This is a genomic window from uncultured Lentibacter sp., assembly GCF_937123735.1.
Classification (GTDB): Bacteria; Pseudomonadota; Alphaproteobacteria; order Rhodobacterales; family Rhodobacteraceae; genus Lentibacter.
In genome coordinates, this window is sequence record NZ_CAKZKL010000028.1 from 276,389 (window position 1) to 331,969 (window position 55,581).

Annotated in this window: 54 protein-coding genes and 3 tRNA genes (2 of these 57 only partly in view); 32 read left to right on the forward strand and 25 right to left on the reverse strand. The window is 56.9% G+C overall.

Going from position 1 to position 55,581, the window contains the following annotated elements:
- From Q0478_RS08785 to Q0478_RS08800, 4 genes are all read left to right on the forward strand, one after another.
- Positions 1-1,207 carry the final stretch of a penicillin-binding protein 1A gene (locus Q0478_RS08785; RefSeq protein WP_298678402.1) on the forward strand. It extends 1,310 nt beyond the left edge of the window, so the window shows 1,207 of its 2,517 coding nt (coding positions 1,311-2,517); the start codon falls outside the window, past its left edge; the stop codon is at positions 1,205-1,207.
- Positions 1,208-1,325: 118 nt separating this feature from the next.
- Positions 1,326-2,453, forward strand: a complete 1,128-nt coding sequence (gene prfB, locus Q0478_RS08790) for a peptide chain release factor 2 (protein WP_298678403.1) — start codon at positions 1,326-1,328, stop codon at positions 2,451-2,453.
- Between the two features lie 208 nt (positions 2,454-2,661).
- Positions 2,662-4,074 carry an amidase gene (locus tag Q0478_RS08795; protein ID WP_298678404.1) on the forward strand — a complete coding sequence of 471 codons (1,413 nt, stop codon included), beginning with the start codon at positions 2,662-2,664 and terminating at the stop codon, positions 4,072-4,074.
- A 141-nt stretch (positions 4,075-4,215) separates the two neighbouring features.
- Entirely contained in the window at positions 4,216-4,992 is a 777-nt protein-coding gene (locus tag Q0478_RS08800) for a DUF2189 domain-containing protein (RefSeq protein WP_298678405.1), read from the forward strand.
- On the opposite strand, the gene Q0478_RS08805 is transcribed toward Q0478_RS08800, so the two are convergent.
- Complete coding sequence (locus tag Q0478_RS08805; protein WP_298678406.1) at positions 4,989-5,735, reverse strand: helix-turn-helix transcriptional regulator; 747 nt, start codon at positions 5,733-5,735, stop codon at positions 4,989-4,991. The two genes, Q0478_RS08800 and Q0478_RS08805, sit on opposite strands and share 4 nt — an antisense overlap.
- Before the next feature lie 309 nt (positions 5,736-6,044).
- On the opposite strand from Q0478_RS08805, the gene Q0478_RS08810 reads away from it, so the two are divergent.
- Positions 6,045-6,383: a hypothetical protein gene (locus Q0478_RS08810; protein ID WP_298678408.1), complete on the forward strand. Its 339-nt coding sequence runs from the start codon at positions 6,045-6,047 to the stop codon at positions 6,381-6,383.
- Between the two features lie 68 nt (positions 6,384-6,451).
- On the opposite strand, the gene ilvN is transcribed toward Q0478_RS08810, so the two are convergent.
- From ilvN to Q0478_RS08825, 3 genes are all read right to left on the reverse strand, one after another.
- Positions 6,452-7,021 carry an acetolactate synthase small subunit gene (gene ilvN, locus Q0478_RS08815; RefSeq protein WP_298678409.1) on the reverse strand — a complete coding sequence of 190 codons (570 nt, stop codon included), beginning with the start codon at positions 7,019-7,021 and terminating at the stop codon, positions 6,452-6,454.
- A gap of 35 nt (positions 7,022-7,056) precedes the next feature.
- Positions 7,057-8,811, reverse strand: a complete 1,755-nt coding sequence (locus Q0478_RS08820) for an acetolactate synthase 3 large subunit (protein ID WP_298678411.1) — start codon at positions 8,809-8,811, stop codon at positions 7,057-7,059.
- A gap of 321 nt (positions 8,812-9,132) precedes the next feature.
- A complete protein-coding gene (locus tag Q0478_RS08825; protein ID WP_298678413.1) occupies positions 9,133-9,960 on the reverse strand; it encodes an arginyltransferase in 828 nt (275 codons plus the stop codon).
- Positions 9,961-10,066: 106 nt separating this feature from the next.
- On the opposite strand from Q0478_RS08825, the gene rarD reads away from it, so the two are divergent.
- Positions 10,067-10,960, forward strand: a complete 894-nt coding sequence (rarD, locus tag Q0478_RS08830; RefSeq protein WP_298678414.1) for an EamA family transporter RarD — start codon at positions 10,067-10,069, stop codon at positions 10,958-10,960.
- Here the strand turns inward: rarD and Q0478_RS08835 are convergent.
- Positions 10,936-11,487 carry a TIGR00730 family Rossman fold protein gene (locus tag Q0478_RS08835; RefSeq protein WP_298678415.1) on the reverse strand — a complete coding sequence of 184 codons (552 nt, stop codon included), beginning with the start codon at positions 11,485-11,487 and terminating at the stop codon, positions 10,936-10,938. The two genes, rarD and Q0478_RS08835, sit on opposite strands and share 25 nt — an antisense overlap.
- A gap of 100 nt (positions 11,488-11,587) precedes the next feature.
- Here Q0478_RS08835 and Q0478_RS08840 point away from each other — a divergent pair, with 100 nt between their 5' ends.
- Together Q0478_RS08840 and Q0478_RS08845 are read left to right on the forward strand one after the other, a co-directional pair.
- Complete coding sequence (locus Q0478_RS08840) at positions 11,588-12,826, forward strand: Ig-like domain-containing protein (RefSeq protein ID WP_298678416.1); 1,239 nt, start codon at positions 11,588-11,590, stop codon at positions 12,824-12,826.
- Positions 12,827-12,899: 73 nt separating this feature from the next.
- Positions 12,900-14,699, forward strand: a complete 1,800-nt coding sequence (locus Q0478_RS08845; protein ID WP_298678418.1) for an ABC transporter ATP-binding protein/permease — start codon at positions 12,900-12,902, stop codon at positions 14,697-14,699.
- Positions 14,700-14,722: 23 nt separating this feature from the next.
- Here the strand turns inward: Q0478_RS08845 and Q0478_RS08850 are convergent, their stop codons facing one another.
- Together Q0478_RS08850 and Q0478_RS08855 are read right to left on the reverse strand one after the other, a co-directional pair.
- Positions 14,723-18,451 (reverse strand): efflux RND transporter permease subunit, encoded by a 3,729-nt coding sequence (locus Q0478_RS08850; protein WP_298678421.1) that lies wholly within the window; start codon positions 18,449-18,451, stop codon positions 14,723-14,725.
- Entirely contained in the window at positions 18,448-19,731 is a 1,284-nt protein-coding gene (locus Q0478_RS08855; protein WP_298678423.1) for an efflux RND transporter periplasmic adaptor subunit, read from the reverse strand. Before Q0478_RS08855 ends, Q0478_RS08850 begins: the two co-directional genes overlap by 4 nt.
- A 237-nt stretch (positions 19,732-19,968) precedes the next feature.
- Between Q0478_RS08855 and Q0478_RS08860 the strand changes: the two genes are divergently transcribed.
- From Q0478_RS08860 to der, 3 genes are read left to right on the forward strand one after another with little or no spacing between them, the layout of a single operon-like run.
- Positions 19,969-20,637, forward strand: coding sequence for a tetratricopeptide repeat protein (locus Q0478_RS08860; RefSeq protein ID WP_298678425.1), 669 nt, complete (start codon positions 19,969-19,971; stop codon positions 20,635-20,637).
- Positions 20,638-20,690: 53 nt separating this feature from the next.
- Positions 20,691-22,034, forward strand: a complete 1,344-nt coding sequence (locus Q0478_RS08865) for a PQQ-like beta-propeller repeat protein (RefSeq protein ID WP_298678427.1) — start codon at positions 20,691-20,693, stop codon at positions 22,032-22,034.
- 47 nt (positions 22,035-22,081) lie between these two features.
- Positions 22,082-23,536, forward strand: coding sequence for a ribosome biogenesis GTPase Der (gene der / locus Q0478_RS08870; RefSeq protein WP_298678429.1), 1,455 nt, complete (start codon positions 22,082-22,084; stop codon positions 23,534-23,536).
- On the opposite strand, the gene Q0478_RS08875 is transcribed toward der, so the two are convergent.
- Entirely contained in the window at positions 23,533-24,279 is a 747-nt protein-coding gene (locus Q0478_RS08875; RefSeq protein WP_298678431.1) for a hypothetical protein, read from the reverse strand. The genes der and Q0478_RS08875 overlap by 4 nt on opposite strands.
- On the reverse strand, positions 24,263-25,555 hold the full coding sequence (gene serS / locus Q0478_RS08880) for a serine--tRNA ligase (protein WP_298678433.1): 1,293 nt from the start codon (positions 25,553-25,555) through the stop codon (positions 24,263-24,265). Before serS ends, Q0478_RS08875 begins: the two co-directional genes overlap by 17 nt.
- Positions 25,556-25,740: 185 nt before the next feature.
- Here serS and yajC point away from each other — a divergent pair, with 185 nt between their 5' ends.
- The 11 genes from yajC (at position 25,741) to Q0478_RS08935 (ending at position 33,523) form a co-directional block, all read left to right on the forward strand.
- Entirely contained in the window at positions 25,741-26,019 is a 279-nt protein-coding gene (gene yajC, locus Q0478_RS08885) for a preprotein translocase subunit YajC (protein WP_298678435.1), read from the forward strand.
- Positions 26,020-26,058: 39 nt separating this feature from the next.
- Entirely contained in the window at positions 26,059-27,720 is a 1,662-nt protein-coding gene (secD, locus tag Q0478_RS08890; RefSeq protein WP_298678437.1) for a protein translocase subunit SecD, read from the forward strand.
- A gap of 3 nt (positions 27,721-27,723) precedes the next feature.
- Positions 27,724-28,692 carry a protein translocase subunit SecF gene (gene secF, locus Q0478_RS08895; RefSeq protein WP_298678439.1) on the forward strand — a complete coding sequence of 323 codons (969 nt, stop codon included), beginning with the start codon at positions 27,724-27,726 and terminating at the stop codon, positions 28,690-28,692.
- A complete protein-coding gene (locus Q0478_RS08900) occupies positions 28,685-29,437 on the forward strand; it encodes a sulfite exporter TauE/SafE family protein (RefSeq protein ID WP_298678441.1) in 753 nt (250 codons plus the stop codon). Before secF ends, Q0478_RS08900 begins: the two co-directional genes overlap by 8 nt.
- Before the next feature lie 3 nt (positions 29,438-29,440).
- Complete coding sequence (locus Q0478_RS08905) at positions 29,441-29,794, forward strand: Mth938-like domain-containing protein (protein ID WP_298678443.1); 354 nt, start codon at positions 29,441-29,443, stop codon at positions 29,792-29,794.
- Between the two features lie 10 nt (positions 29,795-29,804).
- On the forward strand, positions 29,805-30,422 hold the full coding sequence (gene ccmA, locus Q0478_RS08910; RefSeq protein WP_298678446.1) for a heme ABC exporter ATP-binding protein CcmA: 618 nt from the start codon (positions 29,805-29,807) through the stop codon (positions 30,420-30,422).
- Positions 30,419-31,075 carry a heme exporter protein CcmB gene (gene ccmB / locus Q0478_RS08915; protein ID WP_298678448.1) on the forward strand — a complete coding sequence of 219 codons (657 nt, stop codon included), beginning with the start codon at positions 30,419-30,421 and terminating at the stop codon, positions 31,073-31,075. Before ccmA ends, ccmB begins: the two co-directional genes overlap by 4 nt.
- A gap of 68 nt (positions 31,076-31,143) precedes the next feature.
- Positions 31,144-31,875, forward strand: a complete 732-nt coding sequence (locus Q0478_RS08920; RefSeq protein WP_298678450.1) for a heme ABC transporter permease — start codon at positions 31,144-31,146, stop codon at positions 31,873-31,875.
- Complete coding sequence (gene ccmD / locus Q0478_RS08925) at positions 31,872-32,030, forward strand: heme exporter protein CcmD (RefSeq protein WP_298678452.1); 159 nt, start codon at positions 31,872-31,874, stop codon at positions 32,028-32,030. The genes Q0478_RS08920 and ccmD overlap by 4 nt, the downstream gene beginning before the upstream one ends.
- Entirely contained in the window at positions 32,023-32,565 is a 543-nt protein-coding gene (locus Q0478_RS08930; RefSeq protein WP_298678454.1) for a DsbE family thiol:disulfide interchange protein, read from the forward strand. Before ccmD ends, Q0478_RS08930 begins: the two co-directional genes overlap by 8 nt.
- A gap of 127 nt (positions 32,566-32,692) precedes the next feature.
- A complete protein-coding gene (locus Q0478_RS08935; RefSeq protein WP_298678456.1) occupies positions 32,693-33,523 on the forward strand; it encodes a bifunctional allantoicase/(S)-ureidoglycine aminohydrolase in 831 nt (276 codons plus the stop codon).
- 67 nt (positions 33,524-33,590) lie between these two features.
- Here the strand turns inward: Q0478_RS08935 and Q0478_RS08940 are convergent, their stop codons facing one another.
- Genes Q0478_RS08940 through puuE form a run of 3 tightly spaced genes read right to left on the reverse strand, consistent with a single transcriptional unit; the run spans position 33,591 to position 36,967 of the window.
- Positions 33,591-35,012 carry a nucleobase:cation symporter-2 family protein gene (locus Q0478_RS08940; RefSeq protein ID WP_298678458.1) on the reverse strand — a complete coding sequence of 474 codons (1,422 nt, stop codon included), beginning with the start codon at positions 35,010-35,012 and terminating at the stop codon, positions 33,591-33,593.
- 54 nt (positions 35,013-35,066) lie between these two features.
- Positions 35,067-35,555, reverse strand: a complete 489-nt coding sequence (locus Q0478_RS08945) for an ureidoglycolate lyase (RefSeq protein WP_298678460.1) — start codon at positions 35,553-35,555, stop codon at positions 35,067-35,069.
- Positions 35,552-36,967, reverse strand: coding sequence for an allantoinase PuuE (puuE, locus tag Q0478_RS08950; RefSeq protein WP_298678461.1), 1,416 nt, complete (start codon positions 36,965-36,967; stop codon positions 35,552-35,554). Before puuE ends, Q0478_RS08945 begins: the two co-directional genes overlap by 4 nt.
- A gap of 142 nt (positions 36,968-37,109) precedes the next feature.
- Between puuE and uraH the strand changes: the two genes are divergently transcribed.
- Positions 37,110-37,469 carry a hydroxyisourate hydrolase gene (gene uraH / locus Q0478_RS08955; protein ID WP_298678463.1) on the forward strand — a complete coding sequence of 120 codons (360 nt, stop codon included), beginning with the start codon at positions 37,110-37,112 and terminating at the stop codon, positions 37,467-37,469.
- On the opposite strand, the gene Q0478_RS08960 is transcribed toward uraH, so the two are convergent.
- Positions 37,466-38,371, reverse strand: coding sequence for a LysR family transcriptional regulator (locus Q0478_RS08960; protein ID WP_298678465.1), 906 nt, complete (start codon positions 38,369-38,371; stop codon positions 37,466-37,468). The genes uraH and Q0478_RS08960 overlap by 4 nt on opposite strands.
- 99 nt (positions 38,372-38,470) lie before the next feature.
- On the opposite strand from Q0478_RS08960, the gene Q0478_RS08965 reads away from it, so the two are divergent.
- Complete coding sequence (locus Q0478_RS08965) at positions 38,471-39,727, forward strand: urate hydroxylase PuuD (RefSeq protein WP_298678467.1); 1,257 nt, start codon at positions 38,471-38,473, stop codon at positions 39,725-39,727.
- Here the strand turns inward: Q0478_RS08965 and dddP are convergent.
- The 3 genes from dddP to Q0478_RS08980 form a co-directional block, all read right to left on the reverse strand.
- Complete coding sequence (gene dddP / locus Q0478_RS08970; protein ID WP_298678469.1) at positions 39,722-41,062, reverse strand: dimethylsulfonioproprionate lyase DddP; 1,341 nt, start codon at positions 41,060-41,062, stop codon at positions 39,722-39,724. The genes Q0478_RS08965 and dddP overlap by 6 nt on opposite strands.
- Before the next feature lie 193 nt (positions 41,063-41,255).
- Positions 41,256-42,662, reverse strand: coding sequence for a type I glutamate--ammonia ligase (gene glnA, locus Q0478_RS08975; RefSeq protein WP_298678471.1), 1,407 nt, complete (start codon positions 42,660-42,662; stop codon positions 41,256-41,258).
- A 32-nt stretch (positions 42,663-42,694) separates the two neighbouring features.
- Positions 42,695-43,033: a P-II family nitrogen regulator gene (locus Q0478_RS08980; protein WP_298678473.1), complete on the reverse strand. Its 339-nt coding sequence runs from the start codon at positions 43,031-43,033 to the stop codon at positions 42,695-42,697.
- Positions 43,034-43,201: 168 nt separating this feature from the next.
- Here Q0478_RS08980 and Q0478_RS08985 point away from each other — a divergent pair, with 168 nt between their 5' ends.
- A complete protein-coding gene (locus Q0478_RS08985; protein WP_298678475.1) occupies positions 43,202-44,827 on the forward strand; it encodes an NAD(P)H-hydrate dehydratase in 1,626 nt (541 codons plus the stop codon).
- Here Q0478_RS08985 and Q0478_RS08990 read toward each other — a convergent pair.
- Positions 44,769-45,257, reverse strand: coding sequence for a Hint domain-containing protein (locus tag Q0478_RS08990; RefSeq protein WP_298678478.1), 489 nt, complete (start codon positions 45,255-45,257; stop codon positions 44,769-44,771). The two genes, Q0478_RS08985 and Q0478_RS08990, sit on opposite strands and share 59 nt — an antisense overlap.
- Positions 45,258-45,394: 137 nt before the next feature.
- Between Q0478_RS08990 and Q0478_RS08995 the strand changes: the two genes are divergently transcribed.
- Positions 45,395-45,478, forward strand: a tRNA-Leu gene (locus tag Q0478_RS08995).
- A gap of 150 nt (positions 45,479-45,628) precedes the next feature.
- Here the strand turns inward: Q0478_RS08995 and rpmE are convergent.
- From rpmE to Q0478_RS09025, 6 genes are all read right to left on the reverse strand, one after another.
- The gene (gene rpmE / locus Q0478_RS09000) at positions 45,629-45,850 is read right to left on the reverse strand and encodes a 50S ribosomal protein L31 (protein WP_298678479.1); all 222 of its coding nucleotides are present in this window, start codon (positions 45,848-45,850) and stop codon (positions 45,629-45,631) included.
- A 14-nt stretch (positions 45,851-45,864) separates the two neighbouring features.
- Positions 45,865-46,242, reverse strand: a complete 378-nt coding sequence (gene rplS / locus Q0478_RS09005) for a 50S ribosomal protein L19 (protein WP_298678481.1) — start codon at positions 46,240-46,242, stop codon at positions 45,865-45,867.
- Between the two features lie 224 nt (positions 46,243-46,466).
- Positions 46,467-47,273 (reverse strand): tRNA (guanosine(37)-N1)-methyltransferase TrmD, encoded by an 807-nt coding sequence (gene trmD / locus Q0478_RS09010; protein ID WP_298678483.1) that lies wholly within the window; start codon positions 47,271-47,273, stop codon positions 46,467-46,469.
- A 9-nt stretch (positions 47,274-47,282) separates the two neighbouring features.
- Positions 47,283-47,858, reverse strand: a complete 576-nt coding sequence (locus Q0478_RS09015; RefSeq protein WP_298678485.1) for a TIGR02281 family clan AA aspartic protease — start codon at positions 47,856-47,858, stop codon at positions 47,283-47,285.
- 3 nt (positions 47,859-47,861) lie between these two features.
- Complete coding sequence (locus Q0478_RS09020; RefSeq protein ID WP_298678487.1) at positions 47,862-48,494, reverse strand: MarC family protein; 633 nt, start codon at positions 48,492-48,494, stop codon at positions 47,862-47,864.
- The gene (locus Q0478_RS09025) at positions 48,491-50,341 is read right to left on the reverse strand and encodes an ABC-F family ATP-binding cassette domain-containing protein (RefSeq protein ID WP_298678488.1); all 1,851 of its coding nucleotides are present in this window, start codon (positions 50,339-50,341) and stop codon (positions 48,491-48,493) included. The genes Q0478_RS09020 and Q0478_RS09025 overlap by 4 nt, the downstream gene beginning before the upstream one ends.
- A gap of 104 nt (positions 50,342-50,445) precedes the next feature.
- Between Q0478_RS09025 and Q0478_RS09030 the strand changes: the two genes are divergently transcribed.
- Together Q0478_RS09030 and ndk are read left to right on the forward strand one after the other, a co-directional pair.
- Positions 50,446-51,624 carry a multidrug effflux MFS transporter gene (locus tag Q0478_RS09030; protein WP_298678489.1) on the forward strand — a complete coding sequence of 393 codons (1,179 nt, stop codon included), beginning with the start codon at positions 50,446-50,448 and terminating at the stop codon, positions 51,622-51,624.
- 74 nt (positions 51,625-51,698) lie between these two features.
- A complete protein-coding gene (gene ndk, locus Q0478_RS09035) occupies positions 51,699-52,121 on the forward strand; it encodes a nucleoside-diphosphate kinase (RefSeq protein WP_298678490.1) in 423 nt (140 codons plus the stop codon).
- Between the two features lie 11 nt (positions 52,122-52,132).
- Here ndk and Q0478_RS09040 read toward each other — a convergent pair whose 3' ends face one another.
- Positions 52,133-52,471, reverse strand: a complete 339-nt coding sequence (locus tag Q0478_RS09040) for a TfoX/Sxy family protein (RefSeq protein ID WP_298678491.1) — start codon at positions 52,469-52,471, stop codon at positions 52,133-52,135.
- Positions 52,472-52,819: 348 nt separating this feature from the next.
- Between Q0478_RS09040 and Q0478_RS09045 the strand changes: the two genes are divergently transcribed.
- The 4 genes from Q0478_RS09045 (at position 52,820) to Q0478_RS09060 (ending at position 54,273) form a co-directional block, all read left to right on the forward strand.
- Positions 52,820-52,896 (forward strand) — tRNA-Asp (locus tag Q0478_RS09045).
- 29 nt (positions 52,897-52,925) lie between these two features.
- Positions 52,926-53,002 (forward strand) — tRNA-Asp (locus tag Q0478_RS09050).
- 30 nt (positions 53,003-53,032) lie between these two features.
- Positions 53,033-53,260 (forward strand): RND transporter, encoded by a 228-nt coding sequence (locus Q0478_RS09055; RefSeq protein ID WP_298678492.1) that lies wholly within the window; start codon positions 53,033-53,035, stop codon positions 53,258-53,260.
- Positions 53,261-53,331: 71 nt separating this feature from the next.
- Positions 53,332-54,273 (forward strand): glycosyltransferase family 2 protein, encoded by a 942-nt coding sequence (locus tag Q0478_RS09060; RefSeq protein WP_298678493.1) that lies wholly within the window; start codon positions 53,332-53,334, stop codon positions 54,271-54,273.
- A 207-nt stretch (positions 54,274-54,480) separates the two neighbouring features.
- Here Q0478_RS09060 and Q0478_RS09065 read toward each other — a convergent pair whose 3' ends face one another.
- Positions 54,481-55,581 carry the 3' portion of a pyruvate dehydrogenase complex dihydrolipoamide acetyltransferase gene (locus Q0478_RS09065; RefSeq protein WP_298678494.1) on the reverse strand. The gene runs 189 nt beyond the window's last position, so the window shows 1,101 of its 1,290 coding nt (coding positions 190-1,290); its start codon lies beyond the right edge, outside the window — the gene reads right to left on this strand; it ends in the stop codon at positions 54,481-54,483.

Here is a 55,581-nt window from a genome sequence, read left to right on the forward strand (position 1 = left end):
GCAGGTGCCTGCGGTGCAGGGCGGCTTCATGGCCATGGATGTGACCACGGGGCGCGTCATGGCCATGCAAGGCGGGTTTTCTTACCAGCATTCTGTCTTTAACCGGGCCACGCAGGCTCTGCGCCAACCCGGCTCGTCGTTTAAGCCTTTTGTTTATGCCTCAGCGCTTGATAGCGGCTATTCTCCCGCGACCATCGTGGTCGATGCGCCGATCGAGATCAACACGCCCCAGGGGCTCTGGCGCCCCAAGAACTCCTCCAACCGCTTTTATGGCCCGACACCTCTGCGCACCGGGATCGAGCAGTCGCGCAACCTGATGACCATCCGGCTTGCCGAAGAGGTGGGCATGGATGTCGTGGCCGATTATGCCGAGCGCTTCGGGGTCTATGACCGTATGGGCCGCTTTCTGGCCAACTCGCTGGGCTCTGAGGAGACCACGCTTTACAAAATGGTCTCGGCCTATGCGATGTTTGCCAACGGGGGCCAACGCGTTGAGCCCACCCTCATCGACCGCGTGCAGGACCGATATGGCAAAACCCTGTATCGCCATGATGACCGCAACTGCCTTGATTGCGCCGATCCGAGCTTGCCCCGCGCCCAAAGCCCAACCATCCTGAACACGCGTGAGCGGGTCATGAATGCGGTCACCGCCTATCAGCTCACCTCGATGATGGCAGGGGTGGTCACCCGCGGCACCGCCAGCGCCCATATCAACCTCGGAGTGCCCGTGGCCGGCAAGACCGGCACCACGAATGACTCAAAAGATGTTTGGTTCGTCGGCTTCACCAACAACATCGTGGCTGGCTGCTATATCGGGTATGACACCCCACGCTCGCTTGGGGCGGGGGCCTCCGGGGGCGGCATGTGCGGCCCTGTGTTCCAGCGCTTTATGGCGCAGGCCGTGCAAAAATATGGTGCCGGAAAGTTCCGCGCGCCCAAGGAATGCGAATTCATCAAGATCGACCGGTTCACAGGCGCGCGTTTGTCAGATGACGCCGAAGGCGATGCTGTGGTGATCGAGTGTTTCCGCGAGGGCGAGCAGATCGAATTTGGCATCACTTTTGATGGGGGGTTTGCCATGGGCGAAAATCTCCCACTCGTGCGAGACACCGGCACCGCGAAACAGGTCACCACCTCAACAGGCAAAAAAGCCGTCGTGGGCCCCAAGGCCGGCTTTGGCGCGCTCAGCTCAGGCGGGCTCTACTAATCCTGTGAAAGCCCCGTGAAAGCCCCGTGAAAGCCCTGTGAAAGCCTTGCCCATGCTTGCCGCGCGCCTTGGGCTGGGCTATCAGTCGCCCTAACAGACGTTATTTCAAGGACACCCCATGCGCGCAGAAATTCAAAGCGTCGTTGCCGAAATTCAAAAATCCCTCGAGTTGCTGGCGCAGCGGATGGACCGCGAGACAGCCGCCCACCGGCTGGAGGAGTTCAACGCCCGTGTCGAAGACCCGACCCTTTGGGACGATCCGGAAAAAGCCCAGAAACTGATGCGTGAACGTCAGGCCCTGGTTGATGCGATGGAGGGCTATGCGCAGATCGCGGCCGAGCTGTCCGACAACATTGAACTGATCGAACTGGGCGAAATGGAAGAGGACGCCGATGTTGTCAGTGAGGCCGAAAATGCGCTGAAGGCCCTCAAGCAAACGGCCGCCGCCAAAGAGCTTGAGGCGCTTTTGAGCGGTGAGGCCGATGCCAATGACACCTTCTTGGAAATCAATTCCGGAGCGGGCGGCACGGAAAGCTGTGATTGGGCCTCCATGCTGGCGCGGATGTATGTCCGCTGGGCCGAGAAAAAGGGCTATAAAGTCGAGCTTCAATCCGAAAGCGCGGGCGAAGAGGCGGGCATCAAATCTGCCACTTACAAGATCTCGGGCCACAACGCCTACGGCTGGCTCAAGTCTGAGAGCGGCGTCCACCGGCTCGTGCGCATCAGCCCGTTTGATAGCGCCGCCAAACGCCACACCTCCTTCACCTCCGTTGGGGTCTATCCGGTGGTTGATGACAATATTGAAATCGAGGTCAACCCGGCCGACATCCGCATTGATACCTACCGCTCCTCGGGGGCGGGCGGTCAGCATGTAAACACCACAGATTCCGCCGTGCGCATCACCCATGCCCCCACCGGCATTGTCGTGACCAGCTCGGAAAAATCCCAGCACCAGAACCGCGATATCGCCATGAAAGCCCTCAAATCGCGCCTCTACCAAATGGAGCTTGACCGGCGCAACGCAGCCGTCAACGAGATGCATGAAAACAAGGGCGATGCTGGTTGGGGCAACCAGATCCGCTCCTATGTGCTGCAACCCTACCAGATGGTCAAAGACCTGCGCACCAATTTTGAAACCTCCGACACCAAAGGTGTGCTCGACGGGGATCTTGACGGCCTCATGGCCGCCACCCTCGCGCTGAATGTGGCAGGTAAATCGCGCTCCGAAGCCCAAGGCGAGAGCTGACACCCCCCAAACCGCCCCTACCTTCTTCTGGTCAAAAATACCTCGGGGGGTCTGGGGGGCTGGCCCCCCAGCTTGGCCTTGGGTCTGGGGGGGGCAGCCCCCCAGCGGGTCGCATAAGGCGAAGCCTTATGGGAAAGTTGCAAACAGGCTTGCACCCCGCCTCAAGGCACAGCACTCTACCTCAAAATTCGACAACAGGGACACGGCCATGAGCGACATCACCGATATGACAGCGCTGGATCAGTCACAGGCCATCGCAAACGGCCAGCTCAGCGTGGTGGAGCTTATGCAAGCCACTTTGGCGCAGATCGAAAAGACCAACCCCGCGGTCAACGCCATCGTCTCGCTGCGCGACGCCGATGATCTCATGGCCGAGGCCCGGGCCCATGACAACGCTCCGCGCAAAGGCTGGCTGCACGGCATTCCCCTTGCGATCAAAGACCTCGCCAATGCCAAGGGCCTGCCCACCTCCATGGGCAACCCGATGTTTGCCAACACAATCGCGCCGGAAGATGATCTTGTCATCGCGCGGATGCGCGCCGCCGGGGCCATTATCATCGGCAAGACCAACACACCCGAATGGGGCCTTGGCTCGCATACTTTCAACCCCGTGCACGGGGCCACGCACAACCCCTATGACCTGTCTCGCAGTGCCGGCGGCTCTTCGGGGGGGGCGGCGGCAGCTCTGGCGGCGCGAATGGTCTCTGTGGCCGATGGGTCCGATATGATGGGCAGCCTGCGCAATCCGGGCGCCTGGAACAATGTCTATGGCTTCCGGCCCACCTATGGGCGTGTGCCCTCCGAGCCGAAGGGCGATAGTTTTTTGCATCAATTGGCGACACTTGGGCCTATGGCGCGCACGCCGCGGGATATGGCCGCCTTGCTGGACACACAATCCGGGCCCGACCCGCGCCAGCCGCATGGCGCGCGGTATGACCTGACGCTGCCGAGCATCGACACGCCGGTCAAAGGCCGTCGGATCGGCTGGTTGGGCGATTGGGGCGGGGCTTTCCCGATGGAAACGGGCTTGCTTTCCCATTCCGAAGCCGCGCTTGCACAGCTTGAGGCATTGGGCCTCACGGTGGAGCCGGTGGCGGCGCCGTTTTCGGCCGAAGCCATCTGGGACAGCTGGATCACGCTGCGGTCTTGGGCCATCGCGGGCGGGTTGTCGGTGTTTTATGACGACCCGGCCAAGCGCGACCAGCTCAAGCCGGAGGCGATTTGGGAAATCGAGCGTGGCCGTGCGCTCTCGGCGATGGATGTCCATCACGCCTCGGTGAGCCGTTCGCAGTGGTTTGAAGCCTGTGCCGCGCTTTTTGAGCAGTATGACGCGCTCATTCTGCCAACCACCCAGCTCTATCCCTTCCCCGTGGAGTGGGTCTATCCGCAAGAGATTGCGGGGCAGGGGATGGACACCTATCACCGCTGGATGCAGATTGTGACGCCTGTTGGATTGCTTGGCTTGCCCTGTATCAACATCCCCCTGGCGACGGCGGGCAATGGTCTGCCGGCGGGCTTATCCGTCTTTGGCCCAAGGGATGCCGATGCGGCGTTGATGCAGCTTGGCGCGGCCTGGCATCACGCCTACCAATATAGCGCTCAAAAGCCGCCCCTGGCCTGATGTGTGGAAGGGTGTCCATACAGCCTGCCATACAGGCAGCCATACAGCCGGCCCTACGCCCTCAAAAGATGATTTGAACAAACATCTTTGAGCCGCTCCCCTGAGCGCCTTACACTGGCAAAAAAGGGAAGGAGAGGGCCTATGAATGGCGAAAACCTGGGGGCCGCAAACCTGGGGCCCGTGACATTTTCTGACATGAAATCAGCGCTTTACAAAGGGTGGTGCGATATGCGGCGCGCCCCGCTCTATGGCGCTGTGGTGGCGTCGATCTGCGTGGCTTTTGGCGTTCTGCTCGCCGCCGTCACTCTGGCAAGCGGCCAGAGCTACTGGCTTGTCTTTGCCGCCGTCGGCTTCCCGCTGTTCGGCCCGTTCACAGCTGTGGCGCTCTATGAAACCAGTCGCCGCTTGGAGGCAGAAGAAGCCCTTGTTTTTACAGAAATTTTTGGCCTCGTTTTGCATCAGGCCCGGCGCCAATTGCCCTCGCTTTGCACCATTATTCTGATGGTCTTCCTATTCTGGTTCTTCATTGCGCATATGATTTTTGCGCTCTTCATGGGGCTGTCCACCATGACCAATGTGTCCAGCTCTCTTGAAATCTATCTCAGCCCCAACGGCCTCACAATGCTGGCTGTGGGCAGCGCTGTTGGCGCGCTCTTTGCGCTCTTGTTGTTCATGATCACAGTCTTCGCACTGCCGATGCTTCTGGAGCGGGAAGTGGACTTTGTAACGGCGATGATCACCAGCTTTGCAGCGGTGCAGAACAACTTGATTTTAATGGCTTTTTGGGGCGCTCTGATCGCGGTGAGCACCTTTGCGGCTTTGCTGCCGCTCTTTTTGGGGCTCTATATCGTGTTGCCCTTGTTTGGCCATGCCAGCTGGCACCTTTACCGCGCTGCGCAGGCGCGCAGCGGCTCTTAACGAAAGGGCTCGCCCGCGCGCATGAGGCGGGCGTGATAGCCGGGCAGCTGGTCAGCGTTGCAAAACCCGACATCACGCGCCATGTGGCGCGCCGCGCGCCAGCCGCCGTGGACATGTTCCACCACAAAGCGGACAACCCGTTGCCCTGACAGGCTTTCTGTGACGGTCCTTGTTGCGTAGCCCTCCCAGTAATTGTTGTGAAACGAGGGCACGCGGGCCAGAAAACTATAGGAGCAAGTGGTGGCACCATGCCGGGCCGCAAGAATGGCAAGCCCATGTTCTTGCTTGAGAATAATGCCACGAAACTCGCGGTTGTAGGGGCTGGCAGACAGGCCCTGATCGGTCATGGCATCGGGCAGTTCGTAGCCGCGCATGAAGGTGCGCCCATCACTGCGCAGGATAAAAAACAGCCCGACAACATAGCGGTTTTCCTCGACAAAACTGGGCCGGCTGAAGCGGTAAAACCCGTCCGGAAGCTCGTGTTGCGAAATGCTTTCTATCGTTTTGCCAAGGTAACCTTGCACCATCGGATGGGTGAAAAGCGCGCTGTTTGATTTGGAAATGGTTTCCACAGGTTCAAGCAAAATGCGGGCATCTACATCAAAGAACAGGCAAATTCTGTGCAAGACATCCGGTCTTGGAAAGCTCTCGCCGGCCAGATAGCGGTTGAATTGCGTGCGGTTGATCCCGAGCTTGCGACAGAGCCCCGCAACGGAGGGGTAACGCGATGCTAACTTTCTCAAATTAGCACCAAATACACTTCTGAGTTGCGCGGGATCGACCTCATTTTCTGGTTTGAATTTGGCGGGCAAAACGCAATCTCTCTACATGACTTTTGACTCGATTCTCATCTTAAGAGTGTTTTTGGAGAATGGTAACAGCTAGAAAGTGGATTTTGATGCGGCCTTGCGTCTTTAGAGACGCTAATTAGCGTCAATTGAGCCTCTCAGTGTCACAATTCTGGACAGTGCGTCACTGTTTGGGGAATGGTGTTCTGATGTTTTTCTATTAAAATTTTATGTATTGGTGATGAGTGTGGAGTTGAAACCAGTATGTATGGCGTGGTTCTCTGGAGCGATCAAAAGGATCAGAAGGCTGTGATCTGGTGTGAAGATCACGGGGATTTGGCGTTTTACGGTGGAGGGGGCACATCGCTGTTTGACGGCCGCTCTCTGGATGCCGGTGATCTTGTTCAATTCAGCGTGCAAGACGGAGTGCCAATGCGGCGCGCCGAAAACCCTGAGCTTGTGGCTGTGCAACATTCTCCGGCACTTGCGCGTCGCCTCATTGACGCGGTCGGGACGGGCCGAAATTTGCAAAAAGTGGCCGGCCAAACGGGCGGCTCTGAGGAAAGCACAATTGTGCCTTTTGTGCAGCATTGCCCTGCGTGAGTGGCCGTTAAGGTATTGACTGCCGTTCCGGAGGGACGCTCGCTCGCATCCGCTCCGACACCGGCCCGCTAAAGCGCAACCTGGCCGCGGGCGAGGGCGGCAACGCCTGTGCGGGCGATTTCGCTCAGCCCCAAGGGGCGCATCAGTTCGCTGAAAGCGTCAATCTTCTCAGGTGTGCCGGTGATCTCAAAAACAAAGCTTTCCAACGTGCTGTCCACGACATTGGCACGAAAAATATCGGCCAAGCGCATGGCCTCAACCCGTTTTTCACCGCTGCCCTCTACCTTGAGCAAGGCCAGTTCGCGCTCTACAGCCGCGCCTTCCACGGTCAGATCATGGACCTCATGGACGGGCACAATCCGGCCAAGCTGGGCTTTGATTTGCTCAATCACTTGCGGTGTGCCGGTGGTCACAATCGTGATGCGCGAGCGGTGTCCGGCATGGTCGATTTCGGCAACGGTGAGGCTTTCGATATTGTAGCCCCGGCCCGAAAACAGCCCGATCACCCGCGCCAGCACACCGGCTTCATTGTCCACCACAACCGCCAATGTATGCGATTCAACATGATCGCTGAAAGTGGGGCGCAGGTTATAAGCCGAATGCTTGTTTGAGCCTTTTTTGATCTTGAGAGCAGACATGGTGCTTCCTTTTCTTCGCTACAGTCGCGGGTGGCTCAAACGAGCACAGCGCCGCTGTTGCCGATTGCGTCTTTGGTGCTGGCATCGCCAAGCAGCATTTTGTTGTGCGGCTCGCCCGAAGGAATCATCGGGAAACAGTTTTCATGTTTCTCCACCAAACAATCCAAAATAACCGGACCGTCATAGGCGATCATTTCTTTGATGGCCTCGTCAAGGTCTTCGGCCTGGTCTACCCGGATTCCCTTGGCGCCAAAGGCCTCTGCCAGCTTGACAAAATCAGGAAGGGCTTCGCTCCAGGAGTGCGAATAGCGCTCGCCATGCAGCAGCTCCTGCCACTGGCGCACCATGCCGAGGCGTTCATTGTTGAGGATAAACTGCTTTACCGGGAGGCGATATTGGATTGCTGTGCCCATTTCCTGCATGTTCATAAGCCAGCTTGCCTCGCCTGCGACATTGATCACGAGGCTGTCGGGGTGGGCCATTTGCACGCCGATCGAGGCGGGGAAACCATAGCCCATTGTGCCAAGCCCACCTGAGGTCATCCAGCGGTTGGGCGCTTCAAAGCCGAGGTATTGAGCCGCCCACATCTGATGTTGGCCCACTTCTGTGCAGATATAGCGGTCATGCTCTTTGGTGAGTGCTTCTAGCCGGGCCAAAGCGTGTTGGGGCCTGATGATACTACCGGTCTGCTCAAATTTCAGACAGTCAACACCACGCCAATCTGCCAGGGTTGTCCACCATTTTTCCAAAGCTTGGCTGTTGGTTTTGCGCCCGCGGGCTTTCCAGACTTTCAAGACATCTTCAAGCACATGCCCCACATCGCCGACAATCGGAATGTCGACACGGATGACCTTGTTGATGGAAGAGGGGTCGATGTCGATATGGGCTTTCTTTGAGTGCGGGCTGAACGCGTCAATGCGCCCGGTGATCCTGTCATCAAAGCGCGCGCCAATGTTGATCATCAAATCACAGCCATGCATGGCCATATTGGCTTCGTAAAGCCCGTGCATCCCCAGCATTCCCAGCCAGTTCTTGCCCGACGCAGGGTAGGCACCCAGGCCCATCAGCGTGGAGGTGATCGGAAAACCGGTTGCGTTTACAAGCTCTTGCAAGAGCTGGCTGGCTGCGGGTCCGGAATTGATCACCCCGCCGCCGGTATAGAAAATTGGGCGCTCTGCGCGCTCCATGGCCTCGACGAGCTCCTCGATCGAGTCCATATCTCCTTTGACAGGCGGCTGGTAGCGGCTCACCTTGACCTTTTGCTTTGGAGTATAGTCACCTGTGGCAAACTGGACATCCTTTGGGATGTCGACAAGCACCGGCCCTGGCCGGCCAGTGGTGGCCACATGGAAGGCCTCATGCAGGGTAGAGGCGAGAGAGGCGGTGTCTTGAACCAACCAATTGTGCTTGGTGCAGGGGCGGGTGATGCCAACGGTGTCGGCCTCTTGAAATGCGTCGGTGCCAATCATGAAGGTGGGCACCTGGCCTGTGAGAACAACAATCGGGATGGAGTCCAGAAGCGCATCTGTGAGGCCCGTGACAGCATTTGTCGCGCCGGGGCCGGATGTGACGAGCACAACGCCGGGCTTGCCTGTGGAGCGGGCGTAGCCTTCGGCGGCATGCACAGCGCCTTGCTCGTGGCGCACGAGCACATGGCGGATGCCGTTTTGCTGGAAGACTTCGTCATAGATTGGCAACACCGCGCCGCCGGGATAGCCGAATATGACTTCCACACCCTGATCCTTCAGGCATTCTACGATCATTTTTGCGCCGGTCATTTGACGTGACATCTCAAAGCTCCATTCCAACTTCCGTTTCGCACATAAAAAAGCCCCCGATCTGTCGGGGGCGCATGGGGTTACCTCAGGGTGTCCGTTACCGGCCCATGCGCCATTTTTCCACAATGACCGCTACATCCAACATTTATGGGTGCCCTTTTATGCGTTTGGGGGACCTTAAGAGCGCTGCGCGGGGGCGTCAACCGCCAAAGCTCGCATAAATGAACTCTGGAGTGGCATTTTTTGTTCTTTTATTGCGTTTTGGATGGCTTCTGTGACAGAAAGCCAAAATCAAGACGGGTTTGGCGCTGTTTCGGCGGCCAAAAGCAGCACTCAAGGCCGCGATCGGTGTGTGGTTAAATCTGGCAGAGAGATATTGGCCACCTGTTCTGCAATTGGAGGGGTTGACAGCGGGTGGGTGGCCACTTCGTGCTGGTGCGGATCGCCAATTGGGGTCCATTGGTTTTGCTTGTAGATTTCAAGCGCCGAAAACTTGGCTTTGTAACCCATTTTTTGACTGCCCGGCACCCAATATCCCAAATACACATAGGGCAACGCGCTGGCGCGGGCGATTTCAACGTGATCAAGGATAATATGGGTGCCAAGGGAATCGCGCGCGCGATCCGGATCAAAGAAGGAATAGACCATGGAGAGCCCGTCTTTGAGCACATCTGTCAGGCAAACGGCCACCAGCGCCTTTGTTTCGCGGTCAATGTATTCAATGACGCGCGAGCGGATCGGAGTTTCCTCAATCATGGCTGCAAACTCAAACACATCCATATCGGCCATGCCGCCGTCAGCATGACGGCTGCCCAGATAGCGGCGGAACAGTTCGTATTGCTCTTCTGTGGCCCAAGGTGAGGTGGCCCGCCGCTCCAGCCCGGCGTTCTTTTTTGAAACACGTTTCTGGCTTTTTGTTGGCTTGAAGGCTTTTGCCACAATCCGAGCGGAGAGACAGGCGGCGCAATCGGCGCAGGAGGGGCGATAAAGGACATTTTGCGAGCGTCGAAAGCCCTGTGCCGACAGCTCGTCATTCAGCCGTGCCGCATTCTCCCCTTGCAAGGCCGTAAAGAGCTTTCGCTCCATGCGCCCCTCGATGTAAGGGCAGGGCTGCGGCGCGGTCACATAAAACTGCGGCGCAAGCGGCAAGGTGTGTCGCATTTACCAGTGTCCTGTTTGTTTGTGGGTAAAGATAACAACGGGATTAAAATTCGCCAAGAATTGAATCAACCTACCCTTAAATGGCGAGAGAAAGAGACAGCTGAAAATGCCCAGCTTGACGTCAAACAGCGCCAAAGGCGTCATCGCAATGGGCGTGGCCTGCGTCGTCTGGGGGTTTTCGCCGCTTTATTACAAACTTTTGGCTCATATTCCACCCGTTGAAATTCTCGCGCACAGAACGATCTGGTCTTTTGTGATTTTTGCCGCACTGTTGGGGCTGCAAGGCCGGTTCGGACAGGTTGTGGAGTTGTTCAAGCGGCGGCAAAACTTGGTTGTCGTGGCCATGGCGGCCTTGATGATTTCGGGAAACTGGTTTGCGTTTATCTTTTCCATTCAAACCGGTCATGCTGTTGAAGCCGCGCTGGGCTATTACATCTTTCCGCTTGTGGCCGTGCTTTTGGGGCGGGTCGTTTTTGCCGAGCGCCTCAGCCGTGCGCAGGGGGTGGCTGTGTTGTTGGCGGGGGCGGCTGTCTCTCTGATGACCTATGGATTGGGCGTCGCGCCCTGGATCTCACTGTTTGTAGCGGCAACATTCGGCCTTTATGGCGTTGTAAAAAAGCGGTTGGCTGCGGGGCCTGTGGTATCTGTCACGGGGGAGGTTGCCGTATTGGCACCGGCGGCTCTGCTGATTTTGGCGCTTGTGCACTGGCGCGGAGATGGACACTTCGGGACAGCGGCCTGGGAAAACGCCATGCTGGTTTTTTCGGGCGTTTTGACGGCCTTGCCGTTGATTTTGTTTTCTTACGCCACACACCGCATTCGTCTGTCAACGGTCGGTCTGCTGCAATATATCAACCCAACAGCCCAGTTCTTTTGTGCCGTGGTGATTTTTCAGGAACCTTTGGGGCTTTGGCAGGTGATGGCCTTCGGGCTGATCTGGATCGGCCTGCCGGTCTATTCCGTTTCCAGCTTGTCTCAGGAGAGAGCCGCCCGCAGGTAGCGCAGGGTTTGATCCACGTCTGTTTTGGTAACAAAAAGCGTTTGCAAACTTGGATCGGCAAAGCCTTGTTTGATGATATGCGCGATCAAGCCGGTGAGCGGCTTCCAGTAGGATTGGACATCGAGCAACACAATCGGTTTGCTGTGCAGCCCGAGCTGCGCCCAAGTGAGCACTTCAAAGAACTCGTCTAAAGAGCCGGCACCCCCGGGCAGCACCACAATGGCATCTGCATTCATATACATGACTTTTTTGCGCTCGTGCATGTTCTCGGTGATGACGAAGCGGCTCAGGTCGCGCTTGCCCACTTCTTGGTCCATCAGGTGGGTCGGGATGACCCCGAAGGTCTCAGCACCTGCGCTCTGCGCACTGCGCGCCACGGCCCCCATCAGGCCAACATCGCCGGCACCATACACAAGCCGCCATTTTTGCTGGGCGATTGCGCTGCCGAGCGCTTCTGCGGCGGCCTTGTAGGCAGGGTCTGTTCCTTCGCGTGAGCCGCAGTAGACACAAACAGAATGTTGTTTCACAGTCGCCTCGCGCTTTTGATCACATGTTTTGACCCTTCATACGCAACTTGCTATGCTCGCTCAACCCGCGTGACAGCGGAGCAAACATATTGGGGCACCAATGAGCACTTTTTCGAACGTGATTGCGCGCAACAAAAGCAATCTAGCGCTTTCCAGCGCGGCCATATTTTTGCTGGGGCTTGCCGGCTTTGGCCTCTGGGGGCAAGGCCCTGAGCCTGAAGTTCAATCGGAAGCGCAACTTCAACCTGAAACACAACCTCAATCGGGAGCGCAATCAGAGCCGCAATCGCCCCAGCCGGAGCAAGCAGAGGGTGAAGTCGCCACCACGACTTCTGAGCCGAGTGTGCCAACGCAGGCCACGCCAGAGTCCGACGGGCAGCAGGTTGCATCGCAAGACAGCGCGTCCGGCAGTCAGCAAGAGGCCCCGCAAGAGCAGGTGGTCAGCGTGATTGCACCCAAGTTTGACATCACGCGCGTCGACGCAGGTGGCCAAACATTGATTGCTGGTCAGGCCGCGCCAAAAGCTCAGGTCGAAGTTTTGCTCAACGGTGATGTGATCGCTGTGGCACAAGCCGACCCAACGGGGGAGTTTGCGGTTTTTGTTGAGCTTCCCGCAAGTGCACAGGCGGGTGTGTTGAGTCTGCGCGACTCCGCACAGGGGCTGGAAAGTGATGCGACCATCATTGTTGCGCCAATCCTGCCGCAAGACCCTGAACCCGTGGTTGTGGCGCAGGCGGCTGCACCGGATGTGCCGTCAGCGGAGGTTATTGAAGAGGCCAGCGAGCCAGTGACCAGGCAAGCACCAGACCCCCAACAAGAGGCACCTGCACAGGCCGTTCTCATGGCCAGTGAAGATGGGGTGACCCTGTTGCAACCGGCCTCTCCCAAGGTGGCCGATCAGGTGGCTCTGGATGCGATTACATATTCGGACCAGGGAGATGTGGAGCTTGTGGGCCGCGCGCCCGGCGATGCCGTTTTGCGGGTGTATCTGGACAACGAGCCAGTGACCACCGAGCGCACCGAGGAAGGCGGCACCTGGAAAAGCGCGCTGCCCAATGTTGAAACCGGCGTCTATACGCTGCGGGTTGATGAGGTTGACGCGGCGGGCGCTGTGAAAAGCCGTGTTGAAACGCCCTTCAAGCGAGAAGAACCCGCGAAGCTGGCCTCAGACACGCAGGTTAAGCTGGTCACTGTTCAGCCCGGCGCCACACTCTGGGCTATTGCGCGGGAGCGCTACGGGCAGGGCGAACTCTATGTTCAGGTCTATGAAGCTAACAAAGACCAGATCCGCGACCCCGATCTGATTTATCCCGGGCAGGTATTTGATATTCCTGAATGAGGGCATCTGGCCATTGCGCGGTAATCAGCTTATCCCTGACGGCTGATGATTTACAGGCAATGGTGACAAGAGCATGACACTGCAACAACAAGAGCGCGCTTCTGGGTGGCGCACGATCAAACGTGTGATGCCAGCCCTTTGGCCTGAAGGCGAGGCTTGGGTAAAGCGGCGTGTTGTGATCGCTATGCTTGCGTTGTTCTTGTCAAAGCTGATCGCTGTGTATACGCCGCTTATCTATCGTGATGCAGTGAATGCGCTTTCGGGGGATGGCGTCTCTGATCTTGCGTTGGGTGCCATTGGGCTGACGGTGGCCTACGGCATGGCGCGTATTTTCTCCAACGGGTTTCAACAGCTCAGAGATGCTGTTTTTGCCGCTGTTGCGCAGCGCGCTTTGCGCAAGCTCGCCCTTGAAACCTTTTCGCATATCCACAAACTTTCGATGCGCTATCATATTACCCGCAAAACCGGTGGATTGAGCCGAATTATAGAACGTGGGGTCAAGGGCGTTGAGTTCCTTTTGCGGTTCCTGCTGTTCTCGATCGGCCCGCTCATTTTGGAGCTGGCGCTTGTAGCGGGTATCTTTTTTGTGTTGTTTGATGTCTGGTATCTGGCTGTGGTGGTTGTCACCGTGGCGCTATATGTCTGGTTCACATTCACAATCACCGAATGGCGCGTGCGCTTGCGCCGCGAGATGAATGATCGCGACACAGATGCCAACCAGAAAGCTGTCGACAGTCTGCTGAATTTTGAGACCGTCAAATATTTTGGTGCAGAGCGGCGCGAAGCCATGCGCTATGACACGGCCATGGCCGGATACGAAACCGCAGCCATCAAGACGGCGTCTTCACTGTCGTTTCTCAATTTCGGACAATCCTTGTTGATCACCCTTGGCTTGATTTCCGTTATGGTTTTGGCCGCAATGGGTGTGCAGCGAGGGGAATTGACCGTTGGTGATTTCGTGATGGTCAACGCCTATATGATCCAGATTACAATGCCACTTAACTTTCTGGGAACAGTCTATCGCGAAATTCGCCAGAGCCTTGTGGATATGGGCGAGATGTTTGATCTGCTTGGCCAGCCCCCCGAGATTGAGGACAAAGCCGGCGCAAAAGATATTCAGGTCTCTCGCGGAGAAGTGGTCTTTGAGGATGTGCATTTTGGCTACGATCCCAAGCGCCCTATCTTGAAAGGTGTGAGCCTTCGCGTCGCTCAGGGCGAAACCATTGCGATTGTTGGGCCCTCGGGCTCGGGAAAATCAACCATTGGACGCTTGCTGTTTCGCTTTTATGACGTCCAGTCGGGACGTATTTCTTTAGACGGACAAGACCTGCGGGATGTGACACAGGAAAGCCTGCACGGGGCAATTGGTGTGGTTCCGCAAGACACGGTTCTGTTCAACGACACCATACGCTATAATATCGCCTATGGGCGGGATGGCGCTGGAGATGACGAAATTATCGCTGCGGCCAAAGCGGCACAGATCCACAGCTTTATTCTATCTTTGCCCGATGGGTATGACACCACGGTTGGAGAGCGCGGTTTGAAACTCTCTGGCGGGGAAAAACAACGGGTTGGTATCGCGCGCACCCTGTTGAAGAACCCGCCTGTCTTATTGTTGGATGAGGCAACCTCTGCACTGGACACAGAAACCGAGCGCGACATCCAGTCGGCTCTGCGTCAGGCCGGTGAAGGGCGCACTGTCATCACCATTGCGCATCGGCTCTCCACGATTGCTGATGCCGATACGATTATAGTCCTGGAAGATGGCGTGGTCGCAGAACAGGGCACACATGAGGCCTTGCTGTTGCGCAAGGGGCGTTATGCCAGCCTTTGGGCGCGTCAGAATGCGGAAGAGGAAGAGGGCGCAGCCTAAGATCTGCACCCCCTTATCTGGTGTTATTCGGCGGCCTTGACGCCGCTGCCGGATGCCTTTGGATCTTTGGGCGCTGTTTTCCCTGAGCGCTCAAGAACGGCTTTCACCTCTTCAGCACTTGGCGCGCTTGCCAGATCTTCCGGGTCGTCATAGCTCTGATCAAGAGTGTCCCAGAGAATTTCGGGCGCTTTGATGCGGCGAGCGGCACTTTGAAGGGCCAGGTCTTTGGCAATACGGCTGGCGCTGCCCATAGAGGCTGCCGCCAACATGCGTGCGCCCCACCCAAGATAGGTTGAGAGCCAGACGCGCAGCGCCAGCATCGAGGGTGTAAACACCAATGTCAGGACGGTGGCGATTCCGAGACCGAAAACAACCGCCGTGGCCAGTTGTTTCCACCAGAGCGCTGTCGGGCTGTCTATCGAATAGCCACCATTGACGAAGTCGAGGCTGAGCCCGAACATCATCGGTGCAAGCCCCGCCATGGTTGTGACCGTGGTGAGCAAGACCGGGCGGATCCGGTCTTCTGCTGTCCGGACAATCGCTTCGATCCTTGGCATGTAAGATGAATATTCCTGATAGGTGTCGATGAGAACAATATTGTTGTTCACCACAATACCTGCCAAGGCGACAATGCCTGTGCCTGTCATGATGATCGAGAAGGTTTGGTCCATAACCAGCATCCCGATCAGCACACCGGCGGTGGACAGAACAACTGCCAGCAGAACCAGCACTGAGTTGTAGACACTGTTGAATTGCGCCAACAGAATGATGAACATCAGGCCGAGGGCGCCGGCAAAAGCATTGCCCAGAAAGGCCTGGCTCTCGGCCTCGTCTTCCTGATCACCGGTCCATTCCCAGCTTACACCTTGAGGCAGGGGGTTCGTTTCCAGCCAATTTGTAAGATGCGCGATGCGGTTGCCCGGGGTCAAGGGGAGTGCTTCAAACCCCTTTTGCGTCAGACTGTTGCGCAGCTCTTCATCACCGTCCCATGTGGCTGCCGGTATGGCTTGGGTTTCGCCTGTCTTGGCGTTCTCCAATAGCAGAGTAGCGCTGGCAACCCCGGCCTTCACATCAAAGTAACGTTTCTGATCCGCTCGGTTGATCTCGGCGAGTTTGGCCACGGGTTGACGGGTGAGAAAGTTGGACAGCGGGATCAGGCCATCGTTTGTGCGCAGCTTGAGCGAGTCAAGCGTGCTTAGAACGCGGTCTTTTTCCGGCAAGCGAACCCGAATTTCGATTTCTTCATCAGACGTGTCAACACGCATGGTGTCCAGAAGCAGCCCGCGCGTCACCAGCTGGATCATCCCGCCAACGGTCGCCACATCCGCGCCAAAGCGGCCCGCTTCCTCGACGTCCACATCAAGTTGCCAGTCTATTCCGGGAAGGGGCAGAGTATCTTCCTGAAGGGTTAAGCCTGCGGTTTGATCAAACTCTGCGCGCACTGTTTGCGTGGCTGCGATGAGGGTTTCCCAATCATCTGCCTTCAAGCGCAGGTGAACAGGCTTTGCAGACGCAGGCCCGCGCGATGCGGCCAGAATTTCAATTTTGATGCCTGGCAGCGTTTCCAGCGCAGCTGTCAATTCGTCAAGAACAAGATCACCGTCAAGGTCAGGTCTGTCACGGCGGTCTTCCCAGGGGATGGTTTCAAACTGGATCTGGCCAATGGTATCCTTGGGCGGTTGAGCGCCTCCTGTGTTTGAGTCCAGCCCGCTATTGCCGGCAAAGGCGAAAGCATTGTCCACCCCTGGATGGGCCAGCACAATCGCCTCTGCACGGCGTATCAGCTGGTCTTTTTGCGCAAGGGAAAGGTTGCCGCGTGCACGCACATAGACGATGGCCATTTCTGGTTCAGATTCGACAAAGAACTCCGTGCCGTTGTTGTTTTCGCCGTAGTAGCTGAAGACTGACATGACAAAAAAGAACACGCTCGCAATCGCGACAAGCGGCATGACAGGGTTGGCCGTGATGAGATGGATGAAAGACCCAAACAAGGTGCGTTGCCGACCGGCCTTTACAGCCTTTCTTGTCCATTTAATTTGGGCAGCGCCCAGCGTGACGGAGGCTGCAAAACTTCCGAACATGAACAGGCCAATGCCCGGGAGCAGTGAAAGAACACCTGAAAGGGGTGCTGTGCCCCCAAAAAGGTAGCCAGGGTTGAGACATTGCATGGCTCCCAGGAAAACAAGGTAGAGCGCTGGTGGCACCAAAACTGCGCGCAGCCACCAAGGGGCCGCTGCCCGCAAGGCATCAGATGTCTGTCCAAACAGGCGGCTCATTCGGCCTGTGACGCCGCCCATGACGGGCAGGTAGATCAAGGCCACAACAAGCGAAGCCGACAAGACAAAGATCAGAGTTACCGGCAACATTCCCATGAATTGTCCCGGCACACCGGGCCAAAACAACATTGGCAAGAAAGCGCAGAGAGTTGTTGCTGTCGAGCTGACAACCGGCCAGAACATGCGCTTCGCGGCTTCCACATAGGCGTGCATTGGCCCGGAGCCTTCAGAGATGCGCTTGTCAGCATATTCAACCACGACAATCGCCCCATCTACAAGCATCCCCACGGCGAGGATCAATCCGAACATCACAATGTTGGAGATGGTCACGCCCATCATTGCCAAAAGGGCAAAACACAAGAGAAACGAGGTTGGAATGGCAAAGCCGACCAGCAGGGCAGGGCGCACGCCAAGTGCCGCCAGAACAACAATCATCACGAGGGCAATGGCGGTAAGCACGGAGCCTTCAAGCTGGGCAATCATCGAACCCACAACGCGCGACTGATCATTTGAGGTGCCCACATATACGGCGGCCTTCAGCTCGTCGGGCCAAGCGGCGCTTTCTTTGGCGACAAGCTGTTTGACCTCGTCTGCCATGTCCAGAAGGTTGAAGCCCTTCCGTTTGACGACTTGCAACGCCACTGTGGTTTCGCCGTTAAAGCGGGCGGTGCCCAAGCGATCTTCAAACGTAAGCCTGATCTCTGCGAGATCGCCCAGGGTTACAACGCGGTCTCCATTGACCTTCACAGGGAGGTTGTAGACGTCTTGTGGTTCGTTGAAGCTGGACGGTATCTTGACGGCAAAGGCACCGGTTGCGCTTTCAATTTCGCCGGCTGCAATCAGCTGGTTGTTGTTGCGCACCACATTGATCAACTCGCCGGCCGTGACATTGTAAGATTCCAGGCGCAATGGGTCGATGATCACCTCAAGCATTTCATCGCGCTTGCCAGCGATCCCGGCTTCCAGCACCGCATCCAGGCTCTCGATCCTGTCTTGCAAACTCTCCGCAACGCGGCTCATGGTCCGCTCGGGCACATCGCCCGTCAGATTGATGATCAGAACCGGAAACTCGGAGAAGTTGATTTCATTGATAGAGTATTTTTCGGCACCGTCTGGAAAGTTGGCTTCCGCGGCGTTCATGGCCTCGCGCACATCTGCCATCACCGCCGATTTATCCCAACCAAACTCAAACTCAAGAAACAGTCCGGCATAGTTTTCGGCTGCTGTGGCTGACATTGATTTGAGGCCGTCAAGGTCGGCCATCTCGGTTTCCATAACCTTGACAAGCAAGGTCTCGCTGTCACTGGCCGAAATGCCCGGGAAAGGCACCGATATAAATAAGCCCGGAATTTGGATGTCTGGTTCACCCTCCTTGGGCAGGTTGGCGTAGGCAAAACCACCCACCAGCAGCGACAGGAAAATAAAGGCCATGATCATCCGGGCGCGGGATGCGGCCCAATCTACAAGACCGGTCATTGAGCTGCGTCCTCAAACTCGGGGGCCACAGCCACGCCATCGATCACATATTCCTGACCGACAATGATGACATTTGCCTTCTCGGCGAGGCCATCCAGCCAGACGCCACGCACATCATCGCGCAACAAGGTGACCGGTTGAAAGGCCGCCATCTGCTCTTCATCCACCAACCGAACGCCCAAAAGGCCGTCGTTGTTCAGAGTGAGCGCCGATTGCGGCACCAGATGGGCTCTGCGGCCTTCGGCACCAATCATGATCTCGGCGGTTTGTCCGTCACGAACTTCCAAATTCGGATTGGGCACTTCTATTTCCACGCGGAAGGTGCGGGTGAGCGGGTCAGCACTGCGCCCCAGAAAACTCACCGAGCCGGTGAGGGTCTGGCCAGTGGAAAGGCGCCCAGCAGCGCGGGCGCCAACATTGACACGCCCAACCTGTGCCTCGGGCACAAATCCAACAAGCTTGATCGGGTCAAGCTGGATGATCGTGGCGCATGTTCCTCCGGGTTGGATCAGCGCGCCCAATTCGGCCGTGTCGCTTTCAAGGAGGCCCCCAAAGGGCGCGCGCAGCTCTAAGCGTGAAATTTCCTTTTCGGCCGCGGCGACATTTGCTTCTGCCGAGCCAATTGCCGCTTGCACGGCCAGCATCCCTGATTGGGCAGTTTTCAGCGCAGCTTCTGCGGATTTTACGCCGGCTTCCCCGCCACGCACAGCGGCCGCCGTTGAGGCGACCCGCGTGTCGGAGGCAAAACCGCCCTCAGCGAGCTTGCGCGACGCGTTGTCATTGATAAGGGCTTCTTCCAGCAACGCTTTTGCTTGTTCAAGCTGCGCCTCGGCGGTCGGAATTTGGGCTTCGGTCTCGGGAATACGCGACTTGGCTTCCGCCAGTCTTGCTTGCGCTTCGGCAAGGCTGGAAACGCGGGTGCCAGGGTCGAGCTTGCACAAGATCTGGCCCTCTTGGACAAAGGCACCTTTGCGCAGGGGCTCTGATATCACCAGGCCAGATGTCTCTGCACGCACGGTGACTTCGCGCGCAGCTTCGGTTTGCCCGCGCAACACAACGGCACTGTCGATCTCTTGTGCAACCGATCTGATCGCTATCACGCCGACCCGGCGCGCGCCGTCTTCAGATGCACTCTGGGGAGCATTGCTCTCTTCAGCCGTGGTCAATGTTGTCTCATCTGTCTGCCCGCCGGCGAACGAGAGCAACTTGTCCCGTTGAACCACCAGGAAGAACAGAAAAACCGTTACCAATGTGGCTGTTAAAATAGGAATAATTCGCATCCGCGCGCCTTTTTATTTTGGGCCGATTGCCCCGACAGTATTCTGATATTGAACCTTACGAAGGTAGGGGCTGCATAGATCAGAAAGTCTAAACTGTCCAGTTCAGTTTGGTGGCTCCGTCGGCAGGGGTATCAGGCCGCATCACGAGAAGCCTGGCGGATTTCTGATCTGCACGCGGCAGGCCTTGGCAGCCGCCAGACAAGGTTGTAAGAGAGGCTAAACAGCGAGGGCATATTTGTGAGCGATACCGACAGTTTCATTGAAGAAGTCAGCGAAGAGGTGCGCCGAGACCGGCTGTTCGCATGGATGAAGCGATATGGCTGGATCGCCATTTTCGCCGTGCTGTTGATTGTGGGGCTTGCGGCTTACAACGAATACCGAAAAGCGCAGGAAGTGGCGCGTGCGCAAGCCTTTGGCGATAGGGTGCTGATGGCGTTGGAAAATGACGAGGCAGTGGCGCGCGCTCAGGCCCTGTCTGAGATCGAGCCAAACGAGGCAGGGGCTGCGGCGGTTGTTGGGTTGCTGCGCGCCAATGAGCTTGCACAAACCTCAGACAACGCTGGGGCGGTGGACGCGTTGCAGCGTATCGCGGATGATATAGCCACACCGCTGGTGTATCGGCAGATTGCAAGCTTCAAGCTGCTGTCGCTTCAGGCATCGTCCTTGAGCCTCGAAGACCGAAAGCTGGGGTATGAGGCGTTGATTGGTGGCAATCCACAATTGCGCACACTTTCCGAGGAGCAGCTTGCCCTTATTTTGATCGAGCAAGGCAAGACGGACGAAGCAATAGTTGCTTTGGAGGCAATCGTTCAGGATAATGAAGCCACAGCGGCTCTCAAGCGCCGGGCGACCCAATTGATTGTCGCATTGGGCGGGTCGCTGTCCGGTTCGGCGGCACTTGATTGATCTGCAATAGCCAATACTGCTGAGCGCTCTCAGAGGGCGGAAGGGAAGACACAATGAACACGGGGTTGCGCAAATCAGGCACATTCTTTCTTCTGTTTGGTGTTCTGGCCTTGATGAGCCTCAGTGCTTGCGAAGAACCTGAAGTTATTCTGGCCGGTAAACGCGAAGCGCTGCGCGCGGATGAAGCGAGCTCTGCCGAGCTGTCGGGCACGCAAAAAGAGAACCGCGCCCTGCCGTTCGCGCCTGGGCCTGAAGTTAAGAACAGCAATTGGCATCAGCGGCATAACAGCCCGCATACACGCGTCTCCCACCCAGCTTTTGCGGGGGCTTTGGAGCCGATTTGGAGTGTCGATATAGGTGAGGGTAACAGCCGCTATGGCCGGATAACCTCGGAGCCGGTTGTGGCACAGGGGGTTGTCTATACCTTAGACTCAGAAGCGCGTGTGTCTGCGACGTCAACATCGGGTGCGGCGCTTTGGAGTGTCAGCTTGGTGCCTGATCGGGACAGTGCACGCGACGCCACAGGAGGCGGGCTCGCGTATGCAAAGGGTCGCCTTTTTGTCACGTCCGGGTTCGGGTTTGTAAGCGCGCTTGACGCCACAACAGGAGAGCGCCTGTGGCAACAGGCGTTGTTGGCGTCAACATCTGGCTTGCCAACTGTGCGCGACGGAATTCTCTATCTGGTCGCCGGAGATTCAACCGCTTGGGCCCTCGACACGCAAACCGGACGCACGCTTTGGCAGCTCGGTGCCGCCTCTGACGACAACAATGTCATGGGGGCCGCCGCTCCGGCTGTGGATGAGCGCGTAGCTGTTTTTGCGTTTGGTTCTAACGAGTTGCAGGCGGCCTTTCGCAAAGGCGGGCTGCGTTTGTGGGATGCCTCGATTCCGGGCAAGAGAGCGGGTCTTTCCCGAAGCCGAATTTCGGATGTGACAGGTGATCCGGTGATCGTTGGGACCAAGATTTATGCAGGCACTTTTTCAGGCCGCACAGTGGCGTTGGACGCACAAACTGGTGCAAGGCTTTGGACCGCAGAGGAGGGCCCACTCGGGGCAGTTTGGGTGGCCGGGGGATCGGTCTTTATGGTCTCGGACAACAATGAGTTGCTGCGTCTTGATGCACAGAGTGGAGAGCGGATCTGGGGCACTAAGCTGCCCTTTTTTGTGACAGACCGGCCCAAGCGGCAAAAGACAATATTTGCCCATTACGGACCCGTTCTTGCGGGGGGGCGCCTCTATGTGGCTTCCAACGATGGTTTGATCCGTGCATTTGATCCGACTGACGGCAGCCTGCTCAAAACAGTTGAGCTGCCCGGCGGCGCGGCAAGCAGCCCGGTGTTTGCTGGCGAGGCTCTCTATGTCGTCAGCGCCAAGGGACAACTTTTCGCTTTCCGTTGAGACCAATGTAAGATAGGTGCGGCTTTTCGCGACTGGAGCGCTGAAACATGAGTTTTACCTTGGCTATCGTAGGTCGGCCCAATGTCGGCAAATCAACTTTGTTCAACCGCTTGGTTGGCAAGCGGCTTGCCTTGGTCGATGATCAACCCGGCGTCACGCGGGATTTGCGTGAAGGCGAGGCCAAACTCGGCGATCTTCGCTTCACGGTCATTGATACGGCAGGTCTGGAGGATGCGACAGATGACTCTCTGCAAGGGCGGATGCGCCGCCTGACGGAGCGCGCGGTTGAAATGGCAGATGCCTGTCTCTTCATGATAGATGCTCGCACGGGGGTGACGCCAACGGACGAGGTCTTTGCTGATATCTTACGCCGCAAAGGCAGCCCTGTTTTCGTGGCTGCCAACAAGGCAGAGGGCATGGCTGCGGATGCTGGGGTGATGGAAGCTTACGGCTTGGGCCTAGGTGAGCCAATCCGACTTTCTGCAGAGCACGGGGAGGGGCTTCCGGAACTCTATGCAGCCCTGATGCCAATGGCCGATGCCTTTGAAGAGCGCTCCAAGGAGATTGCACCTGAGACAGATGTTACCGTGGACGAGGACAGCGATGTTCCCGACCATACACCCACGCCCAAACGGCCGCTGCAAATTGCGGTTGTAGGCCGTCCGAATGCTGGAAAATCAACGCTGATCAACAAAATTCTTGGAGAGGACAGGCTGTTGACGGGCCCGGAGGCCGGGATCACGCGCGACGCGATCTCGCTCACTTTGGAATGGTCCGGCACCCCGGTCAGGATTTTTGACACGGCAGGGATGCGCAAGAAAGCCAAGGTGCAGGATAAGCTGGAAAAACTCTCGGTGTCTGATGGCTTGCGGGCTGTCAAATTTGCTGAAGTTGTTGTTGTGTTGTTGGACGCGGCGATCCCCTTTGAACAACAGGATTTGCGGATTGCTGATCTGGCCGAGCGCGAGGGTCGGGCGGTTGTGGTGGCTGTGAACAAATGGGATATTGAAGACGAAAAACAGGAAAAACTGCGAGATTTGAAAGAATCTTTCACGCGCTTGCTGCCCCAGCTCAGAGGTGCCCCACTGATTACGGTCTCTGCGAAGACGGGGCGTGGCCTAGAGCGACTACACGCCGCTATCCTGAAAGCACATGACGTCTGGAACATGCGGATCACCACAGCCCAGCTGAACCGCTGGCTTGACGGTATGGTTCAGGCACACCCGCCTCCCGCCCCACAAGGCAAGCGCATAAAACTGCGCTACATGACCCAAGCCAAAACCCGCCCGCCGGGCTTTGTCGTGATGTGTTCGCATCCTGACAAGGTGCCAACGGCTTATTCGCGCTATCTGGTGAACGGGCTGAGGGAAGATTTTGAGATGCCCGGCACTCCCATTCGCCTCTATATGCGCGGGCAAAGCGATGCGAACCCGTTCAAGGGGCGAAAGAAGCCTGCGCCCTCAAAGTTGCGCAAACATACCCAAGGCAAGAAAAAGGATTAGGATGCCGCAGGCCTGATCTGCTTGAGCATCAAATAGCCTGCCCCAGCGACAGACAGCCCTAGGGCTGCTCCGTTCAGCGGCGCGACATTGCTCAAAGCAATGCCCACAAGCGCCCAAATCACCGCCAATGGGTATGAGACGACATCTGGGCGCGCCTTTTGAACGGCGATGGCGATTGTGAGCGCTGTTGCAAGACCAGCTATTGCTGCGCTTGTTTGGGTTAGGTGGCCATACCCGGCGAGAAAGAGGCCAAGGGAAACGGATGCCGCCGCTGTCAGCCAACCTGCATATAATCCTATAGGTTCGCGAAGCCACCAGCGGTCGGCATTCGTGCTGCGCAAAAGAGCCACCACTGCGCTGAATAGCATTCCCCAAATCAGCAGGGTCGCATAGCCGACCGAGAGCTGCGCGACGGCAATCCAGGAGCTGCCCATAAGAAGGCTGATAGACAGGGCCGGGCGCGCACTGTGCCAGTCGGATGACAGGGCTCTTTTGACGAGGCCGAAACCCGCACCGGCGATCAACCAGATATAGATGAGCCCCCAGATAGAAAACGCATATCCCGCCGGCTGTATTGGCGCGTTGTCCTGTGGCACTTCAAATTGCTCAGGAGAGAATCCGCTGAATCCCCCGGTGAGGAAAGGTGCCGCCGTAAAAACAAGTGCGGCAGCGAATGTCAGTCCAGCACTGCCAAATTTCATCACGTTTCCTTGGCTGTAGACGGCTTCAAGAAAGCGTCCCATCCGCGTTGAGCACTGTCTTGCCGCCCAGATAGGGCCACAGAGCGGCTGGCAAAGACACGGAACCGTTTTCTTGCTGGCCATTTTCCAGCACCGCGATCAGAGCGCGCCCAACCGCCAAACCGGAGCCGTTCAGCGTATGAACATATTGCGGTTTGCCTCCGTCGGCAGGCTTGAAACGGGCCTGCATCCGGCGGGCTTGAAAATCACCGCAGACAGAAACGGAGCTGATCTCACGGTATTTTCCCTGGCCGGGCAACCAAACCTCGATGTCGTGGGTCTTGATTGCACCAAACCCTATATCGCCAGTGCAGAGCACCACCGTGCGATAGGGCAGCTCGAGTTTTTCCAAGATCGCCTCTGCGCAGCGGGTCATCCGGTTATGCTCTTCAAGGCTTTCGCTTGGGTGGGTGATGGACACCATCTCGACTTTCTCAAACTGGTGCTGGCGTAGCATCCCGGAGGTGTCGCGCCCGGCGCTGCCTGCCTCGGAGCGGAAGCATTGGGTATGAGCGACATACCGGCGTGGAAGGGTCGATTGATCGACGGTCAACCCATTTACGATGTTGGTGAGCGTCACTTCGGCAGTCGGCACCAGCCACCAGCCGTTGGTGGTTTGGTAGCTATCTTCTCCAAATTTGGGGAGCTGGCCTGTGCCTTGCATCATCTCTTCTTTGACAAGCACCGGCGTCCATGTCTCGGTGAGCCCGTGGGCGTCGATGTGTGTGTCGACCATCATTTGCGCCAAAGCCCGATGCAACCGCGCAACGGCGCCGGACAGGACCACAAACCGGCTGCCTGAAAGCTTGGCAGCTGTTTCAAAATCCATGCCCGATTTTACCGCTTCAATTTCAAAGTGCTCGCGCGCCGCAAAGTTGAGCGCGCGCGGCGTGCCCCAGGCGCGGACTTCTGTGTTGTCTTGCTCATCGGCCCCGTCCGGCACATCAGGATGCAACAGATTTGGGAGCCCGGAGAGCGCTTCGCTTAACTGAAGGTCAAGGGCTTTTGCCCGCGCTTGAAGCTCGGCCACTTCGGCCTTCTTGGCGGCGACCTCTTCGCGCAATGTGTTGAAGGCAGCGTCATCCCCTGCGGCTTTCGCGGCACCAATATCTTTTGCGGCCTTGTTCTGGGCTGCTTGTGCTGTTTCAGCCGCCAAGATCATGGCGCGCCGTTCCTCATCGAGCTTTAGAATGCTTTCGGACTGCGCCGAAAGCCCGCGGCGCTGCATGGCGGTGTCAAAGGCACTCGGGTTCTCTCTGATTTCGCGAATATCATGCATCCTGTCCGTCCTTCTCAAGAGTGAGTCTGTTGGTGGTCTTATGGCCGATTTTGCGGGCGAAGGTAAACGGGCTATTGCAGGGGCTTTGTGAAAGCCATTGCCCATTGCAAACAGGCCTGTTCACGCATAGTTAGAGCTGAATTACAAAAGGCTTTGCCTACAACCTGACCAATACGGGGGCACTTATGAGACCTGGTGACTTACTTATGCTGGCCGCAATTTTTGCGATCATGTATTTTCTTTTGATCAGACCACAACAAAAGAAGATGAAAGAACATCAACAGATGATCGAAAATATTCGCCGCGGTGATCAGGTCATCACGCAGGGCGGGATTGTCGGCAAAGTGGTTAAAGTGCGCGATGACGGCGAGCTGGAAGTCGAGATTGCGGATGCTGTGAAAGTGCGTGTGATCAAAGGGACGATTGCACAAGTTTTGAACAAGACTGAGCCAGCCAAAGCCTAATTGATCAGGCGCCAAACGACTCACGAGGCGGAGCCTTCAATGTTACAGATTGAGAGATGGAAACGAGTTCTGATTTGGCTCGTTGTAGCCGCTGGTATTGTGCTGGCCTTGCCGAACGGATTTTACACACGCGTCGAGACCCACAATGACGCCGTCAAAGCGATCGAGGCAGGCGGATCGGCGGCGGGACTTGCCGAGCAAGCGGCACTATGGCCCGATTTTTTGCCCTCCGGGTTGGTGAACTTGGGATTGGACTTGCGCGGCGGCGCGCATCTGTTGGCCGAAGTTCAGGTCAAGGACGTTTACGAGGCCCGCATCAAAAGCATGTGGCCAGAGATCCGTGATCTGCTGCGCGAAGAACGCGAGACGATTGGCACGATCCGCTTGCAAAACAGTGATCCTGAGACGCTTAGGATCCGGATTTCCCGCAGCGACCAGCTTGAAAACGCGGCCAGCCTCGTGCGTGGGATCGCTCGGCCTGTGAGCGGTTTGAGCGGTGCTGGGGCGAGCGACATTGATGTTTCCGTTGAGGGGGACAGCCTTGTGGTGCGCCTGTCTGAAGCCGAGATGTTTGCAACAGATGAACGCACGATGCGCCAATCGCTTGAGATTATTCGACGCAGGATTGACGAAGTCGGGACGCGTGAGCCAACGATCCAGCGCCAGGGGCGGGAGCGTATCTTGATTCAGGTGCCCGGTCTTGGCAGCGCTGCTGAGCTCAAAGAGATTATCGGCACAACTGCACAGCTCACGTTCCATTCTGTTGTGAGCCGTGCCGACAGAGAGGATGCCCCTGCTGGTGCGGGCAACTATGTTTTGCCCTCAATTGATGGCGATGACATCTATTATATTCTCGAAGAGGCTGCGGTGGTGACCGGGGAGGATCTGGTCGATGCACAGCCTGATTTTGATCAGAATGGCCGCCCGGCTGTTTCTTTCCGCTTCAACACCTCCGGTGCGCGCCGCTTTGGCGATTATACCGCCGAGAATATTGGGTCACCCTTTGCCATTGTTCTGGATCGCGAGGTCATTTCGGCGCCGGTGATCCAAAGCCATATCGCGGGTGGTTCGGGAATAATCACTGGAAACTTCACGCTCGAAGAAAGCACGAACCTAGCCGTGTTGCTGCGCGCTGGCGCCTTGCCTGCTGGGCTTGCGTTTTTGGAAGAACGCACCATCGGGCCAGAGCTTGGGGCTGACAGTATTGAGGCCGGGAAGCTTGCCTGCATTGTCGCCTTCATCGGTGTGTTGGCGTTCATGATACTGAGTTATGGCCGGTTTGGGATCTTTGCAAATATAGCGCTTGTCATCAATGTGGTGCTTATTTTCGCGCTGCTTTCGATGCTGGGGGCCACGCTAACGCTTCCGGGGATCGCGGGCATTGTTTTGACAATTGGGATGGCTGTTGATGCCAACGTGCTCGTTTTTGAACGCATCAGAGAAGAATTGCGAACGGCCAAAGGGCCGGCACGGGCGATTGATCTTGGTTATGAAAAGGCCCTTTCGGCCATTGTAGATGCCAACATTACCACCTTTATCACAGCGGTTATTCTTTACGCAGTAGGCTCTGGCCCCGTGCGCGGTTTTGCGATCACGCTGGGCTTGGGCATTCTCACGTCGGTGTTCACGGCAATTTTTGTCACGCGTCTGATTGTAATCATGTGGTTTGAGCGCCGCAAACCCAAGACGCTGGAGGTCTGACCCATGCGATTGAGACTTGTTCCACAAGAGACAAACTGGGATTTCTTTGAGCGCTACAAGCTTTGGCTTGGCATATCGGCATTCATGATGGTTGTGGCCTTTGTGAGCTTTCTGCTCCAAGGCCTCAACTATGGCATCGACTTTCGGGGCGGCACGACAATCCGAACGGAGAGCTCGCAGCCTGTCATTATTGCAGAGTATCGTCAGGCTATTGAACCGCTTCAACTGGGCGATATCTCAATCACAGAAGTGTTCGACCCGACGTTTGCAGACGATCAGAATGTCGCCATGATCCGCATCCAGGCTCAGGATGGTGAAGAAGCGGTGACAGCCGCAGTTGTGGCGTCTGTCCAAACTGTCCTGCAAGAAATAGCGCCAGATCTAACGTTTACCTCGGTAGAAAGCGTAGGGCCAAAAGTGTCAGGTGAGCTCATACAGACCGCGGCTATTGCTGTTGTCCTGGCCATAGGCGCGGTTTTGATCTACATCTGGCTGCGTTTTGAATGGCAGTTTGCTTTGGGGGCAGTTGTGGCGCTTGTTCATGACGTCTTGCTCACAATTGGGATTTTTTCCGAGCTTCAAATCCGGTTTGATCTGGCAATCATCGCCGCTCTTCTGACGATTGTCGGATATTCGCTCAACGATACGGTGGTTGTTTTTGATCGGGTGCGCGAAAATCTTCGCAAGTATAAGCAAAAGCCGTTGAACGAGGTTCTCAACCTGTCAATCAACGAGACATTGAGCCGCACGATGATGACATCGGTAACAACACTTCTGGCCCTGTTGGCGCTGTTTGTGCTGGGGGGGGATGTGATCAGAGGCTTTGTCTTTGCCATGATTTGGGGTGTCATCATCGGAACCTACAGTTCTGTGTTTGTGGCCTCAACGATCCTGCTTTGGCTGGGCGTGAAGCGCGATTGGTCAAAACCTGACGCAAATCTGGGCACCCAGTTTGGCAATATAGATGCCTGAAACTCTAAGCGCGGCTTGGGGGCAAGAAGGGCTTTATTGGCTTTTTCTGACAGCTTTTGTTGCTGGAATGGTGCGTGGCTTTTCAGGCTTTGGAACGGCCATGATTTTCATTCCGGTCGCGAGCAAGTTTGTGGAGCCCGTTTGGGGGCTGATCATGCTGACGGTGATGGATGTTTTTGCGCCTCTGCCAAACTTGCCCCGCGCGTGGCGCGACGGGGATCCGAAAGATATCGCTCGTTTGGGTGCAGCAACCCTTCTGTCGATCCCCTTGGGTTTGGCTGTGTTATTGGCTCTTCCGGCCGAGGTGTTTCGCTATCTGGTTGCCTGTCTTGCAATCATTGTGCCGGTGGCACTCTTGGGAGGCTATCGCTATCGCGGCCCCATGACCCCGGGCGTGATGTATGCGGGCGGAGCCTTGGCCGGCTTCTCGGGCGGTGCTGCGGGCCTGCCTGGGCCTCCTGTTGTGATGCTGTATGCGGCCAGTCTGAAAGCGGTGAGCAGTATTCGAGCAAATACGATGATGTATTTGTTTTTGTTCGATATCTTCTTGCTTTTGTGGCTTTCGTTGTCGGGCCAGCTTGTGCCATTGCCTGTATGGCTCGGATTGTTGCTGTTTGTTCCGGCACTTTTGGGAAACATTTTAGGGGCAGCTGTTTTTGATCCTGCCAAAGAAAAGCTGTATCGTGCGATTGCCTATGCGATCATATGTCTTGCGGCATTAACATCTTTGCCATTATGGGAGTGAGCTATGAAACTCACCGAGATGCAATTTTCAGAAGCCCAGCCAGTCGAAGGCTATGGGGCAGGGTTTTTCCGGATCAACGGTCAGCGTTTTGAAGGCGGAATTCTTGTCACGGTCAATGGTATTCAACCCTGGGCGGGCTATGAAGACTCTGAGAGCCTACTGGCTTTGCAGGGGGAGGTTGATGTCATCTTTATCGGCACAGGCGTTGAGATTGCGCATCTTCCGGCCCCTTTGAGGGTGCAAATTGAAAAAGCCGGTATGGGCGTTGAGGTCATGGCCTCCCCATCAGCCTGCCGCACCTATAATGTTCTCGCGGCCGAGGGGCGGCGGGTCGCGCTCGCCGCTCTGCCCGTATGAGTGGTGTGAAATGGAGCTTGTCGTTCAAGATCTGAGTGTCGCGCGGGGGGGGCTGCCCGTTTTGAGTGGGGTGAGCTTTTCCGTCTCCCAAGGGCAGGCACTCGTGCTGCGTGGACCGAACGGAATCGGCAAGACAACACTGTTGCGCACGCTTGCGGGGCTTCAGCCGGCCTTGTCGGGCAATATCAGCCTTGACCGCGAGGCAATGGCTTATGCGGCGCATATTGATGGGATCAAATCTACCTTGACGGTTGAGGAAAACCTGAATTTTTGGGCCGATGTGTTTGAGCTGAACGAGATCGAACATGCGATCGCGTGCTTTGAACTTGGTTCCCTGCGAAGCCGTCCGGCAGGGCTGCTTTCTGCTGGCCAGAAACGGCGATTGGGATTGGCAAGATTACTGGTAACTGGTCGCCCTGTCTGGATATTGGACGAGCCGACCGTTTCACTTGATCAGGCCGCTGTGGCGCTCTTTGGCGCTGCGGTCAAAGCACATCTTGCACAGGGCGGCTTGGCAATCATGGCCACGCATATTGACTTGGGGTTAGAAGAGGCCCTGCCGCTCGAACTGGGCCAGTTCAGAGCCCGTTCCACCTTGGCTGACAATTTTGACGAGGCATTCTTATGATGGCTCTGTTGCGGCGCGACCTGACGCTTGCGGTTCGGGCTGGTGGGGGTTTTGGGTTGGGCCTTTCCTTCTTCCTTATCGTGGTTGTTTTGGTGCCATTTGGTGTGGGGCCAGAAACAGCCCTGCTTGGCAGGATTGCCCCCGGAATTTTATGGGTTGCTGCTTTGCTGGCTTGCCTTTTGTCTTTGGACCGGATTTTTTCGTTGGATTTTGAAGATGGCTCGCTTGATCTGTTGGCGACATCGCCATTGCCCCTTGAGGGGGTGGTGGCGTCAAAAGCAGTCGCACATTGGCTCGCGACAGGGTTGCCTCTTGTGATTGCGGCGCCTGTCTTTGCGCTTTTGATGAGTTTGCCACAAGAAGGTTATGGTCCCATCGTGCTGTCTTTGTTGCTTGGAACGCCTGCACTATCGGTCATTGGCGCGTTTGGAGCTGCTTTGACAGTTGGCATCAAGCGTGGTGGGCTATTGCTGAGCCTTCTTGTCCTGCCACTTTATGTGCCGACTCTTATCTTTGGAGCGGAAGTTGCGCGGCGTGGCGTGGAAGGGCAGGGCTATGGCCCCCCCCTGTTGATGCTTGCCGGGATCAGTTTCGCGGCCTTGGCGCTGTTGCCATTTGCCAGCGCTGCGGTGTTGCGCGTGAACTTGCGCTAATGTGACCTCTGGGCACTGGAAATCCTTTTGAAATTCAGGCAAGGGAATATGTAAAGGGAGAGGGCTTGATGGCGTCAATCTGGGAATATGCGAACCCGCTGAAATTTATGCGCACAACAGAGCGGTTGTTGCCCGTGGTGGCCGTTGCCGCTGCGGTATGCCTTATTGGCGGACTTATCTGGGGTTTTTTCTTTACGCCGGATGATTTTCGTCAAGGCTCGACAGTCAAAATTTTCTATATCCATGTGCCGAGTGCAATGATGGCTATCAACATATGGGGCATGATGCTCGTAACCTCGCTTATCTGGCTCGTGCGCCGGCATCATGTGAGCGCTTTGGCAGCTCGCGCCGCGGCGCCTATTGGGGCTGTGATGACGGTGATAGCGCTCTTTACGGGCGCGGTATGGGGCCAGCCGATGTGGGGAACTTGGTGGGCCTGGGACCCACGTTTGACGTCCTTTCTGATCTTGTTCTTGTTTTACCTTGGCTACATGGCGCTTTGGGCTGCGATTGAAAACGATGATACAGCGGCAGATTTGACCAGTGTTCTCTGTCTTGTCGGCTCCGTTTTTGCGCTCTTGTCGCGCTATGCTGTCAATTTCTGGAATCAGGGCCTTCACCAGGGCGCTTCGCTTTCACTGGACAAAGAAGAAAATGTGGCAGATGTCTTTTGGTATCCGGCGCTGGTAGCGATTGCGGGGTTTGTGTTGCTGTTTGTGGCTCTGGTTATTGTGCGGACAAACACAGAAATAAGAGCACGGCGCACACGGGCGCTCTTGGCTCGGGAGCGTTTGGGATGAGCCCTGATCTTGGAAAATATGCAGCCGAAGTTCTTTCGGCCTATGGTGTGTCTATCCTGCTGCTCGTGGCTCTGGTCTGGCGCAGTGTGGCGCGCGCAAAGCGGGTGAAGGCAGAGCTGGAGGCTGTTGAGACAAGGAAAGCGCCCCATGGCTAAAATCTCGCCCATGATGCTGGCGCCGCCAGTGGTTTTTCTGGGTCTCGCGGCCCTGATGTTTTTGGGTTTACAGCGCGAAGACCCCGACGCCTTGCCATCTGCGCTTGAGGGCAAAACGGCACCCGCTGTGATGTTGACAGAAATCGCAGGGCAACCCTTGTTTGATGACGAGGTGTTGCGCAGCGAAGGCGTTAAGCTGGTTAATTTTTGGGCGAGCTGGTGTGCACCTTGCCGGGTTGAGCACCCCAATCTTGAGCTTCTGGCCTCGGAGGGCGTCCCGATCTATGGGGTCAATTATAAAGACAAGGCGCCAAATGCGCTGAAGTTCTTGGACGAGCTTGGCAACCCCTATGTGGGGCTTGGGGCCGATAAAGCCGGGCGCATGGCTCTCAATTGGGGTGTTTATGGGGTGCCTGAAACCTATGTGATTTCTGGCAACGGAGACATCATTCTGCGGTTTGCGGGCCCGATCACGAAGCGGGCGCTGCAAGAGACAATTCGCCCAGCCATCTTGCGCGCTCAGGGTGGCTCCTGACGGGCTATGCCCCTGTTGGCTCGGGTTTCAATTTATGGCTAAGGATGCTTCAGGCATTTAAGCATGGAAACTTCGCTTAAAATACGGCCCAATGCCTCAAAGACAACCACTTCCAAAGGGCCCAGCCGTGACAAACTCAAATTACTATGCGCCGCATGGCGGCCTTGCGGCACAAACCCAGCTTTTGACTGACAGGGCAATGTTTACAGAAGCTTACGCGGTTATTCCCAAAAGCACATTCAGCGATATTGTGACAAGTTATCTGCCGTTTTGGGAAGGCGCGCGGTTTTGGGTAATTGCGCGCCCTCTGTCTGGCTTTGCTGAAACATTCTCACAATATATCGCCGATGTGCAGCCCAATGGTGGTAGCAAACAACCAGAAACCGAGGCAGGTGTGCAGGCTGTCATCTTTGTGGTGGAAGGGGGGCTAACCCTCACAATTGATGGTATCGACCATGTTCTGGAGCAGGGGGGATATGCCTATTTGCCCGCTGATCTTCCATGGAGCCTCTGGAACCACACAGACACAGCTGTAAAATTTCATTGGCTGCGCAAGCGTTACGAAGCGGTTGCCGGTATTGAGGCCCCAGAGGCCTTTGTCACAAACGAGCGCGACATTGCCCCAACACCTATGGCAGGGACTGAGGGTAAATGGGCGACAACCCGTTTTGTTGCACCGGAGGATTTGCGCCATGACATGCATGTGAACATTGTCACCTTCGAGCCGGGCGCTGTTATTCCTTTCGCTGAGACCCATGTCATGGAGCACGGGCTATACGTTCTGGAGGGCAAGGCCGTTTATCGGCTCAACCAGGAGTGGGTGGAGGTCGAAGCCGGGGATTTCATGTGGCTGCGCGCATTTTGTCCGCAGGCCTGTTATGCAGGGGGGCCAGGCCGGTTTCGCTACCTGCTCTACAAAGATGTAAACAGGCATATGAAATTCCCCTCAAATCTCTGATCGATGAAAAAAACCGGCGCTCTTTGAGAACGCCGGTTTGAGTTGCCGCTTTGTGCAAGAGGCTTGCTTATTTGAGCGATCCTTTGCCTTGTCCTGCATGACCGCCTGAAACCTCTTCAGTGGCTTCTTCGGCAAGTTCTTCCGGCAGGATCAAATTCAGCACAATCGCGATTGCCGCCGCTGGGAGCAGGCCGGACGTCAGCAAAATGCGCGCGGTCTGCCCCATGTGTTGCAATGCGTTGGGTTCCAGTTGCAATCCGAGGCCAATCGACAGCGAAATGGCAAAAATCACCATGTTGCGACGGTTCCATGTAACATCTGACAGCATTGAAATACCTGCGGCCACAACCATTCCGAACATCACAATGACGCCACCGCCCAACACCTCGATCGGAACTGTGCGGATGATGCCCCCGACTTTTGGGATAAGGCCACAAATGATCAGGAAAATGGCACCGCATGTCACAACGTGGCGGCTCATCACACCTGTCATGGCGATCAATCCGACGTTTTGGCTGAAAGATGTGTTTGGAAAGCCGCCAAAAATGCCGGCAATTGCCGTGCCCAAACCGTCTGCATAGGTTGCGCCGGCGATCTCTGTGTCACGCGCTTCCCGGTTGGCTCCACCCTTGCAGATCCCAGAGACATCTCCGACCGTTTCAATCGCGGAAATGAAAGCCATCAAACAAAATCCGATGACAGCTGCGATTGAGAACTCAAAGCCGTATTTGAACGGTTGTGGCAGGGCGAAAGCTGCCGAGCGCTCCCATGATGTCGCGATCGCTTCAAAGGAGAGCATTCCGACGGCCAAGGCATAAATATAACCGACGATAAGCCCGATCAGAACGGCAGAGATAGACAGCATTCCACGCGTAAAAAATTTCAGGCCAAGCGTCACCACGATGACAACCAGCGCCGCCGACCAGTTGAGCAGTGAGCCATATTCAGGTGTTCCAATGGCTGGCACGCCGCCCGCAGCATATTGAATCCCGACCTTGACCAGCGCCAAGCCAATCATCGTCACCACAAGGCCGGTGACCAATGGGGGCAGTGCGAAGCGAATTTTTCCAATCACTGTCCCGAGGAGTGCGTGAAACACCCCACCGATGATCACGCCGCCAAAGAGTGCGGCAAGCCCATCAACGCCCTTGCCAGCCACCAGTGGAATCATAATGGGCAGAAAGGCAAAAGAGGTGCCCTGAACGATGGGAAGCCCGGCGCCGACAGGGCCAAGTGTGATTGTTTGTAAAAGCGTTGCAACCCCGGCAAAGAGCATGGACATCTGTATGAGATAAAGCAGCTCCGGAAAATCAGGTGAATTGGATCCGAACCCAAAACCTGCGGCACCTGCCACGATGATTGCGGGCGTCACGTTTGATACAAACATCGCCAAGACATGCTGGATGCCGAGCGGTATCGCACGCGAGAGCGGGGGCGTATAGTCGGGATCTCTGAGTTGCTCTGCTGTCCCTATTGAATTGTCAGTCATGGTGTCCTCCGTGTTGACTGTTTGTTTGACTGCTTCTGTTGGCAGTTCGTTTTGTTATGGGGCTTCTATCGTATAAGCCTCGGCAAAGATGTGCTCTTCAAGGTTCGGTCCGTCTCCAATGCGGTCGACAACGATATACTGACCGCTGCTGTTGAGGGGGGCGAGCACACCATGCCAGACGTTGCGATGGATATTGATGGATTGGTGTGGCTGAGAAATGAAGGCGCGGGGGCAGCAGGGCTCACCCGCGCGATCTGTGGCCACGCTGATAATCATAGGAACGCCGGATAGGGGAATGAAAGCCTGGCTGCCCTGCGGGTGCCGCTCCATCAGGTCAAGACAGAGGGGAAGTCGGCGGGCTTTGGCGTTGAAAAGGCTGATCCCGGCGCGCCCAGACCCGAAATCCAGCGTGGCAAGATCATGAAATCTTTCGCAGAGACCTTGGTTGATGAGTTTATCAGCCTCCCCTCGGGCTTCAATGACATCGCCAAAGGGGGCAAAGCTCTCGGCGCACAACGGTTGCGCTTGGAGGCGGCGGTTCATGGGAGGAGATCCTGAAGACGAAATTGAGCAATGCGCTCAACTTGGTGACAGGCTTGGGCAAGCTCGGTGCTCCGGTCATTTTGAATGCGCGTTTCAAAGGCAGCCAATATTGAGGCTTTGTTATGATCGCGCACGGCAATGATGAAAGGGAAGCCGTGTTTGGCGGTATAGGTGTCATTGAACCTTGTGAATGTGGCGCGTTCCTCATCTGTCAGATAGTCAAGGCCCGCGCTGGCCTGTTCTGTTGTGCTTTCTGGGGTCAGAGCACCCGCCGCTGCCAGTTTGCCTGCAAGGTCCGGGTGGGCCTTCAGCACAGCCAGGCGCTGATCGGGGCTCGAGGATCTGAACACACGACACAGCGCATTGTGAACCCCCACCGCAGAGTCATGTGCCGGACCAAGTTCGAGCTCCCAGGCCTGTTCGGCAATCCAAGGGGAGTGCTCAAAAATTGTGCCATAGAGCTCTACAAAGCGCTGTTGGCTCATCTGGCTGGGACGTTCCCAGCGTTTGTGCGGGTGTGTGTGCGCCCAATGTTGAGCAATTTCTAGCCGTGTTGGCGTCCAGACGTCTGGAAACTGTTTGATATGCTCAATGAAGCGTTTGAGGCCTGCGATTTTCCCGGGGCGTCCAATGAGGCGGCAATGCAATCCGACAGACATCATGGCCGGCCGGCCGGCTGCGCCTTCTGCGTAAAGCGTGTCAAAAGCGTCGATCATATATGCGCCAAAATCGTCGCCAGTCACCCATCCGGGGGCCGTTGCAAAGCGCATGTCGTTGGCTTCCAGAGTATAGGGAATGATGAGCTGGTCGCGCGGGCCAACTTCGAGCCAATATGGTAAATCGTCGTCGTAAGTGTCTGAGATATAATCAAACTGACCTGTTTCTGCGGCCAACCTTACGGTGTTGAGCGAGCATCGCCCAGTATACCATCCGCGCGGCGGCGCACCCACGACTTCCCTGTGCAGCCTGATCGCTTCAGCGATAGCTGCGCGTTCTTGCTCTGCGGGCATGTCTTTGTGCTCAATCCATTTGAGCCCGTGACTGGCAATCTCCCAGCCAGCGTCTTTCATGGCCTGAACCTGCTCCGGGCTGCGCGCGAGGGCACTGGCCACGCCATAGATCGTCACAGGGATATCGGCCTCGGTAAACAGGCGGTGCAGACGCCAGAAACCGGCACGCGCTCCATATCCGTAGATGGATTCCATATTCCAATGGCGCTTGCCTTGCCATTGCGCCGCGCCGGGAATGTCGGACAAGAAGGCTTCTGACGCGGTGTCTCCGTGCAACAGACAATTCTCGCCGCCTTCCTCGTAATTCAGGACAAACTGGACGGCGGTTTTGCAGTTGTTGGGCCAGCGCGGGTTCTCAGGATTTGGTCCATGGCCGCGCATGTCGCGTAGGTAACGTCTCACCTGTGTCTCCCTGTTTTGGCCTTTTAACCTTAAATCAGTCTCGGAAACTTGTATTATTTTTTTGAAAGAGCTTTTTGCTGGTTCTTTATAGATACAGTCCCTCTAGATGGGCATTACCCATTGTCAAGAACAGGAGGCCCAGATGACTGGCTATTTGACAACACATGTGCTGGATACTGCCCGGGGATGCCCCGCTGAGGGCCTCAAAATAGAGCTGTTCCGCTTAGAAAATGAGCAAGGTTCGCGCCAGCATGTGCGCGCGCTTGTGACAAATTCTGACGGGCGCACCGATACCCAAATCCTGCCGCAAGCTGAATTTCAGACTGGCATCTATGAGCTTGTGTTTCATGCTGGCGCCTATCTTGATGCCATCGGCACGCCCCCAGAAACGCCGAGGTTTCTGGATGTCATCCCTTTGAGGTTCGGCATGTCAGAACCGGCCCATTATCATGTGCCCTTGCTTCTTTCGCCATTTGGATACTCTACCTATCGAGGCAGCTAGGCGGGCAGGGCCGCGGTGATATGCTCTACCATGAACTCGATGAACAGGCGTGATTTTGGGTCCTGTTTGCGGCGGTGCATGTAAAGGCAAGCGAGCTGGATTGGCAGGGGGGGCTCGCTTTGGAGGACCGGCACAAGGCGGCCCTGCTCCAGGTGTTCATGCACTTCGAACACGGGTTTCAGGATGATCCCATGGCCCTCCAGCGCCCAACTGGTCAAGATTTCTCCATGATCGGTTTCAAACGGCCCAGAAACCGTGACACGTTGCACGCCGTTGGCCTGCTGTAGGGGCCATTGAAACTCCGGTGCTCCGGGATAGCGCAGGTTCAGGCAGTCATGTTGTGGGGTTTTGAGATCAGCACTGCTCCGTGGGGCGCCGCGGGCCGCAATGTAGGCTGGCGAGGCACAGAGAACTCTCGGGCAATCAGCAATTTTGCGTATTCGCAGAGTGCTGTCTTCCGGAACCCCAAGAAAAAATGCCGCATCAAGCCCCTCTGCGGCCAGATCGAGTTTTCGATCTGAAAGACGCAGCCGGATATTGATCTGTGGATAGAGCTTGTGAAACTTTGGAACCGCCGGTGCGATGAACTTCTGTCCCAGCCCCAAAGGTGCCGCAACATAAAGCGTTCCGCGAGGCGATTGGGTGATGTCATTGATATCAGCCTCAGCTTCGCTGACCGCCTCCAGAATTTTTGTCGCGCCCTTGTAAAAGGTGTTTCCCTGTTCTGTCGGGGTTAAGAGGCGGGTGGTTCGCTGAAAAAGGCGCACCCCGAGCTTGTCTTCAAGCTGGGATATCCGTGATGAGGCCACAGCCGCCGAGATGCGCAAATCACGCGCGGCAGCGGACATGTTGCGAAGCTCATAGACGCGCACAAAAGTTTGGATATTGTCGAGGTAAGCCATTTATCTTTCGGATTTTTTTGAAGCTGCTTGGGTCTTTTATAGAATACACGTCAAATGCTCTGTAGGCTAGGTTGCAATCAAACCGCCAAAGGAAAGCTCATGCACGAATTTGCCATTATGTGGGACTGGATCGGCTTCGCGGTCCGCTGGCTTCATGTCATCACGGCAATGGCTTGGATTGGGGCGTCATTTTATTTTATTGCTCTTGATTTGATGTTGAGGCCGAACACGAACCTGCCCAATGGCGCTTATGGCGAAGAGTGGGAGGTGCACGGCGGTGGATTTTACCATACGGTGAAGTATCTTGTGGCTCCTGACAGAATGCCCGAGCATCTGACATGGCACAAATGGCAAAGCTACACGACATGGCTCAGCGGGGCAGCGCTGTTGATGATCATCTATTGGGTGGGGGGGGAGCTATACCTCATTGACGCCAACAAGGCCGATTTGACCCTTACTCAAGGAATTCTGATTTCCGCAGGGTCGCTGACGTTTGGCTGGCTGGTTTACGACTTTTTGTGCAAATCCAAGCTCGGGGAGCGGCCCACAATTTTGATGGTGGTGCTATTTGGTATCTTGGTGGCGATGGGCTGGGGCTATAACGAGATTTTCACGGGTCGCGCGACGATGCTGCATCTCGGTGCTTTCACAGCCACGATCATGACAGCCAATGTCTTTTTTCAGATCATGCCCAACCAGCGCATCGTCGTCGCTGACCTGATGGCTGGACGCACGCCTGATGCCAAATATGGCAAAATCGCCAAGCTGCGCTCGACGCACAACAACTACCTAACTTTGCCTGTTATTTTCCTGATGCTGAGCAATCACTATCCGTTGGCATTTGCCTCGCAGTATAATTGGGTTATCGCGGCGCTTATTTTTCTGATGGGCGTAACGATCCGCCACTACTTCAACACCATGCATTCCACCGGTAAGGGGCCACTGTGGACTTGGCTGGCCACAGCGCTGCTGTTTGTCGCTGTGATGTGGCTTTCGACAGCACCTTTGCAAGACAGAAGCGAAGAGACCTTGGCGCTCACAAACCGTGAACAGGTTTTTGAGCAGACCGCAGGTTACGACGCGGTGCATGATATCGTGTTGGGGCGCTGTTCGATGTGCCATGCGCGCGAAACATTTTATGATGGTGTGCCAATTGCGCCCAAAGGGGTCTATCTTGAAACCAAGTCGGATATTTTGCGCCATGCCCGCGAGATTTATCTTCAAGCCGGTATAACCCGGGCGATGCCACCCGCCAATGTAACTTATATAGAGCCCCAAGAGCGCGCAGCCATTGCTGCTTGGTATCAGGCTGCTGTGCAAGAGCAGTCTTTCTCTCTGGTGCTCAACGGTTCATAGGCCCATGAGAGCTGGGTCAAATGGATAAGTGGTCAGGTTTTCATACCCGTCTTCCGTGATCAGAACCTGATCTTCCAATTTGATCGAAAAATCGCCCCCCACAGCTCCCACGGCCGCCTCGACACAAAGCACCATGCCTGGCTCCAACGCGTAGTCAAAAGCGCCTGCGACCGCTTTATCCGGGTAAGCCACCAGCGGCCACTCATCACAAAGCCCCACCCCGTGCATGAGACAACCGTATTTCTGTGCCTGAAACTGCTCATCGAGCCGGTGACAGTTTGCGCTAAGCTCGGGAATCGTGACCCCGGGTCTGAGCATCTCCATGTTTGTCATGATGTGCTCATGGGCGTGTTGCATGGCATAGATCATGTCAGGGCGGGGCTTTTGATCGCCAATCCACCAGGTGCGGCTGATATCAACGCAGATCCCGTAGGACCCAATCAAATCTGTATCAAAAGCCACAATCTCGTTGTTTTGCACGATCCTTGGGCCACATTCCTGAAACCAGGGGTTCGTGCGAGGCCCTGAGGCAAGCAGCCGCGTTTCGATCCATTCCCCGCCGCGCTTTATGTTCTCGGCGTGCAAAACGGCCCAGATATCATCCTCGGAAGTCGCGCCATTGGGAACATTTGCGCGGGCAAAATCTTCCATCTTGCGCACGGCAGTTTCACAGGCGTGATGGGCGCAGCGCATCGCAAGAATTTCGTCATGCCCTTTGATTGCCCGGGTTTTCTCGGTAACTTCCTCGCCTTCCATGATCTCAAAACCCTGCGCCTCCAGGGCGCGGTAGCCATGCAGCATGGCTTTATCGACAGCAAGTCGCATGTTTGAGCCTGCGTGCTCCGTTATCAGTTGGCGCACCTCATTGGCAAAAACATCTGCAGCGATATCCACTTTGTCTCCGCGGTCAAAGTAGAACAGATCGGCCCCAGAGCGTTGCTCACGCACAAGCGGGTTAAATTCCGATAGAAAAGGAGAATTCTTGTAGTCCCAGATCACCATATAGCCATCGGCACAGAGCAAAACAGCCCGAAAGGGATTGTGCGTGTTCCAGAGCTGCATGTTGGTGCTGTCGGTCGCGTAGCGGATGTTAAGAGGGTCAAACATCAGCAATCCGCCATAGCCGCGCGCCACGATAGCTTGCGTCAGCCGGTTCCAGCGATAGCTGCGCATGGCGCTCAGGTCGGGTGCGCGCAAGCCAGCAGTGGCCCATTCTCCAAAGGCCAGCTGCGTGGGGCCAATTTCAACGCGATTGTTATCATTTGGGCTACCATCGGCCAATTGTGCGCCGCGCTGCGGATCAATCTTGCGTGTATCCCGATAATGTTCGTTCATCAGATTTCTCCCCTGTCTTCTTGCCAGTCTGGCGTTCGGGGGAGGTGAGATCCTGCTTGTTCGCGTCTTTCGGGCGTCGTTTTTCACAAAGTAGGGGAGATTGCAGAGAGGCTGTTTTAGGCTCTATGCGCCGCTGTTGGCACGACGGCAAAAAGAAAGGCCCACCTCACATAGAGGTGGGCCCACAAGCTGCTTAGCAGCTGTAATACATCCCGAATTCAACGGGGTGTGGTGTGTGCTCATAATGGAGAACTTCTTCCATTTTGAGGTCAATGTAGCCTTCGATCTGATCTTTGGTGAAGACGTCACCGGCGAGCAGGAAGTCGTGGTCAGCTTTGAGGCAGTCGATTGCCTCGCGCAGAGAGCCACAAACCGTTGGGATGCCTGCCAGCTCTTCGGCGGGCAGATCATACAGGTTCTTGTCCATCGCCTCGCCTGGGTCGATCTTGTTTTTGATGCCGTCAAGGCCAGCCATGAGCAGCGCCGCAAAGCACAGGTATGGGTTGGCAGATGGATCAGGGAAACGTGCTTCCACGCGCTTGGCTTTTGGGCTTTCAGTCCATGGGATGCGGACACATCCTGAGCGGTTGCGCGCGGAATATGCGCGCAGAACAGGCGCTTCAAACCCTGGGATCAGCCGCTTGTAGCTGTTGGTTGACGGGTTGGTGAAGGCGTTGAGCGTTTTTGCGTGCTTGAGAATGCCACCAATGAAATAAAGCGCTTCCTGGCTCAGATCGGCATATTTGTCACCTGCAAACAGGGGCTTGCCATCTTTCCAGATGGACATATTCACATGCATACCAGTGCCATTATCGCCATATATCGGCTTGGGCATGAATGTCGCTGATTTGCCGTAAGCATGAGCAACATTGTGGATTACATATTTGTATTTCTGGATCTCGTCGGCTTGCTTGGTCAACGTGCCAAAAATAAGGCCCAGCTCGTGCTGGCACGAGGCCACTTCATGGTGATGCTTGTCAACCTTCATGCCGAGGCTTTTCATGGTCGACAGCATTTCAGAGCGCAGGTCTTGCGCATCATCAATCGGGTTTACGGGGAAGTAGCCGCCTTTGAGGCCCGGACGGTGGCCCGAGTTGCCCATTTCATAGTCGGTGTCTGTGTTCCAAGACCCGTCAATTGCATCCACTTCATAGGACACTTTGTTGATTTTGTTTTCAAAACGAACATCATCAAAGATAAAAAATTCGGCTTCTGGCCCCATAAACGCAGAGTCACCAATGCCTGATTCAATAAGGTAAGCCTCGGCCTTCTGAGCGGTTCCGCGAGGGTCGCGCTCATAGGCTTCGCCAGTGTCAGGCTCGACAATCGAGCAGTGCAGACAAAGGGTTTTTTCCGCATAGAACGGATCGATATAGGCGCTTTGCGTGTCAGCGATCAGCTTCATGTCGGAATTCTCGATGGATTTCCAACCTGCAATTGAGGACCCGTCAAACATGAACCCTTCTTCGAGGAAGTCTTCGTCAACGAGGTCCACGTCAACGGTTACATGCTGAAGCTTGCCGCGCACATCTGTAAAGCGGATGTCGACATAGGCAACTTCTTCGTCTTTCAGCGTCTTGAGAACGTCTTTGACACTCATTCTCTCTGTCCTTCTTGTTTGGAAATAGTGGATTACAGTGCTTCTGGGCCCGTCTCGCCCGTGCGAATGCGCACGGCTTGTTCAACAGGGGAGACAAAAATCTTGCCATCGCCGATCTTGTCGGTTTTGGCGGCATCAACGATGGCTTCAATGGCTTGGTCGACAAGGTCGTCATCGACCACGATCTCAAGCTTTACCTTGGGCAAAAAATCGACAACATATTCGGCACCACGGTAGAGCTCCGTGTGGCCTTTCTGGCGGCCAAACCCCTTCACCTCGATGACTGAGAGCCCCTGAACGCCGATGTCTTGCAACGCCTCTTTGACTTCATCAAGCTTGAACGGTTTGATGATGGCTTCGATTTTTTTCATCAGATGGCCCCCTTTTTTAGGTCACTGCGGAAAGACCACTTCCCCCGATGGAGTGCAAACGATTAGGATGAACCGGTCACGCTTGGCTGCGTGCGAAATAGGCATTTGCACAAAAAATATGCAGGTAGATCAAAAAAAGCGCAAAACTGAATCGTTGAGGGCAATCCCATGACCGAGCTTATCACCGCAAAACAGATGCAAGCCCTGGAGCAGGCGGCGATAGAAGCCGGGCAAGTGAGCGGCCTTGAGCTTATGGAGCGCGCGGGCAAGGGGGTGGTTGAGGCGATCTTTGAGGAATGGCCCGACCTGGCTTTGACATCACATAGAGCCGTTGTGCTGTGTGGGCCCGGAAACAACGGCGGGGATGGTTTTGTCATCGCGCGGTTGTTGAAAGAGTGGGGCTGGGAGGTTTTTGCTTTTTTATATGCAAACCCGAACAAGCTGCCGCCGGATGCGCTAGTCAATTTCCACCGTTTTTCACAGCTTGGCGTGGTGCACCCTTGGTCTGTGCAGGCCATTCGGGACATATGTATGAATGACAGCGAGCCGACCACTCTTCTTGTGGATGCGCTTTTTGGAACGGGGATCTTACGAGACTTGCCGGCGGAAATTGCAGCTCTTCAACAGGAGGGCGTCTTGCCAGAGCAGATCAAGCGGGTGTCCGTTGATCTTCCAAGTGGGCTTTGTAGCGACAGCGGAAAAACCTATGGCGGCAAAGACAGCGGAGCCTTGCAGAGCGCGCTCACGGTCACCTTTCACACACCAAAGCTCGGCCATTTTCTGTGTGACCCCAGCCACCCTGATGGCAAGAGCCCATGCACAGACAAGGTGGTTGTGAAAGATATTGGCCTCAAGGGGCCTGCTCCGCGGGAGGGTGTGACCCTGCTGCAAGCCCCGGTTGGGCAAAGTCTTGCCAAGAGCCGGGGGCATAAGTATGAGCATGGCCATCTGCTTGTGCTTTCTGGAGGAGCGGGGCGCACGGGGGCAGCGAGGCTCGCGGCGCGCGCGGCGGTGCGCGTTGGGGCAGGGCTCGTCACGCTGGGAGTGCCGGCCTCGGCGCAATTGGAAGTGGCCTGCCAGATCACGGCGATCATGCTGACAAGGGCAGGCACGACAGAGGAGCTGAGCGCGGCGCTTGAAGACAGGCGTATCAACGCGATTTGCCTCGGACCTGGTCTGGGTCAGCGCCGCGCGCGCGCGCTGGTCCCCCTCGTTCTGGGCCACGCGGGCAAACCCTGCGTTGTGCTGGACGCGGATGGGTTGAGTGCTTTTGAGCACGATCCGGAAGCACTTTTTGATCTGTTACATGACAAATGCGTTCTCACACCCCATGCGGGCGAGTTTGGGCGACTTTTTCCCGATCTGGCGGCCAAGATGGAGGCCAGTGCGCGAGGTGGGGCGTTATATTCCAAAGTGGATGCCGCCCGTGAAGCGGCGCAGCGCGCGGGTTGTGTAATTCTGTTGAAGGGGGCTGATACAGTTATCGCGCAGGCGGATGGGCGCTGCTCACTCAACGCGGCGCTCTATGAACGCGCGGCGCCTTGGCTTGCAACGGCGGGTGCTGGAGATGTCCTTGCAGGCTTTATCGCCGGGCTCTTGGCGCGCGGGTTTGCGCCCATGGCGGCGGCTGAGGCGGGGGCATGGCTTCATGTTGCCTGCGCCCTCAGCTTTGGGCCGGGCTTGATTGCGGAAGATCTCCCCGAGGAGCTCCCCAAGGTCTTGCGGCAGTTTGGCCCTATGCTGCGGTCTTCAAAGGGCACTCAATCGGAGCAAATGCGAGCTCCAACCCGTTGACATAAACAACATGCGACGAGTCAAAGTTAAGCTTGAAAAGCTTTAATTTTTGCCGTCCTGTTTCACGCACAGAGCTGCCGTTCACCAGCTCTCGTGCGGTAAAAAACGCTTGGTCTTGAGCCGTTGTGGGCCTGTAATTCATGTCTCTGACCAGCAATTTTTGGGTGGCGGCCAATAGGCTATTGCTGTCTGGCCGGCTCGGGCCCAAGGCTGCGGCCCCAACAAAAACGACATCACACTCAGCCTCGCTAACGTCAACGCTGCGCAAAATGGCCATTCCCGTGTCACGGGTGATAACGCGATCACCCGGAGTCAGAAACTCAACGGGCAGCGCACCCTCCAGTGTCAAAACAACACTGCCAAGTGGGATACCCGCCGCAGCGGGCGCAATTTGGACTTGTGCAGACTCTGCTGCTGAAAAGGGCTTCATTTTTCACCCGTATGTTTGACTGCCTCAGTTTTTTAACGAGGATAGGGTAACAAGATGTAAATGTCGCGATTTTTTGTTTCCTTGCCTGTCGTTTTTTCTCGCAAAGCTGTCAGGCTGCCGCTATACCGCGCCCGGATGCGGGTGTGGCGGAATTGGTAGACGCACCAGATTTAGGTTCTGGCGCCTATGGCGTGGGGGTTCGAGTCCCTTCACCCGCACCAATATTCTTTACTTTGAATTTTTTTTGCCGCCCTGCGCGGAGTTGACTTGCCAAAGATCTGGCCAGGGGCCCGTCACCGGCGCGCCCGGGCGGATACAAAAACGCCGCCCCAAACTGGAGCGGCGTTTCATTATGAACACGGATTGGTGGCTTAGAAGCCGAGACCTTCGTATTTCTTTTTGAACTTGGAGACACGGCCGCCCGCATCCATCAGGCGCGCGCCGCCACCGGTCCAGGCAGGGTGGGCTGACGGATCAATATCAAGCGCGAGCGTGTCGCCTTCTTTGCCCCATGTGGAGCGCATCTTGAGGACCGTGCCATCTGTCATCTTGACGTCGATGAAGTGGTAATCGGGGTGAATATCTTTTTTCATGGTCTCTCTCCCGCTTACGCTTCAGCGCGTGGCTTGTAGTTGGTGACTTCGGCGATACGCGCCGATTTTCCGCGACGTGCGCGCAGATAGTAGAGTTTGGCGCGGCGCACACGGCCACGGCGCACAACTGTGATCTCGTCAATGTTTGTCGAGTGGAGGGGGAAAACCCGCTCAACACCTTCGCCAAAGCTGATCTTGCGCACGGTGAACGAGCCGTCAATGCCCTTGCCGTTTTTGCGGCTGATGCAGACGCCTTCATAGTTCTGGACACGCGTGCGCGTGCCTTCGGTTACTTTGAAGCCCACACGAATGGTGTCGCCTGCTTTAAAGTCAGGGATTGTTTTGCCGAGCTGAGCAATTTGCTCCGCTTCGATTTCTCTCAGAAGGTCCATTGACCATCTCCTATTTTGCTCGCGGTTTTCTCCACGAAGTTTTGGCGCGTCCCATAGCTCCGTGTCTTCGGTCGGGCCGTTTGAGGCGCCCGCAGGAGAGTAGGCCGACATTGCTTGTCGTATGAGTGTGTTGCAAGGCGCTGAAGAAGGCGCATAACACAAGTAGCCCAGAGCCACAAAAGTGATTCCAGACGTGGGCCTTCTAGGCTTGAAAACACTTCAGATCAAGGCTTATCGACAGTTTTTGCATTCTGCAGCGCTTGCCACATGTCCGGGCGTCGCGCCTGTGTGAGCTCTTGAGACATTTTGCTGCGCCACTTGGCAATTTCCCCATGGTGTCCAGACATGAGCACCTCGGGAATGGGGTGTCCCTCCCAGTCGGCTGGTTTGGTATATTGGGGATGTTCCAGAAGGCCGTTTGAGTGGCTCTCTTCCTCTGTGCTCTGGGCATTGCCGAGCACCCCCGGAATAAGGCGCACGGTCGCGTCCAGAAGGGCCTGAGCCGCGATTTCCCCGCCGGTCAAAACATAATCCCCCAGCGACGCCTCGACCACGCCATAGTGGTCCAGCACGCGTTGGTCGACACCCTCAAAACGGCCACAAAGCAAGGTGGCGCCGGGCCCGGCGGCAAGGCTTTTGGCCATATTTTGGGTGAAGGGTTTGCCCCTTGGACTCATATAAATCAGGGGAAGGCGGGTTTGCGCGCGCTGGCGAGCCGCCTCGATTGCCGCACCAACGACATCGGCGCGCAAAACCATACCCGCGCCGCCGCCGGCAGGGGTGTCATCCACATTGCGGTGTTTGCCGATCCCGAAGGGGCGCAGATCAATCGCATCCAGCTGCCAGAGACCGTCCTTCAGCGCCTTGCCTGTCAGGCTCTGGCCCAGAACGCCGGGAAAGGCATCGGGAAACAGCGTTATGACCTGCGCGGTCCAGACATTGGCGAGCTGCTCGTCTTCCATCAAGGCCCGTGGCTTGAGAGACGGGCGGATCGCTTTGCGGCCATGGGATTTGCTGGGTGTATCGCTCATGGCAGTGGCTTAGCGCTCAAGGCGCAGCATGTCACGCGTGATAATGATTTTCTCAAAGCGCCGCAGGTAGCTCATACCCAGCAGGGAGCCTTTGAGCACGCCTTCGTTCACATAGGCGCGCACATTTGTGTCAACAAGGCCGTCCACATCAAAGCGTTCCAACACCACCGGAGCGATTCGCACGCTGCCATTGGCCGTGTTGGCCGTTTGAATATAGGCAAGCGTCTCAAGCCTCAGCCCTGCGCGCGCGGCGTCGTCCTGGCTGAGCACAATGCCGGTGGCACCGGTATCTACCACAAAACGAATATCAGCGCCGTTTACCTTGGCGTTGAGATAATAATGGCCATTGGCCTCGCGCGGCAGTTCGATAGTGCCGGAGGAAACTGTAACGCTCTGAGTGTTACGAAAAGGTGAAACCAGCGTCTCGCCGAAGCTGTAGACGCCCAGAGCGATGGCCAGAACCAGAACCCACCGCAGCATTTCCTGCCCCAAAGGCGAGAGCTGCGCGCGCTTGGGCCAGAGGCGCCAAACAGCGAGCAGGGCAATAACCAGCGCAAGAACGAGAAGGCCAGCCCAAAGCTCCATAGTCTAGCCGCCTGTTGCAAAGCCAAAGGCGCTGAGCCCGTCCAGAACGAATTGCACCGCAAGGGCCGCCAGCAACATGCCCAAAAGGCGGGTGGCCACGTTGATGCCTGTTTTGCCAAGTGCGCGCTCCAGAAGATTGGAGGCCTGAAGCGACAAGAACACCACGAACAAGACCACAGCAACCATGCCAAGCACTGTAAAAGTGCCCGTTATTCCGGGCACTTGACCCGCCAGAAGAATGACCGTTGCAATTGCCCCGGGGCCGGCCAGAAGTGGCACGGCAAGTGGAAAGACCGAGGGATCATGGCTTGGGTCCGGCTCGTCCGAGGCCTGATCTTCGCGCCGCTTTGTGCGCCGCTCAAAGAGCATTTCGAGCGCTGTGAGAAACAGCAGGATGCCACCGGCCACACGGAAGGCGGGCATGGAAATGCCGATGAAATGCATTAGCGCTTCGCCAAAAACCGTAAAGGCGGCAAGGATGAAGAAGGCGACAAGACAGGCGCGCAGGGCAATGCGGCGCCGTGCGGCGGTGGGTGTGCCTTGGGTGAGGGTTGCAAATATCGGGGTGAGGGCGATCGGGTCGATGATCACAAACAGTGTGGCAAAGGCCGAGATAACGAAGGCTGTGGTGATCATGTTTCGGCCTCCTCAAGCTTGGCGAGGGCTGCTTCCCAGAGCGATTCTGCACGTTTGAGGGCAACTTTCAACTCGCCGTCTTTGCGGCGCAGCTCGGGAACGGCGTGTTTGCGCTCAGAATAGAGCGTCGGATCGGCCAGCATTTCGTCCATTCGGGCGCGCATTCTTTCAAGCTTTTCAACGCGCTCTTCGCATTTGCGCACCTCAGCGCGCAGCTCCAGAAGCGACAGGCGCGGCGCGCGTTTGGGCTTGGCGGGCTTTTGCGCCTGAATATTTTTTTCAGATTTTTTTTCAGGCGCGCCGAGCAGCAAGGCGCGGTAGCTTTCAAGGTCCCCCTCATAGGGCTTCACGGCCCCATCTTTGACGAGCCAGAGGCGGTCGGCCACGAGGCCAAGCAGGTGCATGTCGTGGCTGACGAGAATAACCGCGCCCGTGTAGGCGGTGAGCGCTTCCACCAGCGCTTCGCGGCTTTCGATATCAAGGTGGTTGGTTGGCTCATCGAGGATGAGCAAATGCGGCGCATCCAACGTGGCCAGCATGAGCGAAAGGCGGGCCTTTTGGCCGCCGGAAAGCTTGCCCACGAGGGTTTCGGCCTGCTCAGCACCAATGCCAAAGCCCCCAAGCCGCGCGCGCAGGCGGGCGGGCGTTTCAGAGGGGCGCAGGCGGCGGATGTGATCTATCGGGGTTTCGTCGATGAAAAGCTCATCGACCTGATGCTGCGCAAAGAAACCGACCCGCAGCTTTGAGGAGGTGACCATCTGGCCGCGCATCAGCTCAAGCCGGCCCGAGAGCAGCTTTGAGAGCGTAGACTTGCCCTCGCCGTTGCGGCCCAGAAGCGCGATACGGTCGTCTTGGTCAATGCGCAGATCAAGATTTGACAGGATCGCCTTGCCATCATAGCCCACAGCGCCACCCTCGACGCGGATGATGGGTGGAGAAAGCTCTTCGGGCGAGGGGAAGGTGAAGCGCTTGAGCGCCGCTTCCTTGGGGGTGGTGATGGGCTTGAGCTTGGCAATGGCCTTGATGCGCGACTGGGCTTGAACGGCCTTGGACGCCTTGGCGCGGAAGCGGTCCACAAAGCTTTGCAAATGCGCTTTGCGGGCTTCGATCTTGCGGTTCTCGGATTCGGCCACGGCAAGGCGCGCGGCGCGGGTCTCGGCAAACGTGTCGTAGTTGCCTTGGTAGAGCGTGAGTTTCTTGTCTTCCAGATGCAGGATCGCGCCCACGGCCCGGTTGAGCAACCCGCGGTCGTGGCTCACGATGAGCACGGTGTGGGGGTATTTTGCCAGATAGCTCTCAAGCCAGAGCGCGCCTTCGAGGTCGAGGTAGTTTGTCGGCTCATCGAGCAACAAAAGGTCTGGCTCAGAAAACAGAACCGCCGCCAGAGCCACCCGCATCCGCCAACCACCGGAGAAGGCGGAGCAGGGTTGGTGCATCTCTTCGGCCGTGAAGCCAAGGCCCCGCAGGATGGTGGAGGCGCGCGCCTCGGCGCTCCAGGCGTCGATGTCGGCCAGGCGTGTCTGCACTTCGGCAATGCGAGCCGGATCTGTGCTTTTGTCTGCCAGAAGGGTGGCGCGCTCGGTATCGGCGGCCAGCACGGTGTTGAGCAGCGACACCTCGTTGCCGGGCACTTCCTGTGCCACGCCACCGATGCGCGCGCGGCTCGGTAGGCTGAAAGAGCCGGTGTCGAGCGGCAGCTCGCCACGGATGACGCGAAAGAGCGTTGTCTTGCCCGTGCCGTTGCGGCCCACAAGGCCAACTTTGTGGCCTGTCGGAATGGAGACGGAGGCATCTTCAATGAGAAGGCGGCCCGCGACGGAGTAGGATATGTTTTCAAGCTTGAGCATGGCAGCGCCTTAGCAGAGGCTTTGGCCCCTTGCCAGAGCCGAAGCGCTTGTGAGTGCTGACAAAGAGGCGTAACGCTGCATAGGCCGAACACAGGTTAACAAACATGCCCGCCCGTCAGCCCAAACTTATCACGCTTATCCTGCTTACCTCGATTTCGGTCTTGTCGCTCAACATGTTTCTGCCCTCGCTGGCGCAGATGTCAGAGAGCTTTGGGGTGAGCTATGCCGTGATCTCGATTGCCGTGGGCGGCTATATGGCCGTCTCTTCGGTGTTGCAGATCATCATCGGGCCGCTCTCGGACCTTTACGGGCGCAGGCCGGTGATCCTTGTGAGCATGGCCCTTTTCGCGCTGGCCTCTTTGGGCTGCTATCTGGCCAGTGACGTCTGGGTGTTTCTGGCCTTCCGGATGCTGCAAGGCGCGGTGATCTCGGGGCTGGTGCTGAGCCGTGCTGTGGTGCGCGATATTGCCCCGCCAGAGGAAGCTGCGCGGCTTTTGGGGGTGATTGGCACAGCGATGGCGCTTGCGCCCCTGATGGGGCCAGTGCTGGGGGGCTTTCTCGGCGAGACCTTCGGCTGGCGGGCCAGTTTTGCCGCCTATGGCCTGATGGGGGTGTTGATGCTCGTCCTGAGCTGGAAAGACCTGAGCGAGACGAACCTGACCCCCTCCAAGAGCTTTACGGCGCAGTTCCGAGCCTACCCAGAACTTTTCCAAAGCCGGCTCTTCTGGGCCTATTGCCTCTGTCTTGTGGGCTCCATTGGCGGGTTTTACGCCTTTTTGGGCGGTGCTGCGCTTGTGGGCGAGGGGGTTTTCGGGCTCACGCCTTCACAGCTTGGGTTTGGCATCGGCTCGATCTCGGCGGGCTTTATGCTGGGCAATTTTCTGACAGGGGTGCTTTCGGGGCGGGTGAGCATGTGGCAGCTGATGCTGGCCGGGCGGCTCTCGGCGACCTTTGGGCCGCTCATCATCATCGGTGTGATGGCGCTGGGGGCGATGAATTTCTGGGTGATGTTTGCCGGGGCTACTTTTGTGGGGCTTGGCAACGGGCTGACGCTGCCTGCGGCCAATGCGGGGGTGATGTCGGTCAATCCGCAGCTGGCGGGCAGTGCCTCGGGGCTTTCGGGCGCGATCACGATCCTTGGCGGAGCCGGGGCGACGGCGCTGACGGGCGCTTTGGCGGCTGGCCCACTGGGCGCCTATGTGTTGCTTGGCCTGATGGCGGCGAGCTCGGGGTTGGGGCTTCTGGCTGTGCTCTGGATTGGGCGGCTGGAGCGCGTTCAATAGCGCTTTTCAAAGCACAAAGCCCGTGGTAGCAGGGCGCAAATTTAACTTTTCCAATGCAACAGGAGCCTAAACCCATGGCCATTCAACGCACCTTCTCGATCATCAAACCCGACGCCACAAAGCGCAACCTCACAGGCAAGATCATTGCCAAGTTTGAGGAAGCCGGCCTGCGCGTTGTGGCGTCAAAGCGTATCCAGCTGACACTGGCGCAAGCGCAGCAGTTTTATGGTGTGCATTCTGAGCGCCCCTTCTTTGGCGAGCTGTGCGAATTCATGATTTCCGAGCCAATCGTGGTTCAGGTTCTGGAAGGCGAAGACGCCATCGCGAAAAACCGTGAAGTCATGGGCGCAACCAACCCTGCCGAAGCGGCAGACGGCACGATCCGCAAGGAATTCGCGCTGTCCATCGGTGAGAACTCCGTGCACGGCTCAGACGCGCCGGAGACAGCGGCTGAAGAGATTGCCTTCTTCTTCTCAGGTCTTGAGCTGGTCGGCTAAGCAGCCAACGGCTAAACCTTCCGCTCGATCACACCGATCGCATCGAGGGCCGCTTCCATCTGGGAGCGGCCTTTATCTTTGGGAGGGGTGGCGGCTTTGAGGGCGTCAAACGCCTTGCGAAGCTCTTGTTTTTCTTTGCCTTTACAATCGTTCCAGGGGCGGCCCTGAAGCGCCATGTGCAGCACATAATATCCGATGAAATGGGGCCGCACTCCGCTGTTCAAAAGGCGCGTATAGGCCGCATCTGCACCCAGCGTGCGCAGCTCTTCTGCCGAGGTAATGCCGGCCTTTTCAAAGGCGGCTTCCATGGCGGGGCCGAGGTTGCGGATGCTGGAGATAGGCGTGCTCATGGCGCGAGTTTAGGGCGCGGCGCGCGGGCTGTCACCTTAAAGAGAGGCGTAATCTGTGATGGCCGGGGCCTTGGGGCCGGGCTTGGGGCGCTCGCGGGCCTCTTTGGGGGCCGGGCTTGGGGGCTTTGCAGCGGGCATGGCTGGCTCCTTTTGGATGTGGCTCGCAGCAAATGGTTACAAAAAAATGTGAAGAGGGGCAGGCAATAATGAGGCAAAATTGTGAAGCGGCTGTAGCCGTGGCCTGTGAGGCACAATTTTTGGCCAAAGGTTGGGTTTGAGCGCTTGACGCGGGCGGGGGCTGCGCATATGACCTGCCTCACGCTTTAGAGCATCTGGAGTGTGCAGTGAGCGGTTGTAGCTCAGTTGGTTAGAGTACCGGCCTGTCACGCCGGGGGTCGCGGGTTCGAGCCCCGTCAACCGCGCCACCACTGCCTGAAGCATCGACGTGAAATGCGCGGTTGTAGCTCAGTTGGTTAGAGTACCGGCCTGTCACGCCGGGGGTCGCGGGTTCGAGCCCCGTCAACCGCGCCACTTTCTCCCTTTCTTAACGATAGGTTAATTATGCGGATGGTGCTTCAGAACATTTCCTGGCCCATCGTGCTGATTCTGGTGGCGTTTCTGGGCTTCGCGCCCCTTGTTCCGGAGCCTCATATCTGGGAAAAACTGAAATTATTTTTAGCGGGCGACTTGCGCGCGCCGATCGACATTTTTGACTTTGTGATGCACGGCGCGCCCTTCCTTCTGGCGGTGGCAAAACTTGCAGAGCTTTGGACACGGCCAACAAAGTGATTCTCATTTTGCTATGCAGGGGTTAAAGCTGTCTGAAGGCTGCGCGCCTGCGAGAGAAGTGAGTAACCAGTATGCCCAAATCTGCCCCACCCAAATCTATTCAGCCCAACTCTGACGGCTCCAAGCCTGCCGCCGTTAAGCCTGCCGCAAAGATTGCGGCTGTAACCATGCTGCGCGATGACCTTTTTTTCCTGAAGATCTGGCTGGATTACTACGGCGCGATGCTGGGGCGGGAGAACTGCTATATTGTCAACCATGGCCACAACCCGGCGGTGACCGAGATGGCCCGAGGCTGCAACATTATCGGCATTCCCGGCGATCACCATAAGAACTTTGATATGAAGCGCTGGCGTTTGCTCAACAACCTGGTGCAGGGGCTCAACGCCTATTTTGACCATGTGATCGTGGGGGATGTGGATGAGCTTGTGGTGCTGGACCCGCGCCTTGGAAGCTTGCCGGAGTTCCTGGCAACACAAAAGCAGCGGCAAGTGATCACGCCTTTAGGGCTTGAGGTGATCCACCGGATTGAGCTGGAAGAAAAGCCGATTGAAAACAAGGTTCTGGGGCCGCGTGCTCATGTGCGTATTGCACCGCATTACTCAAAGCCCTGCATCATTTCGGCGGGGGTGAAAATTGCCCGTGGCGGGCATTTTACCCAATATGAAAAGATCAACGCACCCGAGGGGCTCTATCTCTTTCATCTCAAATATTGCGACTTTGCCGAATACGCCCGCGCGATGGACCGCCGCAACGCTGTGACCAAAGCGATTGGGGCCAGCAAGAAAGAAACCGCAATTGGCGGGCACTGGTTCTCGGATGCACGGGGGGAAGACCGCGAGGTCTTTGAAACCATGGGGAAATTTGAGATGCAGGAGGGCTTTGATGTGCAGCCTTACCGGCAGGCCATGATCGACACCTTCGCGCCGCGGGGGGACACCGGGTTTTTCCATTTTGCGCGCCCTGAATATGAGGTGCAATTCAAGCTGCCGGAGCGGTTTTTCGGGATTTTTTGAGGGGAGTGGTGCGCAGTGAATGCGCACCCTACGGGGGCGTTAACCTTTGCAAGTGAGCGCTGATTCTGGGGGGGTGATATGCGTGCACACCCCGTGCACAATGCGTGCACCGCCCAAACACCGGTTTTGGACAAAGGCCAAATGTAAACGCCGCGCACGGGGCGTTTACCCCCTGCGCGGCGTTTGTTAACTTTTCGCGGTTTCAGCTCAGGCGAGCATGGCCATCGGGTTTTCCAGATTGTCGACGATATGCTTGAGCAGCTCGGCCCCAAGCGCGCCGTCGATCACGCGGTGATCGACCGACATCGTGACAGACATCACAGTTGCCACTGTCAGCTCACCATCGCTGCCGACCACGGGCTTTTTCACCCCGGCGCCCACGGCGAGGATGCCCGAGTGGGGCGGGTTCACGATGGCATCGAAGTTTTCAACGCCCATCATCCCTAGGTTGGAAATGGCGAAGCTGCCGCCTTGGTATTCGTGCGGGGCAAGCTTGCGGTCGCGCGCGCGGGCGGCGAGGTCTTTCATCTCGGTTGAGAGGGCGGAGAGCGATTTCTGGTCCGCATCCTGAAGCACGGGCGTGAAGAGGCCGCCTTCGATGGCCACGGCCACGGCCACATCGGAGGCTTTCATCTGCAAGACACGGTCGCCCGCCCAGACAGCGTTGGCCGTGGGCACGGCTTGCAGCGCGAGGGCTGTGGCCTTGATGATGAAGTCGTTGACCGAGAGCTTCACGCCACGGGCCTCAAGCTGTTTGTTGAGCTGGGCGCGGAAGGCCATGAGCGCATCGAGCCTGATCTCGCGGCGCAGGTAGAAATGCGGGACCGTCTGCTTGGCCTCGGTGAGGCGGGCGGCGATGGTCTTACGCATCCCGTCGAGTTTGACCTCTTCGTAGGTGCGCCCCTCATAGGCGCGGGCGACCGTATCGGCGCTCGGGCTGGCGGGCATGGCGGCGGGGGCGGCTGCTGCGGATGCTGCGGCCTGCGGCGCGGGCGTGGCACTTGGCTTGGCATCGCTGACATCGGCCTTGATGATCCGGCCTTTGGGGCCGGTGCCTGTGATCTGGGTGAGATCGAGGCCCTTCTCGGCGGCGATGCGGCGCGCGAGGGGGGAGGCGAAGAGGCGCGCGCCATCTTTTTGCGGCGCGGCGGGGGCGGCTGGCGCTTCGGCGGTTTTGGGCGCGGGCGCTGCTGCCTCTGAGGCTTGCGGGGCGGCCTCGGCTTTGGGGGCTGCGCTGATGTTTGATGCGCTTTCGCCGTCTTCCAGAAGCACGGCGATGGCGGTGTTGACTTTCACGCCTTCTGTGCC

Bases quoted from the DNA above. Each gene is read 5' to 3' on its own strand.
- Q0478_RS08940 (WP_298678458.1), bottom strand. From the start codon at position 35,012: ATGACTGACAATTCAATAGGGACAGCAGAGCAACTCAGAGATCCCGAC.
- Q0478_RS09025 (WP_298678488.1), bottom strand. From the start codon at position 50,341: ATGCTCAAGCTTGAAAACATATCCTACTCCGTCGCGGGCCGCCTTCTC.
- yajC (WP_298678435.1), top strand. From the start codon at position 25,741: ATGAGACCTGGTGACTTACTTATGCTGGCCGCAATTTTTGCGATCATG.
- Q0478_RS08990 (WP_298678478.1), bottom strand. From the start codon at position 45,257: ATGAAGCCCTTTTCAGCAGCAGAGTCTGCACAAGTCCAAATTGCGCCC.
- glnA (WP_298678471.1), bottom strand. From the start codon at position 42,662: ATGAGTGTCAAAGACGTTCTCAAGACGCTGAAAGACGAAGAAGTTGCC.
- Q0478_RS09040 (WP_298678491.1), bottom strand. From the start codon at position 52,471: ATGAGCACGCCTATCTCCAGCATCCGCAACCTCGGCCCCGCCATGGAA.
- Q0478_RS08820 (WP_298678411.1), bottom strand. From the start codon at position 8,811: ATGTCACGTCAAATGACCGGCGCAAAAATGATCGTAGAATGCCTGAAG.
- dddP (WP_298678469.1), bottom strand. From the start codon at position 41,062: ATGAACGAACATTATCGGGATACACGCAAGATTGATCCGCAGCGCGGC.
- Q0478_RS08905 (WP_298678443.1), top strand. From the start codon at position 29,441: ATGAAACTCACCGAGATGCAATTTTCAGAAGCCCAGCCAGTCGAAGGC.
- Q0478_RS08845 (WP_298678418.1), top strand. From the start codon at position 12,900: ATGACACTGCAACAACAAGAGCGCGCTTCTGGGTGGCGCACGATCAAA.
- Q0478_RS08900 (WP_298678441.1), top strand. From the start codon at position 28,685: ATGCCTGAAACTCTAAGCGCGGCTTGGGGGCAAGAAGGGCTTTATTGG.
- secD (WP_298678437.1), top strand. From the start codon at position 26,059: ATGTTACAGATTGAGAGATGGAAACGAGTTCTGATTTGGCTCGTTGTA.
- Q0478_RS08850 (WP_298678421.1), bottom strand. From the start codon at position 18,451: ATGACCGGTCTTGTAGATTGGGCCGCATCCCGCGCCCGGATGATCATG.
- Q0478_RS08825 (WP_298678413.1), bottom strand. From the start codon at position 9,960: ATGCGACACACCTTGCCGCTTGCGCCGCAGTTTTATGTGACCGCGCCG.
- ndk (WP_298678490.1), top strand. From the start codon at position 51,699: ATGGCCATTCAACGCACCTTCTCGATCATCAAACCCGACGCCACAAAG.
- ccmA (WP_298678446.1), top strand. From the start codon at position 29,805: ATGGAGCTTGTCGTTCAAGATCTGAGTGTCGCGCGGGGGGGGCTGCCC.
- Q0478_RS09030 (WP_298678489.1), top strand. From the start codon at position 50,446: ATGCCCGCCCGTCAGCCCAAACTTATCACGCTTATCCTGCTTACCTCG.
- Q0478_RS08980 (WP_298678473.1), bottom strand. From the start codon at position 43,033: ATGAAAAAAATCGAAGCCATCATCAAACCGTTCAAGCTTGATGAAGTC.
- Q0478_RS08865 (WP_298678427.1), top strand. From the start codon at position 20,691: ATGAACACGGGGTTGCGCAAATCAGGCACATTCTTTCTTCTGTTTGGT.
- Q0478_RS08800 (WP_298678405.1), top strand. From the start codon at position 4,216: ATGAATGGCGAAAACCTGGGGGCCGCAAACCTGGGGCCCGTGACATTT.
- Q0478_RS09015 (WP_298678485.1), bottom strand. From the start codon at position 47,858: ATGGAGCTTTGGGCTGGCCTTCTCGTTCTTGCGCTGGTTATTGCCCTG.
- Q0478_RS08875 (WP_298678431.1), bottom strand. From the start codon at position 24,279: ATGGGACGCTTTCTTGAAGCCGTCTACAGCCAAGGAAACGTGATGAAA.
- Q0478_RS08795 (WP_298678404.1), top strand. From the start codon at position 2,662: ATGAGCGACATCACCGATATGACAGCGCTGGATCAGTCACAGGCCATC.
- secF (WP_298678439.1), top strand. From the start codon at position 27,724: ATGCGATTGAGACTTGTTCCACAAGAGACAAACTGGGATTTCTTTGAG.
- rpmE (WP_298678479.1), bottom strand. From the start codon at position 45,850: ATGAAAAAAGATATTCACCCCGATTACCACTTCATCGACGTCAAGATG.
- Q0478_RS08810 (WP_298678408.1), top strand. From the start codon at position 6,045: ATGTATGGCGTGGTTCTCTGGAGCGATCAAAAGGATCAGAAGGCTGTG.
- Q0478_RS09060 (WP_298678493.1), top strand. From the start codon at position 53,332: ATGCCCAAATCTGCCCCACCCAAATCTATTCAGCCCAACTCTGACGGC.
- Q0478_RS09020 (WP_298678487.1), bottom strand. From the start codon at position 48,494: ATGATCACCACAGCCTTCGTTATCTCGGCCTTTGCCACACTGTTTGTG.
- Q0478_RS08985 (WP_298678475.1), top strand. From the start codon at position 43,202: ATGACCGAGCTTATCACCGCAAAACAGATGCAAGCCCTGGAGCAGGCG.
- serS (WP_298678433.1), bottom strand. From the start codon at position 25,555: ATGCATGATATTCGCGAAATCAGAGAGAACCCGAGTGCCTTTGACACC.
- ccmD (WP_298678452.1), top strand. From the start codon at position 31,872: ATGAGCCCTGATCTTGGAAAATATGCAGCCGAAGTTCTTTCGGCCTAT.
- trmD (WP_298678483.1), bottom strand. From the start codon at position 47,273: ATGAGCGATACACCCAGCAAATCCCATGGCCGCAAAGCGATCCGCCCG.
- prfB (WP_298678403.1), top strand. From the start codon at position 1,326: ATGCGCGCAGAAATTCAAAGCGTCGTTGCCGAAATTCAAAAATCCCTC.
- uraH (WP_298678463.1), top strand. From the start codon at position 37,110: ATGACTGGCTATTTGACAACACATGTGCTGGATACTGCCCGGGGATGC.
- ilvN (WP_298678409.1), bottom strand. From the start codon at position 7,021: ATGTCTGCTCTCAAGATCAAAAAAGGCTCAAACAAGCATTCGGCTTAT.
- Q0478_RS09055 (WP_298678492.1), top strand. From the start codon at position 53,033: ATGCGGATGGTGCTTCAGAACATTTCCTGGCCCATCGTGCTGATTCTG.
- Q0478_RS08855 (WP_298678423.1), bottom strand. From the start codon at position 19,731: ATGCGAATTATTCCTATTTTAACAGCCACATTGGTAACGGTTTTTCTG.
- ccmB (WP_298678448.1), top strand. From the start codon at position 30,419: ATGATGGCTCTGTTGCGGCGCGACCTGACGCTTGCGGTTCGGGCTGGT.
- Q0478_RS08945 (WP_298678460.1), bottom strand. From the start codon at position 35,555: ATGAACCGCCGCCTCCAAGCGCAACCGTTGTGCGCCGAGAGCTTTGCC.
- Q0478_RS08960 (WP_298678465.1), bottom strand. From the start codon at position 38,371: ATGGCTTACCTCGACAATATCCAAACTTTTGTGCGCGTCTATGAGCTT.
- rarD (WP_298678414.1), top strand. From the start codon at position 10,067: ATGCCCAGCTTGACGTCAAACAGCGCCAAAGGCGTCATCGCAATGGGC.
- Q0478_RS08930 (WP_298678454.1), top strand. From the start codon at position 32,023: ATGGCTAAAATCTCGCCCATGATGCTGGCGCCGCCAGTGGTTTTTCTG.
- der (WP_298678429.1), top strand. From the start codon at position 22,082: ATGAGTTTTACCTTGGCTATCGTAGGTCGGCCCAATGTCGGCAAATCA.
- Q0478_RS08840 (WP_298678416.1), top strand. From the start codon at position 11,588: ATGAGCACTTTTTCGAACGTGATTGCGCGCAACAAAAGCAATCTAGCG.
- Q0478_RS08965 (WP_298678467.1), top strand. From the start codon at position 38,471: ATGCACGAATTTGCCATTATGTGGGACTGGATCGGCTTCGCGGTCCGC.
- Q0478_RS08920 (WP_298678450.1), top strand. From the start codon at position 31,144: ATGGCGTCAATCTGGGAATATGCGAACCCGCTGAAATTTATGCGCACA.
- rplS (WP_298678481.1), bottom strand. From the start codon at position 46,242: ATGGACCTTCTGAGAGAAATCGAAGCGGAGCAAATTGCTCAGCTCGGC.